46 protein-coding genes, 2 rRNA genes and 1 pseudogene (1 of these 49 running past the window's edge) are annotated in these 57,671 nt (G+C 40.5%); 21 read left to right on the forward strand and 28 right to left on the reverse strand.

The window, feature by feature from the left end; translation table 11 throughout:
• The 4 genes and pseudogenes from L2735_RS10705 to L2735_RS10720 all read left to right on the forward strand — a co-directional run.
• Positions 1 to 1,169: ribosomal RNA gene (locus L2735_RS10705) — 23S ribosomal RNA — on the forward strand; the annotation flags it as partial.
• 206 nt (positions 1,170 to 1,375) lie between these two features.
• Positions 1,376 to 1,491: ribosomal RNA gene (gene rrf / locus L2735_RS10710) — 5S ribosomal RNA — on the forward strand.
• Positions 1,492 to 1,895: 404 nt separating this feature from the next.
• A pseudogene (locus L2735_RS10715) lies at positions 1,896 to 2,912 on the forward strand (IS110 family RNA-guided transposase).
• Between the two features lie 714 nt (positions 2,913 to 3,626).
• On the forward strand, positions 3,627 to 6,128 hold the full coding sequence (locus tag L2735_RS10720; protein ID WP_248984700.1) for a bifunctional diguanylate cyclase/phosphodiesterase: 2,502 nt from the start codon (positions 3,627 to 3,629) through the stop codon (positions 6,126 to 6,128).
• A 29-nt stretch (positions 6,129 to 6,157) separates the two neighbouring features.
• On the opposite strand, the gene L2735_RS10725 is transcribed toward L2735_RS10720, so the two are convergent.
• Both L2735_RS10725 and L2735_RS10730 read right to left on the reverse strand, forming a co-directional pair.
• Positions 6,158 to 7,102: an alpha/beta fold hydrolase gene (locus L2735_RS10725; protein ID WP_248984701.1), complete on the reverse strand. Its 945-nt coding sequence runs from the start codon at positions 7,100 to 7,102 to the stop codon at positions 6,158 to 6,160.
• Between the two features lie 165 nt (positions 7,103 to 7,267).
• On the reverse strand, positions 7,268 to 9,097 hold the full coding sequence (locus L2735_RS10730; RefSeq protein ID WP_248984702.1) for a DUF885 domain-containing protein: 1,830 nt from the start codon (positions 9,095 to 9,097) through the stop codon (positions 7,268 to 7,270).
• 224 nt (positions 9,098 to 9,321) lie between these two features.
• On the opposite strand from L2735_RS10730, the gene add reads away from it, so the two are divergent.
• Positions 9,322 to 10,317 (forward strand): adenosine deaminase, encoded by a 996-nt coding sequence (add, locus tag L2735_RS10735; RefSeq protein ID WP_248984703.1) that lies wholly within the window; start codon positions 9,322 to 9,324, stop codon positions 10,315 to 10,317.
• A 98-nt stretch (positions 10,318 to 10,415) separates the two neighbouring features.
• Here add and hemN read toward each other — a convergent pair whose 3' ends face one another.
• The 5 genes from hemN to L2735_RS10760 form a co-directional block, all read right to left on the reverse strand.
• Positions 10,416 to 11,792, reverse strand: a complete 1,377-nt coding sequence (gene hemN, locus L2735_RS10740; protein ID WP_283104608.1) for an oxygen-independent coproporphyrinogen III oxidase — start codon at positions 11,790 to 11,792, stop codon at positions 10,416 to 10,418.
• 240 nt (positions 11,793 to 12,032) lie between these two features.
• Positions 12,033 to 12,494: a DUF2489 domain-containing protein gene (locus tag L2735_RS10745; RefSeq protein WP_248984705.1), complete on the reverse strand. Its 462-nt coding sequence runs from the start codon at positions 12,492 to 12,494 to the stop codon at positions 12,033 to 12,035.
• Positions 12,495 to 12,570: 76 nt separating this feature from the next.
• The gene (gene yihI / locus L2735_RS10750; protein WP_248984706.1) at positions 12,571 to 13,125 is read right to left on the reverse strand and encodes a Der GTPase-activating protein YihI; all 555 of its coding nucleotides are present in this window, start codon (positions 13,123 to 13,125) and stop codon (positions 12,571 to 12,573) included.
• Between the two features lie 56 nt (positions 13,126 to 13,181).
• Positions 13,182 to 13,844 (reverse strand): methyltransferase domain-containing protein, encoded by a 663-nt coding sequence (locus L2735_RS10755; protein WP_248984707.1) that lies wholly within the window; start codon positions 13,842 to 13,844, stop codon positions 13,182 to 13,184.
• 811 nt (positions 13,845 to 14,655) lie between these two features.
• Positions 14,656 to 15,276 carry a c-type cytochrome gene (locus L2735_RS10760; protein ID WP_248984708.1) on the reverse strand — a complete coding sequence of 207 codons (621 nt, stop codon included), beginning with the start codon at positions 15,274 to 15,276 and terminating at the stop codon, positions 14,656 to 14,658.
• Between the two features lie 167 nt (positions 15,277 to 15,443).
• Here L2735_RS10760 and yihA point away from each other — a divergent pair, with 167 nt between their 5' ends.
• Entirely contained in the window at positions 15,444 to 16,106 is a 663-nt protein-coding gene (gene yihA / locus L2735_RS10765; RefSeq protein ID WP_248984709.1) for a ribosome biogenesis GTP-binding protein YihA/YsxC, read from the forward strand.
• 652 nt (positions 16,107 to 16,758) lie between these two features.
• On the opposite strand, the gene polA is transcribed toward yihA, so the two are convergent.
• A complete protein-coding gene (gene polA, locus L2735_RS10770; RefSeq protein ID WP_248984710.1) occupies positions 16,759 to 19,521 on the reverse strand; it encodes a DNA polymerase I in 2,763 nt (920 codons plus the stop codon).
• A 385-nt stretch (positions 19,522 to 19,906) separates the two neighbouring features.
• Here polA and elbB point away from each other — a divergent pair, with 385 nt between their 5' ends.
• The gene (gene elbB, locus L2735_RS10775; RefSeq protein WP_248984711.1) at positions 19,907 to 20,563 is read left to right on the forward strand and encodes an isoprenoid biosynthesis glyoxalase ElbB; all 657 of its coding nucleotides are present in this window, start codon (positions 19,907 to 19,909) and stop codon (positions 20,561 to 20,563) included.
• Between the two features lie 70 nt (positions 20,564 to 20,633).
• Here elbB and glpG read toward each other — a convergent pair whose 3' ends face one another.
• The 5 genes from glpG to L2735_RS10800 all read right to left on the reverse strand — a co-directional run bounded on the left by glpG (position 20,634) and on the right by L2735_RS10800 (position 25,061).
• Positions 20,634 to 21,473: a rhomboid family intramembrane serine protease GlpG gene (glpG, locus tag L2735_RS10780; RefSeq protein ID WP_248984712.1), complete on the reverse strand. Its 840-nt coding sequence runs from the start codon at positions 21,471 to 21,473 to the stop codon at positions 20,634 to 20,636.
• Positions 21,470 to 21,778, reverse strand: a complete 309-nt coding sequence (glpE, locus tag L2735_RS10785; RefSeq protein WP_248984713.1) for a thiosulfate sulfurtransferase GlpE — start codon at positions 21,776 to 21,778, stop codon at positions 21,470 to 21,472. Before glpE ends, glpG begins: the two co-directional genes overlap by 4 nt.
• Before the next feature lie 120 nt (positions 21,779 to 21,898).
• A complete protein-coding gene (gene tdh / locus L2735_RS10790; RefSeq protein WP_248984714.1) occupies positions 21,899 to 22,924 on the reverse strand; it encodes an L-threonine 3-dehydrogenase in 1,026 nt (341 codons plus the stop codon).
• Between the two features lie 10 nt (positions 22,925 to 22,934).
• Complete coding sequence (locus L2735_RS10795; RefSeq protein ID WP_248984715.1) at positions 22,935 to 24,128, reverse strand: glycine C-acetyltransferase; 1,194 nt, start codon at positions 24,126 to 24,128, stop codon at positions 22,935 to 22,937.
• A gap of 276 nt (positions 24,129 to 24,404) precedes the next feature.
• Positions 24,405 to 25,061 (reverse strand): TetR/AcrR family transcriptional regulator, encoded by a 657-nt coding sequence (locus L2735_RS10800; protein WP_248984716.1) that lies wholly within the window; start codon positions 25,059 to 25,061, stop codon positions 24,405 to 24,407.
• 220 nt (positions 25,062 to 25,281) lie between these two features.
• Between L2735_RS10800 and waaA the strand changes: the two genes are divergently transcribed.
• Positions 25,282 to 26,565 (forward strand): lipid IV(A) 3-deoxy-D-manno-octulosonic acid transferase, encoded by a 1,284-nt coding sequence (gene waaA / locus L2735_RS10805; RefSeq protein WP_248984717.1) that lies wholly within the window; start codon positions 25,282 to 25,284, stop codon positions 26,563 to 26,565.
• A gap of 47 nt (positions 26,566 to 26,612) precedes the next feature.
• Here the strand turns inward: waaA and L2735_RS10810 are convergent, their stop codons facing one another.
• Positions 26,613 to 27,335, reverse strand: coding sequence for a 3-deoxy-D-manno-octulosonic acid kinase (locus tag L2735_RS10810; protein ID WP_248984718.1), 723 nt, complete (start codon positions 27,333 to 27,335; stop codon positions 26,613 to 26,615).
• A gap of 92 nt (positions 27,336 to 27,427) precedes the next feature.
• Between L2735_RS10810 and L2735_RS10815 the strand changes: the two genes are divergently transcribed.
• Positions 27,428 to 28,456 (forward strand): glycosyltransferase family 9 protein, encoded by a 1,029-nt coding sequence (locus L2735_RS10815; protein ID WP_248984719.1) that lies wholly within the window; start codon positions 27,428 to 27,430, stop codon positions 28,454 to 28,456.
• Between the two features lie 312 nt (positions 28,457 to 28,768).
• Complete coding sequence (locus L2735_RS10820; RefSeq protein WP_248984806.1) at positions 28,769 to 29,779, forward strand: CDP-glycerol glycerophosphotransferase family protein; 1,011 nt, start codon at positions 28,769 to 28,771, stop codon at positions 29,777 to 29,779.
• 79 nt (positions 29,780 to 29,858) lie between these two features.
• Here the strand turns inward: L2735_RS10820 and L2735_RS10825 are convergent, their stop codons facing one another.
• Positions 29,859 to 30,620, reverse strand: coding sequence for a glycosyltransferase family 2 protein (locus L2735_RS10825; RefSeq protein ID WP_248984720.1), 762 nt, complete (start codon positions 30,618 to 30,620; stop codon positions 29,859 to 29,861).
• Positions 30,621 to 31,290: 670 nt separating this feature from the next.
• Here L2735_RS10825 and L2735_RS10830 point away from each other — a divergent pair.
• Positions 31,291 to 32,040, forward strand: a complete 750-nt coding sequence (locus tag L2735_RS10830; RefSeq protein ID WP_248984721.1) for a glycosyltransferase family 25 protein — start codon at positions 31,291 to 31,293, stop codon at positions 32,038 to 32,040.
• A 60-nt stretch (positions 32,041 to 32,100) separates the two neighbouring features.
• Here L2735_RS10830 and L2735_RS10835 read toward each other — a convergent pair whose 3' ends face one another.
• The gene (locus tag L2735_RS10835) at positions 32,101 to 32,895 is read right to left on the reverse strand and encodes a glycosyltransferase family 2 protein (protein WP_248984722.1); all 795 of its coding nucleotides are present in this window, start codon (positions 32,893 to 32,895) and stop codon (positions 32,101 to 32,103) included.
• A 177-nt stretch (positions 32,896 to 33,072) separates the two neighbouring features.
• Here L2735_RS10835 and coaD point away from each other — a divergent pair, with 177 nt between their 5' ends.
• Positions 33,073 to 33,570, forward strand: a complete 498-nt coding sequence (coaD, locus tag L2735_RS10840; protein ID WP_248984723.1) for a pantetheine-phosphate adenylyltransferase — start codon at positions 33,073 to 33,075, stop codon at positions 33,568 to 33,570.
• Between the two features lie 71 nt (positions 33,571 to 33,641).
• Here coaD and mutM read toward each other — a convergent pair whose 3' ends face one another.
• The 8 genes from mutM to L2735_RS10880 form a co-directional block, all read right to left on the reverse strand.
• Positions 33,642 to 34,457, reverse strand: a complete 816-nt coding sequence (gene mutM, locus L2735_RS10845; RefSeq protein WP_248984724.1) for a bifunctional DNA-formamidopyrimidine glycosylase/DNA-(apurinic or apyrimidinic site) lyase — start codon at positions 34,455 to 34,457, stop codon at positions 33,642 to 33,644.
• A 39-nt stretch (positions 34,458 to 34,496) separates the two neighbouring features.
• The gene (locus L2735_RS10850; protein WP_248984725.1) at positions 34,497 to 34,952 is read right to left on the reverse strand and encodes a hypothetical protein; all 456 of its coding nucleotides are present in this window, start codon (positions 34,950 to 34,952) and stop codon (positions 34,497 to 34,499) included.
• A 459-nt stretch (positions 34,953 to 35,411) separates the two neighbouring features.
• Complete coding sequence (gene moaA, locus L2735_RS10855; RefSeq protein ID WP_248984726.1) at positions 35,412 to 36,398, reverse strand: GTP 3',8-cyclase MoaA; 987 nt, start codon at positions 36,396 to 36,398, stop codon at positions 35,412 to 35,414.
• 23 nt (positions 36,399 to 36,421) lie between these two features.
• On the reverse strand, positions 36,422 to 38,236 hold the full coding sequence (locus tag L2735_RS10860) for a bifunctional molybdopterin-guanine dinucleotide biosynthesis adaptor protein MobB/molybdopterin molybdotransferase MoeA (protein WP_248984727.1): 1,815 nt from the start codon (positions 38,234 to 38,236) through the stop codon (positions 36,422 to 36,424).
• A gap of 41 nt (positions 38,237 to 38,277) precedes the next feature.
• A complete protein-coding gene (mobA, locus tag L2735_RS10865; RefSeq protein ID WP_248984728.1) occupies positions 38,278 to 38,862 on the reverse strand; it encodes a molybdenum cofactor guanylyltransferase MobA in 585 nt (194 codons plus the stop codon).
• Positions 38,846 to 39,589, reverse strand: a complete 744-nt coding sequence (locus L2735_RS10870; RefSeq protein WP_248984729.1) for an ABC transporter ATP-binding protein — start codon at positions 39,587 to 39,589, stop codon at positions 38,846 to 38,848. Before L2735_RS10870 ends, mobA begins: the two co-directional genes overlap by 17 nt.
• A complete protein-coding gene (locus L2735_RS10875) occupies positions 39,589 to 40,296 on the reverse strand; it encodes an ABC transporter permease (RefSeq protein ID WP_248984730.1) in 708 nt (235 codons plus the stop codon). Before L2735_RS10875 ends, L2735_RS10870 begins: the two co-directional genes overlap by 1 nt.
• Positions 40,296 to 41,117 (reverse strand): ABC transporter substrate-binding protein, encoded by an 822-nt coding sequence (locus L2735_RS10880; protein WP_248984731.1) that lies wholly within the window; start codon positions 41,115 to 41,117, stop codon positions 40,296 to 40,298. Before L2735_RS10880 ends, L2735_RS10875 begins: the two co-directional genes overlap by 1 nt.
• A 301-nt stretch (positions 41,118 to 41,418) precedes the next feature.
• On the opposite strand from L2735_RS10880, the gene L2735_RS10885 reads away from it, so the two are divergent.
• Positions 41,419 to 42,801 (forward strand): sigma-54-dependent transcriptional regulator, encoded by a 1,383-nt coding sequence (locus L2735_RS10885; RefSeq protein ID WP_248984732.1) that lies wholly within the window; start codon positions 41,419 to 41,421, stop codon positions 42,799 to 42,801.
• Between the two features lie 3 nt (positions 42,802 to 42,804).
• Positions 42,805 to 44,934, forward strand: a complete 2,130-nt coding sequence (locus L2735_RS10890) for a sensor histidine kinase (protein WP_248984733.1) — start codon at positions 42,805 to 42,807, stop codon at positions 44,932 to 44,934.
• 651 nt (positions 44,935 to 45,585) lie between these two features.
• Here L2735_RS10890 and L2735_RS10895 read toward each other — a convergent pair.
• From L2735_RS10895 to L2735_RS10905, 3 genes are all read right to left on the reverse strand, one after another.
• Positions 45,586 to 46,041: a GNAT family N-acetyltransferase gene (locus L2735_RS10895; RefSeq protein WP_248984734.1), complete on the reverse strand. Its 456-nt coding sequence runs from the start codon at positions 46,039 to 46,041 to the stop codon at positions 45,586 to 45,588.
• 373 nt (positions 46,042 to 46,414) lie between these two features.
• Positions 46,415 to 47,104: a 7-cyano-7-deazaguanine/7-aminomethyl-7-deazaguanine transporter gene (locus L2735_RS10900; protein WP_248984735.1), complete on the reverse strand. Its 690-nt coding sequence runs from the start codon at positions 47,102 to 47,104 to the stop codon at positions 46,415 to 46,417.
• A 225-nt stretch (positions 47,105 to 47,329) separates the two neighbouring features.
• Complete coding sequence (locus tag L2735_RS10905; RefSeq protein WP_428848306.1) at positions 47,330 to 48,688, reverse strand: isochorismate synthase; 1,359 nt, start codon at positions 48,686 to 48,688, stop codon at positions 47,330 to 47,332.
• A gap of 336 nt (positions 48,689 to 49,024) precedes the next feature.
• Between L2735_RS10905 and L2735_RS10910 the strand changes: the two genes are divergently transcribed.
• The 3 genes from L2735_RS10910 to L2735_RS10920 all read left to right on the forward strand — a co-directional run bounded on the left by L2735_RS10910 (position 49,025) and on the right by L2735_RS10920 (position 51,398).
• Complete coding sequence (locus L2735_RS10910) at positions 49,025 to 50,203, forward strand: HD-GYP domain-containing protein (RefSeq protein ID WP_248984736.1); 1,179 nt, start codon at positions 49,025 to 49,027, stop codon at positions 50,201 to 50,203.
• Between the two features lie 163 nt (positions 50,204 to 50,366).
• Complete coding sequence (locus L2735_RS10915; protein ID WP_248984737.1) at positions 50,367 to 51,023, forward strand: paraquat-inducible protein A; 657 nt, start codon at positions 50,367 to 50,369, stop codon at positions 51,021 to 51,023.
• 177 nt (positions 51,024 to 51,200) lie between these two features.
• Complete coding sequence (locus L2735_RS10920) at positions 51,201 to 51,398, forward strand: hypothetical protein (RefSeq protein ID WP_248984738.1); 198 nt, start codon at positions 51,201 to 51,203, stop codon at positions 51,396 to 51,398.
• A gap of 94 nt (positions 51,399 to 51,492) precedes the next feature.
• On the opposite strand, the gene L2735_RS10925 is transcribed toward L2735_RS10920, so the two are convergent.
• Entirely contained in the window at positions 51,493 to 52,434 is a 942-nt protein-coding gene (locus L2735_RS10925; protein WP_248984739.1) for a YeiH family protein, read from the reverse strand.
• A 190-nt stretch (positions 52,435 to 52,624) separates the two neighbouring features.
• On the opposite strand from L2735_RS10925, the gene L2735_RS10930 reads away from it, so the two are divergent.
• The 4 genes from L2735_RS10930 to L2735_RS10945 all read left to right on the forward strand — a co-directional run.
• The gene (locus L2735_RS10930) at positions 52,625 to 54,079 is read left to right on the forward strand and encodes a sigma-54 interaction domain-containing protein (protein ID WP_248984740.1); all 1,455 of its coding nucleotides are present in this window, start codon (positions 52,625 to 52,627) and stop codon (positions 54,077 to 54,079) included.
• Between the two features lie 190 nt (positions 54,080 to 54,269).
• Complete coding sequence (gene ccoG / locus L2735_RS10935; protein WP_248984741.1) at positions 54,270 to 55,790, forward strand: cytochrome c oxidase accessory protein CcoG; 1,521 nt, start codon at positions 54,270 to 54,272, stop codon at positions 55,788 to 55,790.
• Between the two features lie 210 nt (positions 55,791 to 56,000).
• Positions 56,001 to 56,843, forward strand: coding sequence for a formate/nitrite transporter family protein (locus L2735_RS10940; protein ID WP_248984742.1), 843 nt, complete (start codon positions 56,001 to 56,003; stop codon positions 56,841 to 56,843).
• A 104-nt stretch (positions 56,844 to 56,947) separates the two neighbouring features.
• Positions 56,948 to 57,671: the start of a bifunctional protein-serine/threonine kinase/phosphatase gene (locus L2735_RS10945; RefSeq protein ID WP_248984743.1), read on the forward strand. It continues 998 nt past the right edge of the window; only the first 724 of its 1,722 coding nucleotides appear in the window; the start codon lies at positions 56,948 to 56,950; its stop codon lies beyond the right edge, outside the window.

Raw genomic sequence — 57,671 nt, forward strand, 5'->3', positions numbered from 1 at the left:
CTAAGCTGCTGGCAGTCGCAGATACCAGGTGGCTGCAACTGTTTATCAAAAACACAGTACTGTGCAAAATCGCAAGATGACGTATACGGTATGACGCCTGCCCGGTGCTTGAAGGTTAATTGATTGGGTTATCTTCGGAGAAGCTCATGATCGAAGCCCAAGTAAACGGCGGCCGTAACTATAACGGTCCTAAGGTAGCGAAATTCCTTGTCGGGTAAGTTCCGACCTGCACGAATGGCGTAATGATGGCCACGCTGTCTCCAGCCGAGACTCAGTGAAGTTGAAATTGCGGTGAAGATGCCGTATACCCGCGGCTAGACGGAAAGACCCCGTGAACCTTTACTATAGCTTGGCACTGAACATTGAACCTACATGTGTAGGATAGGTGGGAGACTTTGAAGCTTCGTCGCTAGATGGAGTGGAGTCAATCTTGAAATACCACCCTTGTAGTTTTGATGTTCTAACCGCGGCCCCTTATCGGGGTTCGGGACAGTGCCTGGTGGGTAGTTTGACTGGGGCGGTCTCCTCCCAAAGAGTAACGGAGGAGCACGAAGGTTGGCTAAGTACGGTCGGACATCGTACGGTTAGTGCAATGGCATAAGCCAGCTTAACTGCGAGACATACACGTCGAGCAGGTACGAAAGTAGGTCATAGTGATCCGGTGGTTCTGTATGGAAGGGCCATCGCTCAACGGATAAAAGGTACTCCGGGGATAACAGGCTGATACCGCCCAAGAGTTCATATCGACGGCGGTGTTTGGCACCTCGATGTCGGCTCATCACATCCTGGGGCTGAAGTCGGTCCCAAGGGTATGGCTGTTCGCCATTTAAAGTGGTACGCGAGCTGGGTTCAGAACGTCGTGAGACAGTTCGGTCCCTATCTGCCGTGGGCGTTGGATGATTGAAGGAAGCTGCTCCTAGTACGAGAGGACCGGAGTGGACGAACCGCTGGTGTTCGGGTTGTTATGCCAATAGCATTGCCCGGTAGCTACGTTCGGAATCGATAACCGCTGAAAGCATCTAAGCGGGAAGCGAGTCCTAAGATGAGTCATCCCTAGGAATTTAATTCCTCTAAAGAGCCGTTCGAGACTAGGACGTTGATAGGCAGGGTGTGTAAGCGTTGTGAGGCGTTGAGCTAACCTGTACTAATGACTCGTGAGGCTTAACCATACAACCCAAATGGGTTTTGATGGCAACATCAAGTGTGGTAACTAGATTTATTGCGTGACCTTAGTGAAGAATAAAGCGCTTAATAAAGTATGGTCATAAAATGCTCCTGCATTTATGACATCAAGTACATCCATGTACTCGAAAACTCAAAGAACAACAGCTTTCCGAATTTCGTTAATTGCGACAGCGATTAACAACCGAATTTGCTTGGTGACAATAGCATTGTGGTACCACCTGATCCCATCCCGAACTCAGTAGTGAAACGCAATAGCGCCGATGATAGTGTGGGGTCTCCCCATGTGAAAGTAGGTCATTGCCAAGCGCCTAATACGACGAACCCCGCTACGATGTAGCGGGGTTTTTCTTTGCCTGAAGAAAATAAGCAGCAGGTTAGACACATCAACAGCTGATAGTGTGGTCGATATGCCCATGTAAAAGTCAGTCATTATCAAGCGCCTAATTTCTCTTAATTGAGAGCAGATAGCCCGTCACTTATGTAACGGGCTTTTTTGTGCCTGAAATTTAGGGCCAAGTTAAGACATAAAGCTATATCAACATCTGATAGTGTAGTCGGTATGCCAATGTGAAAATAGGCTATTGTCAAAGCGCCCAATTTCTCTTTATAAGAGCGCAGAAAGCCCGTTGATAATGTAACGGGCTTAATTAGATGGTCCGCCTCACCCCTAAGCTAAACTTAAGGTTTGGCAATCAAAGAGGCGAACCATCATGTCTATTATTAAAGTCATTGGAATTGATTTAGGCAAATCTACTTTTCATCTTGTTGGGCATGACCACACCGGTCGTGAACAATTTCGTCAACACATGAGCCGTTCAAAGCTCATTCAATTTCTGTCACAAAAGCCCAAAACGACGATTGCCATGGAGTCATGTGGTGGTTCTCACTGGTTGGCAAGAAAATGCCAAAGCCTCGGTCATGAGGTTAAACTCATTCCTCCTCAATATGTTAAACCTTACGTTAAAACCAATAAAAATGATTATATTGATGCCGATGCGATAGCCGAAGCGTCGACGCACCCATCGATGCGCTTTGTTGGTGTGAAAACTGAAACCGCTCAGGTTATCTCAGTGATCCAACGCATTCGCTCTAGTTACGTAAAAGAGCGCACAGCGTGCATGTCCCGTATTGGCGCTATCTTGCTTGAGTTTGGCATGAGCTTTCCCAAAGGGCATAGTAAGATGAAAGCGTTGTTTCAGTGGCTTGCCGATAATAAAGAGCCTATTCCCAGTTTGCTAATGCAGGAGTTGATTGAGCATCACGAATACTATGGACAGCTTAATGAGCGTATTGCAGGACAAGATAGAAAGCTGAAACAGCTTGTCGAGCAGAGCGAAGACGCTCAATTGCTGAAACCTATTCCAGGTGTAGGAGATTTAACAGCGAGTCAGTGCTTAGCCGATATCTCAGATGCGGGTCACTTTAAAAATGGGCGGCAGTGAGCAGCGTGGGTAGGATTAGTCCCACATCAATACTCAACAGGTGGGAAAAGCACCTTATTGGGAATAAGTAAGCGGGGCAATAAAGCGCTGAGAACCTTGTTCATTCATGGGGCTCGGTCGATTTTATCAAGGCCAGAAGTTGCGGTGGGTGTATTTGGAGAATGGATACTTGAGCTAAGAGCGAGGAAGCCATTTAATTTCGCCGTTGTTGCTTTGGCGAATAAGCTAGTTCGAATAGCGTGGTCAGTGTTATCGACCAGACAAGCATTTGAAATAAGAGTTTAACCCGAGTTTGCAGATGATAAAGAAGATGGCAGAACGGTCAGACCACTAGATTGAAGACCTAACACAAAAAACAGCAACCCATTATGCTTTGGGCTTTTTGAGGACAATCTAGCGCGGAACTCATCGTGGAGCGGGTGGTAAAGCACCTAATGAAGACTCCGAATACATTAGCGCAAACCAACCTCGTTATCGAAAATATCATTTGCAATAACGAGGCGGACCATACATTTTGTGTCTGAATTTAGCGTTAAGTTTAGGACTATTAGCTGCTAACTCTATGTCCCATCACCTGTAATAGCAGTGTGTGATATGGCCATGCGTCCCTACTGGGATAATGACAAGCATCTAATTTTAGATAGCAAGCTGCTCACGTAAGGGGCTTTTTGGCATCTGGGATTTGAGAAGTAAATATGCGAACGGTTTTATTCGATAAATAAGCTTGTGGTCATCATGCCCATATAAGTGTGAGTCATTGCGGAAGTTGATGGGGGAACTCTTAAATAGTTTATGAACTAACTCTTTTTTGATTCAAGTTACTTTTACTTATAGGTTCAAAATTACAATTGAGATATGTGGAGTTTGTTTCTGAATACTCTTATTTATCAGACAAATGACCTATGTTTTACTATAAAAGCTATTTAAGGTTGTTGATTGTTGTGGTCTCTAGTATGTTACTCATGCGATACAATCTTATTAACAAATAATGGTGTTATTTTGCCAAAACGACCTTCTTTTTCACTATCTTTTTTAGTGCCATTTTTTTTATGCTCACTCTACTTACTATTAGTGAGTGGTGAGTTTTATTATGAAAAAGAGGAATTACGTTCGGAATTAGCTGAAAACGAATCTAAGCAAATCCAAAAAGACTTATTTAGAATGATTCATGTGGTTGAATCAGCGTTAGCAATTCAAGATATCACCAGAATCGAGCAAGAAGTTTCCCTTATTTCAACTGATAGCAATATGATGGTTTATGTCATATTGGATGCTTCCAGTAGGATCAAGTTCGCAAACCATGTCATTTGGCGTGAGAGTAACGCTAAGGATGTGATTGAAGGCTATTCTGATGAACGTCATCAAGAAGTGGTAGTGGCAGAACAAGCCTATTTCAATATTAACTATGATCGACTCTCTATTCAGGCTTACTACCCTGTAAATACTGCTGCTAAATATAGTTATTCCAGTGCAGTAGACGTGATTTACCTCGAATATGATATTTCATCTTTAATTGCAGATGCTTCTGATCAGCTCCAAAAAAGGTTTATTTATATTTGGGGGATTGGTGGTCTGTTGGTTATTTTCTTTTGCTATGCATTATATTGGTTGCTGATAAGGCCTATTAAGCAACTTACAGCTAGAGCTAATAATGTACTTCAGTCAAATCCCGATAAGACTAAAATTAATTGTTTAGTTGAAGAAGTTTATAACTTAGGTGACTCCCTATTAAAGGTTGAAAAGCGACTTATAGACAATAATCAAAAAGTCAGCAACTCTGAACAGCGTTGGCTATATTCCATCAGTGCAAATAACAATGGCATCTGGGATTGGAATACAGAAACCAACGAAGTATTCATGTCTGATAACTGGAAAGAAATTTTAGGTTTTAGACCAGAAGAGATAGAGAATTGTTATGACTCTTGGGAAACTCGCTTACACCCAGATGAGAAAAACACGATCCTAAGAACCATTGATGATTGTTTATCTGGCAAAACGGGTCACTATGAAAGTGTGCATCAGTTGCAAAATAAAGCTGGCGACTTTATTTGGGTGTTGGATAGAGGACAAGTAATTCAATGGGATGAGAGCGGTAAACCCATTAGGATGATAGGCTCTATTACTGATGTAACTTTAGAGCTTAAAAATCAGAAAATAACCGTGGAACGTCAAAGCCATGTGGGTGTTTCTGACATTGTTGATAGAGAAGCGTTAGCTAATGAGCTATTTGATTTACAGGCGTTTGCTCGTAAGTCCAATCAATATTGTACTATGTTGCTGATTAATTTGAGTAACATAAAATTGGTAAACGAAGCCGTTGGAGAGCAATTAGGTGATCGGCTGTTAATGCAGATATCTGCTAGATTAGCAGGTACTTTTTCAGGGAGCTGTTTACTGAGCCGTTTAGGTGATGATGAATTTGTTATTTCAGCCAAAAACTTAGGCAGCAGCCTAGAGCATGCAAACAAGCGAGCATTATCATTAGCAAGTGAAGTACGGCAAGTTATTGGTAGAAGTTTTACATTGTCAGGACAAAGTGTTTCAGTATTCACTAAAGTGGGCATGGTGGTATTCGACGGTAAAGAATCATTAGAACCAAGTCAGCTACTTTCTCGAGCTGATAAAGCCCTTGGTAAGGCAATAGAAAGCCAAACAAATACGTGTGTATTGCACAGCTTGCAGTTGGATGGAAGTCATCATGAGCCGCAAAAGCTGCAGCAAGAGTTAAAGAAAGCCATTAAGCTGAAACAAATGTCTTTGGTATATCAACCTGTGGTTGATATCGATGGTAATACTGAGAGCGTTGAAGTCTTGATGCGTTGGTATCATCCTGAATTTGGCTTTATTAGTCCTAAACAATTTATACCTGTCGCAGAACTTTCTAATTCTATTTTTGAACTAGAGCTCTGGATGCTTGATGAAGTGTGCTTATTCATCGAAAACTTACAAAAAACAGAGATCACATGCCCTTGTTTCTCTATTAATATATCTTCAAGACACTTCCATCAAGATATGTTTGTACAAGTGATCCAAGACAGAATTAAACAACATAAAATCAGTCCTGAACTGGTACAGTTAGAGTTATCTGAGGATATTTTCTCAATCAATGCAGCGGCGGCTAAAGATAAGATTCTATGTTTGCAACGTTCAGGTATCCGAATTGCTTTGGACGATTTTGGCTCTGGCTTATGTCCATTATACCGATTTCATGGAATCCACTTTTCTCAAGTGAAAATTGCGGCAAACTACATTAAAGATATTGCGATATCTGAAGAGTCTCGTAATATTTTCACTTCGTTAATACAATTGACGAATCAGCTGAAATATCCTGCAGTGGTAAAGCAGGTTGAAGATCGTCAGCAGCTAACTACGTTAACTCAATTAAAAAGTAATTTATTCCAAGGTTATGTGATTAGCCGACCTTTAACGCAGCAGGATATAAAGCACCTGTTAGAGTCAGAGTTGACTCTGAGCGTGGTGTGGAAGGTGCCTTTTAGTTAAAACTGAATGGTAACTTTATACTTCATTGCTTAATGTTGTTCTAGAAACGATATTAGCGTGCGCAAGGCTTGGTTACGGGCTTCATCTGCTTCAATAAACACTTCATGCTGACAGTTGTTAATTCTACGGATTTGACAATGGTCATTTTCAGCTCTATTTTGCGCAGCATTATCAACAATAGCATCATCTAAAGCCTGCAAAACCATGATGGGTTTGATACTTAAAGCTGCAGCTTTTATTGCTCTATCAGCAGCATCCATGGCTTCAACTAGCCAATGATTGGTTGGTGAACCGAGTTGAATATTTGGGTTCTGTTGAAATACATCTAATATTTGTTGGTATCTAGTTGGGCTATTTGTCAGATGATTCTTAGTAAATTCTACTGGCTCGTAATCAGTGCCACCTAATACATAGTTAGGTTGTTTATTCGGTTGCTTATCAGTATAAGTATCAAGTAGCGAGGCGAGAGAACGAATAAAGGCTTTTTTGAATGGCAGCTTTATCCCGTACATCGGCGCTGAGAATACCGCGGCATTAAAGGTGGCAGGAAATTGCTCCATGTAAAGCGTACCGATAGTTCCCCCCATTGAGTGTCCTACTAGATACAAATCCTTATGTGATTCAGGTTTAACAACTTTCTCTATGAAGTCGTTTAAGTCGTCAATGTAGGTTTGAAACTTATCAATATGTCCTTGATGAGGGTTGTCAGTAATTCTGGATGATAAGCCTTGGCCACGATGGTCAACAATATAGAGGCTATATCCATGCTGATACAGGTCAAACATCAATTCTTTATATTTAAGGTAACTTTCGACACGTCCGCTACTAATGACAATCGCTTTGGTATTGTCGGTGTGCTTGATGTAAGCATAGGCAAGTGAAACATTATCTTTTTCGAGTTTAGATTGAGTGACTGATTGCCAGAACTTTTGTTGTTCATCGTTGTTTAGTTGATCTTCTGACGAAAAAAGCACAATGCTCACCTTTAGTTAGTAATGGTTTATTTGAAATCATTTATTGAGAATGGAGCAGTGTAGCAAACTAATTTATCTAGTTTTAGATAAAGTACGAGATGGGGTTGATTGAGGAATGTTGACTGAAAATAGTTTCAGCCAACATTTTATTCCTGAAATTTACGATTAAGCTGCTTTTTGCTCTTTAATAAACTCATCAACTTTTTGTTCTAGAATTTCCATGGTCACTGAACCATTTTGCAGTAAAGCATCATGAAACAGTCTAATATCGAAATCTTCACCTAGTTCTGTTTCTGCTTTATCACGTAGTCGTTTGATGGTGAGTTCACCTATTTTGTATGACAGTGCTTGCCCTGGCCATGAAATATAACGATCGATTTCGGTGGTCACGTTATGCATCGATAACGCGGTATTACTTGCCATGAAGTCGATTGCTTTATCACGACTCCAACCTTTAGTGTGCATGCCTGTATCAACGACGAGTCTCGCTGCTCGCCACATTTCATAGGTCAAACGGCCAAAGTTGCTGTAAGGGTCTTGATAAAAGCCAGCTTCAAGCCCTAAATACTCTGAATATAAACCCCAGCCTTCGCCGAAAGCTGAGATATAGCTATAACGTCTAAAGTTAGGTAAGTCAGTTAGCTCTTTATTGAGTGATATTTGTAAATGATGACCAGGGACAGCCTCATGTAAAGTCAGTGCCTCCATTTCATAAAGTGGGCGCTTATCTAATGCGTAGGTGTTTACCCAATAATAACCCGCTTCATCATCACGGTTTGAGCCAGAATAACGACCGGTTGTGTATTTGGGCGCGATTTCAGCCGGAACCGGTTTAATCCCATAAGGCGTTCGCGGTAATGTTGCAAAATATTTGGGTAAAATAGCATCTGCTTTTTTAGCAATATAAGCCGCTTCTTTTAGCAGCTCTTCAGCTGTTTTAGGGTAAAACTGCGGATCGGTTCTTAGAAAATGTAGAAATTCAGCAAAAGAGCCGTCAAATTCAACATCTGCAATAACTTGCTCCATTTCGGCTCTAATTCTGGCAACTTCCTTTAATCCAAGTTGGTGAACCTCATCAGCCGTCATGTTTACAGTGGTGTAATACTCAACTCTGTTTTGATAGAAGGCTTCACCATTAGGCATATCTTTAGCAGCGATAGAAGTGCGCGCATTAGGGATATACTCTTGAGTCATAAAGTCATAGAACTGCTGATAAAGCGGTAATACTTTTTCAGTGACCACCTTTTTACCTTCAGTTGCTAATTGGTTTTTTTGTTGCTCTGAAAAATGGTCAGGAAAATCAGTGAAAGGTTTGTAATAGCCGCTGTCTTCTACTTCGACAATATAGGCACTAATACTGTCCTCAAAACCATCTAAAGTGATTTTAGCTGGAGTGATTCCATTAATAGAGCCCTGTTTTAGCCAAAACGTTTGCTGTGCAAAATAGGTGGGTAATGCATTTAACTTATCTAAGTAATGTTGATAGTCTTCAGCGGTGTTGAGTGGGGTATTGGCAATAGACGCGATGTAAGCATGAAAGCCGCTTTCTGCAGTAATGGGCAAATAATGATCTTTGTAGGTGTACATATCAACACTATTTTGTATTTGATATTGCAGAAGTTGGGCGTTGATTTTGTCGGTTTTAGATAGCTTACTTTTATCTAATTGCTTTAATGATGACAATAATGTTTTCTGGCGTAAGTTCTTTTCGGCTAAAGTTTCAGGCGATAAGTCTGCTAATAATGACGCTTTAGACTCATCACCGAGGGAATAAGCCATTTGAGGCGAATAATCTAAGTTGATTTGCCATGCGCTATCTATAATTGTTTTTAAATCCAGATCTTCAACTTCAGCTTTTTGTATTTCTTGTGGTTTGTTCGATTTCGTTGCCGTTTGTTTAGTATCACCGAGATAATATTGAGCTTTTGAGCCGGTTGTCATTTTACAGCCAGTCACAGCCAACATGATAATCGCTGGCAAGATGAGCTTACGCATGATGAATTCCTTTATCGACAGTAAATTACGAATTAATTATGAGTATCAAGATACCAATTCAGCCAGAATCACGCTAGTAGTATCAATCGAAATAGTTGTTACCGATTATGCTAATTAAGGCGATAAAAACGTCACCTTTTTGTTGATGCATGTTAAACTTCGACCTGCTAGATGTTCATTATATAAAAAACACATTTAGCTCAGAAAATTAATAGGGGTTAATAATGATCAATACATCCATTCCATTAGTTGATTTGCACCGTCATTTAGATGGCAATGTCAGAGTTAATACCATCTGGGAACTCGGACATCAGCATGGAATTAAGCTGCCAGCAGATACATTAGAGGCACTTGCACCTTTCGTGCAAATCCAGGGTAAAGAGAACAGCTTAGTCGCTTTTTTAAAAAAGCTTGATTGGATGGTCGCAGTTTTAGCCGATTTAGATGCTGTAAAACGTGTGGCATATGAGAATGTAGCAGATGCTGCAATTTCTGGACTCGATTACGCTGAGCTTCGTTTTAGCCCATATTACATGGCAATGAACCACAACTTACCGATTGAAGGTGTGGTTGAAGCTGTTATCGATGGTGTCAAAGCTGGCATGAAAGAGCATGCAGTGAAGATTAACCTTATTGGCATTATGTCTCGCTCATTTGGCCAAGAGAAGTGTCGATTAGAACTTGAAGGGCTACTTGCGCATCGCAATGATTTAGTCGGAATGGATTTAGCAGGTGATGAGTTAGGTTTCCCAGGTGACTTGTTTAATGACCATTTTAAGCGAGTACGGGATGCCGGGTTACAAATCACTGCTCATGCAGGTGAAGCTGCGGGCGCAGAAAGTATGTGGCAAGCCATTCAAGAACTAGGTGCGACACGTATTGGTCATGGTGTTAATGCTATTCACGACCCTAAAATGTTGGACTATTTGGTTAAGCATTCAATTGGTATTGAGTCTTGCCCTACAAGCAACTTACATACTTCAACGGTTGCTGATTATGCCTCGCATCCGTTTAATCAATTCCTCGATGCTGGCGTGTTAATTGGTTTAAACACTGATGATCCAGGTGTCAGTAATATTGATATTCAACATGAATATCGCATCGCAAAATCTGAACTTAAACTATCGGATGATCAAATTAGCCAAGTGCAGCGTAACGGTGTTGAAATGGCATTTTTATCAGATAGTGAGCGCAAAGCTTTATACGCTTCAAAGTTATAAATGACAGATTAAGTAATTTATAAGCATAAAAAAACCGCTGAATTTCAGCGGTTTTTTTGTTGAAACGAATCATTTATTTAATGATTCGTTTCAGGCAATTAAATCACACGAGAGAACTGTTGCTGACGCGCTTTTTGACGGTAATAAACATCAAAGCACATACAAATATTACGAATTAACAAACGGCCTGTTGGGCTAATTGTTAGTTTACGGTCAGTAATATCAACTAGTTTGTCATCAATGAATGTTTGAAGAAGTTTTAAATCTTCTGCAAAGTATTCTTCAAAGTTAATATCGAATTGTTGCTCAATCTTAGTGAGATCCAAATCAAAATGACAAATCATCTGCTTGATAACAACGCGACGGATTTCATCATCACGATTTAAGCTACAACCTTTCCATAAGGCATGACCTGTTTCATCAATTGACTCATAGTAAGGACGGATGTCTTTTTGGTTTTGTGCGTAGCAATCACCAATTTGGCTGATTGAAGATACGCCTAAACCAAGTAAGTCACACTCTTCTTGGGTCGTGTAACCTTGGAAATTACGATGTAGCTTACCTGCATTTTGTAACTTCGATAGCTCATCATCTGGCTTAGCAAAGTGATCCATACCAATGAATTGGTAACCTGCACCAGTAAGAGATTCAATGGTTTGATGCAGCATGTCTAATTTTTGCTGTGGTGAAGCCATATCTTCATCTTTAATTTTACGCTGAGCGGCAAAGCGCGATGGTAAATGAGCGTAGTTAAAGATTGATAAACGATCTGGAGATAGCTCAATAACGCGTTTAATGGTTTCTGCAAACGTTTCAGGTGTCTGATGTGGTAGTCCGTAGATTAAATCAGCATTAGTTGAAACAAAGCCCATTTCTTTTGCTTTCGCCATTAAGTCGAAAATGAACTGTTCGTCTTGTTCGCGGTTAACGGCAACTTGAACTTTTTTATTAAAGTCCTGAACCCCAATAGAAATACGGTTAAATCCGGCTTCTTTTAAGGTATCAAGCATGGTTAGTTCGATTTCACGAGGATCAACCTCAATCGAAAACTCACCTTCGTCAGCAAAATTAAAGTGATTTTTGATTAACTTAGATAAAGTTAAAATCTGCTCAGGGTTTAAGAAGGTTGGTGTACCGCCGCCCCAATGCATTTGTGTCACTGTGTAATTTTTGAATAACGGAGCACGTTTTACAATTTCGCTCGCAAGATATTCAATGTACTGATCTGCTTTATGTGCATGACGAGTAATGACTTTATTACAGCCACAGTAATAACAAAGCTTGGCACAGAAAGGAATGTGAATATATAAAGACAGTTTGTCACTTTTACTGGTTTCAATCGCAGAGAGTAGGTTTTGCTCAGTGAAACTATCGTCAAACTCTAGCGCCGTTGGGTACGACGTATAGCGTGGACCACTGTAGTTATATTTTTCGATCATTGACTGATCCCAACTTATTGGTGTGGGCTGCTTCAAGGCACGTTCTCCGAGTAAATTAGCAATAGACGAAGTATGCAGTCATCTTAGACAAAAAACCTTGAACTACGTTGTAAATTTTGAATTTGATGTTGCTAGAAAGGCGATATTTAGTCTGAAAGCTGTGAAGTTTTGTGAAATTGTGGGATGGCTCACAGCCTAAGATAAAAGCTTAAGGCAGTAAAGACCTTTATTAAGGTGTTAATAATAAAGGTCGTATCTAACGCAACTTGCTAAAATTTAATGAATGAAATGAAATTGCGTTATTTTTTGGGCGTCATCAATAAGGCCTTGTTCTAGCCTTGCTTCAGACTTCATGCGCGCTAAATCTAGCTTCATTCGCTGCTGTTTCTCAAGTGACTTTCGGGCTTCTTTTATCGGATGAGCCTTGATGCAATCATAATGCTCGAAGATATGTGGGAACTCAGCTGTCATTTGTTCAGACATGGAAAGGGCTTCAAATAGTTTTGCGATGCGCATGACACCTTCAGAGGGTTCACATCGCTCCTCTAGCATTGCTGCTGCAATGTATTTTATATCATCTAGAATCTGTTGCTTTTTGGCTTTTGCTTCATCTAAACGCTGCTGATTGGCTTCAATAGCTTCTTGTTGCTGTTTCTTGACCTTTAATAAAAGAAAACCTGCATAACAAGCTAAAAGCACAATAACGATAACGGCGAGGGCAATAACAAGGCTAGACACAAATTTTCCTTAATCGAGGTGTGAAAGTAATACATAGAAAAATGGCACGCCATCGGGCATGCCATTTATAAATGATTTAAGACTGGTAGTCTTTTAATACATCAGCGCCGGATTCAAAGCGTTCGTATAAATCATCATCAGAAGCTGGCTTCTTGCCGGTATTAACATTTTGTGCAGGAAGTTCTTCAGCATCAGAGATACCAAGTTTTTCCATCAATGCTTCCATTTTAGCCAGCTGACCGTTCAACCATTTTTGGTCATCAGCAGAAAGGTCTTTACCTTCTTCTAATAAGTCTAATAAATTATTGAATCTAGGATCATCTTCTAGTTTCAGTAATTTTTGCTCATCAGTGAGTTTAGGCTGCTTCACTTTAGCGACTGGTGCTGCAGTTTCTGCTGGTGTGATCATCAACGGCACTGGTTTTTTACTGCCATGACGAGGGTCATTACTTTTAGTCGTCTTAACATGCGGTGATTGCTGTTCAATCAAGGCTTCGTTGTGACGACTACCAGACTTAAGGCCATTATCTTTTTTTCTGCTGCCAGTGACTTTACGATCAGCCTTTTTGACTCTTGGTGCTTGTGTAGGGCCGTTTTCGCCGCCCTTGCGCGATTTTTTACTACGAGCCATCAGTGATCTCATGTGGTTGTAAAAAGTTGGCTAGATAGATATTCATCCACCTTGCACTAAATCAGGATGCGCTTTATATCAGACTTTGATGTTTTTTGCATCAATACGAGCTCTTTTGCTGCAAATAATAGCTTAAATTCGCTGTTTTGTGCTAAATACTCAAAAGTTTGTTGCTGGTAAAAGCTCACGTGGGTTGGGTTATTCTTAAAGTGCCATTTAGAAAAGTGAGTTAAGTCAGTGAGTAGTGACGTGCTAATAGCTAACCAGCCATCATCTTTTAATAAACTGGATATTAATGACCATTCTTTGAAGGGTTGCTGAAAATGCTCTAAAACACGATAGCAACAGATAAAGTCATATTGCTGATTAAACACTTGTTGATCTGTTTTGATAAAGGGGTCGTATTGATTGAGGCGATGTCCTGCTGATTCAATTTTTTCTAAGCTGGTTTGATCCAAAACTCTGCCAAAATTGAGACCGACTAATGGTCCATCTTGTTGAGAACTGATTTGACTCAGTAAAGGTTGGATAAATTGCACTAGCTGTTTTTGTTTGGATGCTTTATTCGCTCGGCCATATCGTTGTAGCTGTGCCGCTGGCATCATGTGTGATTGAGGGTTGGCGAATACCAGTTGGCATTGAGGGCAGCTATAAAAAGCTCTTTTCTTATCTTGGACAAAAAACTCAGCAGCATGACTGCACAACGGGCATTTAATCATTGAAGTTCGATATGATCCAAACAAAGATGAAGTTAATCAATCAATAACAGATTTTTTGAAAAGAAGAAATAAAAAAAGGTGGCAGTAAACTGCCACCTTACAAAATAGTGTTTAATACACCAAATTTTTATTCCAAGTATCCGTACTTGCTATGTGACTATCCCGGTCAATATCCATCTTATTTTTAGAGCTTTCCATGCATTTTTTATTGTTATCGGTCATCAATGACCATTTTTCTTAATCCTGTTGCCGTCCTGACCACAGCTTCCGTAGATGGTCTTCAATGACTCATCAATATCCTAGTTGTCTTCAATGACATTAGTAAACAATCCATGTTTTAAAGTACCTTCCAGTGATAACAAGCCTCCGCAAGTGCATCCTAAGCAATTAGCTTCCTATGCCGCTACTTTAATCCTTAAAGTAGTTTCCTTATGGGGTTTTATCTCTGTTGCGTAAGGGAGTGCTATATCAGCGTGTCGACCAATCGGTCTGTTCCTTACAAATTCTATATGACCTGGATTTCAAGCTGAAATCACGACTCTTATTATTATTAGCGAGTGGCCTTATTTATATTATTGTTATTTATTAATTTTATTCTTATATCTTAAATGTAAACGTATCCGAAATCTGTAAGATGGAATTAATATTTTTGTTCTCACAGCTGGGTTCATCTCGGTACGGGGCTATTTAACCCTAAATGCGTGATCTCTGTCAAGCATGAATATTGTAAAGTTTACGTAAACGTCAACTTTTGGTTGTAAAAAAGGGTGAATAATCACCCTTTTAGCTTCATTTAAATATGAAGAAAAAATTACTTAAGGCTTGAAATATATTGAGATAACGCTTCAATATCACTGTCAGATAACTTTTTAGATACATCTTGCATCATGCCATTTAAATCATTGTTACGCTTTGTATCACGGAACATATTGAGTTGGATTTTGATATATTCAGCATGTTGACCACCAATAGCAGGGAAGCCGGCAAGCTCGCCACCTTTGCCATCTGGTCCATGACATGCCATACAAGATGTAATACCACGAGCCATGTCACCACCTTTATAAAGGGCTTCACCTTCGGCAGGTACATTGGTAACATCTGCGACATTTAATGTTTGACTAGCATAATATGCAGAAACATCTTTAATATCTTGTTCTGATAAAGTCGCTGACATACCAATCATGGTAGGATCGCTACGACCTTCTTTGCCGCCGCTTTTAGCTGCCGCTTGGAAATCATGTAATTGTTTTTCTAGATAAGATGCGTGCTGTCCAGCCAGTTTTGGCCAAATAGGAGCAATGCTGTTACCGTCAACACCGTGACAGGCAGAACACATAACTGATTTAGTTTTACCCGCTTCCACATCACCTTCAGCGATTGCAGGCGTTGATATAGCGGCAAATACAGACAGCGCAAGAGCTAACTTTTTCATGGCGTTCCAACTTCTTATTTAATTTATTGTCCTGAGCTTACTAGGATGACCCGCAAGCGTGGTAAAATCTACAAACTGTGATCAGGCTAATATTTTACACGAAAATGTGGAAAAGTAAGCAAATCTTACATAATTAAGGTATTACCCCAAATTTATTGGAGCAAATCGTGTCAGAAACGCGTATAGATTTTCGAAAAACCAAGTTTTTAATTAGTGCGCCAGATATTGCACATCTTGATGAGTATTTACCTGGTGATTCCGGAGTAGAAATTGCGTTTGCTGGCCGCTCAAATGCTGGTAAGTCAAGCGCACTCAACGCTTTGACTGAACAAAAGGGCTTGGCAAGAACCAGTAAAACACCGGGGCGCACTCAGTTAATCAATGTGTTTGAATTAGATGAAAACCGTCGATTAGTGGATTTACCTGGCTATGGTTTTGCCAAAGTGCCATTAGCACTAAAAAACAAATGGCAGAAAGCCTTGGGTGAATATTTGCAAGAACGCGCTTGTTTAAGTGGTGTTGTGGTATTGATGGATATCCGTCATCCATTAAAAGATTTAGATATGCAAATGATCGAATGGGCTGTATTAAGTGAGATTCCAGTATTAGCCTTGCTGACTAAATCAGATAAGCTGGCACAAAATGTCAAAATGAAAACGGTTAATGCTGTACGTAAAGAGCTAGCTGAATTTGGCGACTGGGTTAAGGTTGAGCCATTTTCTTCAACGAAGGGAACTGGCAAACCAAAAGTATTGGGAATTCTGAATGAATGGTGTAACCCAAGCTGGTTAACTGAAGCGGAGCAAGAAGCCGAGAAAAATCCTGAATAAGACGATGATATAAAGACTATTTCAAATAGGCATTTATATTAAAGACGCTAAGTATTGAAAGCCGTTGAGTTTAAAGAATAAACTTAGCGGCTTTTTTATAAGTAATTTTTAATGCCGGAGGGTTATATAGCGCGAACCGCTGAATTTAAGCAAAAAAAAACCGACGACATATTGTCACCGGTTAAAAAATTAGCTCTTTTGGGGAGAAGCTAAATTCAACAAGACTCAAGTGCCATCTACTCATTCGACGACGCTCAATAAAACAATCATAATCGTTTTTTGAACAAATTTAAAGTATTTACTCTAAAATAAATTTTAGGCAAAAAAAAAGCTCCAACATATTAAGATGCTGGAGCGCCATAATTCGGCTTGTCACTATTTCTAGTGAAATAAAAAGGTCTGAAAGATGGAACATCTTAACCTCTGTACCCTACGCAGAGAATAATACGCCATTAGCCTTAAAATAAAAAACTGTTTTTTATAAAAATGAACAATAATGTGAAGTTTGCCACATTTGAAGCTGGTTTTTTCACCTTGTTGCTGTGTTTTAAGGCTAAAAACAACAATCCCGTAGTGGTAAAACTACGGGATTGTTTGTTAAGGGAGCTCAGGTTTTCTGACTGAGCTGATTTGGAGCTGGTTTAAATAGACGCTAATGGGCTTCATCCCAGTTGTTGCCAATACCAGCCTCTGCTAATAAGGTGACATCTAAATTTGCGGCTTGTGCCATAAGGTCACAGACTTTGGTTTTCAGCGCTTCAGCTTGGCTTTCATCGACCTCAAAGACTAATTCATCGTGAACTTGCATCATCATCGTAATTTCGCCATGGGTATCATGCTTAATCCATTGGTCAATACTGATCATTGCCTTCTTGATAATATCTGCAGCAGTGCCTTGCATCGGTGCATTAATCGCTGCGCGCTCAGCCGCTTGACGACGCATGGCGTTTCTATCTTTAATGTCAGGAAGATATAAGCGTCTGCCATAAAGTGTTTCTACATAACCAACTTCAGCAGCTAATGCTCGAGTGTCTTCCATGTATTTAAGAACGCCCGGATAACGAGCAAAATAAGTATCGATATAGGTTTGAGCTTCTTTACGTGGAATATCGAGTTGTTTAGCTAAGCCAAATGCTGACATACCGTAAATTAAGCCGAAGTTTACCGCTTTTGCACGGCGACGTTGTTCAGTGGTGACTTCTTCAAAATGAACCCCAAAGACTTCTGCTGCAGTTGCTTTATGAATATCTTTGTTCTCAGCAAAGGCGGTTAATAGCCCTTTATCCTGAGATAAGTGAGCCATTATGCGTAACTCGATTTGAGAGTAATCGGCTGCGAGCACTTTACGGCCTTCCGGTGCGATAAAGGCTTGTCTGATCCGGCGACCTTCTTCAGTGCGAATTGGAATATTCTGTAAGTTTGGCTCGCTTGATGATAATCGACCTGTCGCTGCATTAGCTTGATGGTAGCTTGTATGAACACGACCCGTTTCAGAGTTCACCATTAATGGGAGCTTGTCGGTATAGGTACTCTTAAGTTTAGATAGACTTCTGTGCTGCAAAATGAGTTTAGGTAATGGGTAATCTAAAGCTAACTCTATTAAGACATCTTCAGCTGTTGAAGGCGCACCTTTTGGCGTCTTTTTGATGACCGGGTAGCCGAGTTTGTCAAAAAATAGTGCTTGTAACTGCTTAGGAGAACTCAAATTGAACTTCTCTCCCGCGATTTCGTAGGCTTTGGTTTCAAGCTCATCAATATTTTGCGCTAATTCATCGCTTTGCTGGCTTAGTAACATGCTATCAATCAACACACCTTGACGTTCAATATCTGATAAAACTTGAATAAGTGGTAATTCAAGTTCATTGAATACGGATGCTAAAGAAGGTTCTTTTTCAACTCTTGGCCATAGGTGTTCATGTAAGCGTAGAGTGATATCAGCATCTTCTGCAGCATATGGGCTTGCTGTTGCTAAATCTATTTGGTTAAAGGTCAGTTGCTTTGCACCTTTACCGGCGATTTCTTCAAAACTGATATTTTTATGACCTAAATACTTAAGTGCTAAACCGTCCATATCATGACGTGAAGCGACTGAATTAAAGACATAAGATTCAAGCATGGTATCAAAGCGAACACCTTTAAGGGTTATTCCCGCATTGGCAAAGATGCTGATGTCATACTTAAGGTGTTGCCCGACTTTTTTAATGCTGTCACTTTCAAGAATAGGTCTTAATTGCTCTAGCGCGTATTCAACAGGTAATTGCTGTGGCGCATCAAGATAATCATGAGTTAATGGAAGGTAAGCAGCCTTACCTGCTTCAACTGCAAACGAAATACCAACAAGCTTAGCTTCCATATAGTTAAGGCTGGTAGTCTCTGTGTCTACGGCTATTAGCTCAGCTTTTGATAGTGTCGCAATCCACTTCGCTAAATCTGCTTCAGTCAGTATGGTTTCATACTCAGCTTCAATTGCTGGTGCTGGTGGCGTAACTTCTTCAGTATTTGAGTTTGCAGAGGCTGCTGAAAAATTGGACTTGTTATCTAATACTTCAGCTAACCAACGTTTAAACTCCATTTCACCAAACAGCTTTATAAGCTCATCGCGGTCTTGAGGTTTAATTTCTAACGGTGCCCAATCATCGTCCCACTCAACATCGGTTTTGATGGTGGCGAGATCGTAAGATAACTGCAGCATTTCTTTATTGTCTTCAATCTTCTTAGGCATGGTTTTTGAGCCGCGGAAGGTGACATCAAGTACGCTTTCTGGGTTAGCGATGAGTTTATCAACTCCGCCGACACCGGTAAGCATAGCTAAAGCAGTTTTTTCACCAACACCTGGCAAGCCAGGAATGTTATCGGCCTTATCACCCATCATCGCAAGTAGATCAATAATAAGCTCTGGACCCACACCAAATTTTTCAGTGACCTCATCAGGCCCCATTATAGTGTCGGTCATGGTATTAATTAGGGTGACATGTTCATCAACGAGCTGCGCCATATCTTTATCGCCAGTACTGATCAGTGTTGCACGACCTTCTTTGCTGGCTTTTAAAGCAATAGTGCCAATGACATCGTCAGCCTCGACGCCAGGAATGCAGATTAACGGCAAACCTAAAGCGTGAATGATGGCATGTAGTGGTGCAATTTGAGAGCGTAAGTCATCCGGCATCGGCGGACGCTGCGCTTTATATTCGCTGTACATATCATTACGAAATGTTTTGCCTTTAGCATCAAATACAACCGCAATATGGCTTGGGTTGTATCGACTCATTAGGCTACGAAGCATGTTGACTACACCGTATACAGCACCGGTTGCTTCGCCTTTTGAATTAGTCAAATGTGGTGGTGCATAAAATGCGCGATAAAGGTAAGAAGAACCATCCACAAGGACGAGTGGGTTATTGGGGATTGTTGGCATAGTCTGTTTTCATATTCAGTATTCTGAGATGGCCTTAGAATGCCACATACAAGGATTTTCGGCCACGGAAAATTACCCCTCAGCCTGTGGATAAGTCTGTGAGTGAATTAATATATCATCTAAGGGTGTTTTAATTACGACTGGGAATAAAACTCTTAAGTTTTTGAATTTATTTGTTTTATAATAATTTTGTGAGTTAAATAGTAGTTTTAAAAAATAATCCGATTATGTGGACTTTTTTAATATTCTTATTGATTTACTCGATTATTTGGTACAGTTTTTAAACCATGAAGTAAATTCGAGAAACTAAGTTAGCATGTTTTTTAATCAGATCAATAGATTTGTTTAAAAAAAGTTAAATTAATCTGTTTTTAAAGGAACTGAAATGAAAAATATTGCAGTACTACTCAGTGGATGTGGCGTTTATGATGGAGCAGAAATCCATGAATCGGTGTTAACACTGCTGGCACTATCAAAAGCTGGGGCAGATTATCAGTGTTTTGCGCCTGATATTGAACAAATGCATGTGGTGAACCATCTCAATGGTGAAGTAAGTGCTGAACAGACGCGTAATGTACTGCAAGAGTCAGCTCGTATTGCCCGTGGAGAGGTGCTTAATACAATTGAGCTAGACATCAGCCAGTTTGATGCCTTGATAGTACCTGGCGGTTTTGGTGCGGCTAAGAATTTATGTGATTTTGCAGTGGCTGGAAGTGGCAGCAAGCTGCACCCGGAAGTCGAACGCTTCATTCAAGAGTTTGTATTAGCCAAAAAGCCAATCGGTTTCATGTGTATTGCACCAGTAATGATGCCCGCTCTTTATCCAAACGGAATTAAAGGAACAATCGGTAACGATAGCGGCACTGCGCAAGCTTATACAGAAATGGGTGGCGAACATTGTGATGCGACCGTTGAAGATATTGTGGTCGATATAGACAATCTTGTGGTATCCACACCAGCTTATATGCTGGCGAATTCGATTGCTGAGGCAAATATAGGGATTGAAAAGCTGGTCAACCAAGTTTTAAAAATGATTCGCTAGCTTTTGCACTTTTATATCATGTAGTTTAAATCTGAATAAGGCTTTCTGATAGAAAGCCTTTTAAAATAAGCTAACTATTCTTCTGCTTACTATCAAATGCCCCTTGGGCTAACCCAACTAGCAATCCACCAATATGAGCCCCATTCGCTATAGGCATGCCAAGTAAATCAGTAAAACCGAGCACTAACCAAATGAGCATAAACGTCATGTAGCTATTTGGAATACCGATACCAGATTCTGGTGCCCGTTGACCCATTATCCAGGTGTAACCAACAACAGCGTATACCACACCAGATAAGCCGCCAAAGTTAGGGCCTGTCATCATGTATTGCACTAGGCTGGGTAAACTACCTGCCACAAGTAATAGAATAATTAGTGGGCGGGTGCCAAGTTTGGTTTCAATTTTGCCACCTAGATACCACCACCAAAGTAGGTTAAACAGGAGATGCATTGCAGAGAAATGCATTAAGCTTGGGGTGAATACTCGCCATATTTGGCTAAAGTCGCTGTTTGGTACAGCACCAAAAAATGATAATTGGCTAAAAACTTGATTAGCAAAACCAAGGTTCATTGCAGCAAAAACGGCGACACACACAAAAAAGGTTATTAAAGTGAGTGGTCCAGCTCCAGTAATGAACTGTTGAATAAGCCCTAAAGAAGAGGAACCGTAATCAAGCTTAGTTTGAGTGGAGCCATTATCCCACGAGGCTTCTAAATACTTTTTCTGATATGGATTTTGTTTGAACTGCTCGAACTCGTATTTAGCTTGTTCTGCTTTAGCTTCATCATTTACGACCAATGACACACCATGCTCTGTTACCACAGGAATACACTCAATATCTAACCCTTTAAGGTAATCGATAAATGCTTGTGCTGCGCGTGCATGGGGAAGTTGGCCGATTTCAATCATGAGTGTGCAGCGCTCCAAGCAGTAAAGCCACCATCAAGGCTATAAACGTCATCAAAACCTTGCTCAATCAAGTAACCTGCAGCGCCTTGGCTACTGATCCCGTGGTAACACACCACTACAAGTGGGTTATCCATGTCTGCTTCAGCCATCACGTGAGCAATATTTTCATTAGTGAGATGAATAGATCCTTCAATATGACCTGCTGCATAACTTGCGGCATCACGAATATCGACGATTTGAACATCATCAGAATCTGCTGTCATATGGATAAGTTCATTGATCGAAAGGTGTTTGAAAGTGCTCATGTGATACCGTTGTCGTTGAAGTGAGATAAGAGTGATTAACTGAAGTATCTAATAAGGGGCTGCATAGATACAACCCCTTTATTAATACGGTAATTGATTACGGTAATTTTAAAGTAGGGATTAATCCCAGTTTAAAATCACCTTGCCAGATTGACCTGAACGCATTGCGTCAAAGCCTTGTTGGAAATCATCCACCGAGAAATGGTGAGTGATAATCGGTGATAAATCTAGCCCAGACTGGATAAGACTGGCCATTTTGTACCAAGTTTCAAACATCTCGCGACCATAAATGCCTTTTAAGATAAGGCCTTTAAAGATCACTTTACTCCAATCAATAGCCATCTCGCCGCCAGGAATACCTAACATAGCAATCTTGCCACCATGGTTCATGGTATCTAGCATTGAGTGGAATGCTGAAGGTACGCCTGACATTTCTAAACCGACATCAAACCCTTCAGTCATGCCAAGCTCTTTCATGACATCTTTTAAATCTTCTTTAGCCACGTTTACAGCGCGGGTAGCGCCCATTTTACGTGCTAAATCGAGGCGGTATTCATTCACATCAGTAATGACCACGTGGCGTGCGCCAACATGTTTACAGACGGCAGCAGCCATGATGCCGATAGGGCCAGCACCAGTGATTAATACGTCTTCACCAACCACATCAAATGACAATGCGGTATGAACGGCATTACCAAATGGATCAAATACAGAAGCTAAGTCGTCTGAGATATCATCCGGGATTTTAAAGGCATTGAAAGCTGGAATAACTAAGTATTCAGCAAATGCGCCATCACGGTTAACACCAACACCAGAGGTATTTCGGCATAAGTGAGTGCGGCCGCCACGACAGTTTCGGCAGTGACCACAGGTAATGTGTCCTTCGCCTGAAACTCTGTCACCGACAGTAAAGCCACGAACCTCTTGGCCCATATCAACGACTTCACCGACATACTCGTGACCTACAACCATAGGTACAGGAATGGTGTTTTGTGACCATTCATCCCAGTTGTAAATATGAACATCAGTGCCACAAATAGCGGTTTTGCGAATTTTAATCAGTAGATCGTTGTGACCCATTTCTGGCTTAGGTGCATCAACCATCCAGATGCCTTCTTCAGGCTTTAACTTGCTTAATGCTTTCATTGTTAAGACCTTAAATTATGCCCATTTCTTTACCGATACGGGTAAAGGCTTCAATGGCTTTATCAATTTGTGGGCGAGTATGTGCAGCTGACATTTGGGTACGAATACGCGCTTGACCTTTAGGCACAACAGGGAAAGAGAAGCCAACAACATAGATGTTTTCAGCCAATAGACGGTTTGAAAAGTCACCTGCTAGTTTTGCATCACCAATCATCACTGGGATAATTGCATGATCAGCACCGGCTAACGTAAAGCCAGCTTTGGTCATTTCTTCACGGAAATAACGGCTGTTTTCCCATACCGCTTCACGTAATGCATGACCTGATTTAAGCATTTCAAGTACATGAATTGATGCACTAACGATTGAAGGTGCCAATGAATTTGAGAACAAGTAAGGACGAGAGCGCTGACGTAACCAGTCAATGACTTCTTTTTTACCAGAGGTAAACCCGCCTGATGCGCCGCCTAATGCTTTACCTAATGTACCGGTAATAATGTCTACACGATCCATGACTTGGCAAAATTCGTGAGTACCACGGCCGTTTTCACCCACAAAACCAACTGCGTGTGAGTCATCAACCATGACTAATGCGCCGTATTTATCAGCTAAATCACATACGCCTTGAAGGTTAGCAATAACACCGTCCATTGAGAACACACCGTCAGTGGCAATAAGAATGTCACGTGCGCCAGCTTCTTTTGCAGCTTTTAACTGAGTTTCAAGCTCGCTCATGTCGTTGTTGGCGTAACGGAAGCGCTTAGCTTTACATAAACGCACACCATCAATGATTGAAGCATGGTTTAGAGAGTCAGATACGATAGCATCTTCTGGGCCCAATAAGGTTTCAAAAAGACCTGCGTTGGCATCAAAACAAGAAGAATACAAAATGGTATCTTCCATGCCTAAAAATTCACTCAGGCTATTTTCTAATTGCTTATGAATATTTTGGGTGCCACAGATAAAACGAACAGAAGCCATACCAAAGCCGTGGCTGCTTAATCCATTTTTAGCTGCATTAATTAATTCGGGGTGATTTGCTAGACCTAAATAGTTGTTAGCACAGAAGTTAATCACTTCTTCGCTATTAACGTTAATTGCGGTCTGTTGGGCAGAAGTGATGACGCGTTCACTCTTGTATAAGCCTTCAGCTTTAACATCGACAAGTTGTTGATTTATGCGGTCGTAAAATGAGGTAGAGGCCACCTGATTTCTCCTAAATATAGTTTTAATATGGAAATCGCTTGGCGGCATTCTAACCTTAATTTTACTGGCTCTACAGTGTTTTTTTTAACCTGAATAGCGACATAAAAATGATTAGGGCTAGGTGTGTTTTCACATTAGATATACTAATCAATAACAAGCAAGAGCGAATTGCTGATTAATGAAAGGCTTACTATGTTAATAAAACAGTAAGCCGCCTTTTTATTGGTTTATTTTAGTCATAAAAAGGCGGTTTGTAAGTGTGGCGAGAGAACAAGTTTATGCCGCTGCATCACGCTCTTGAGAGGCAACATCAAGGTAATGTTGTTCGAGGCGAGTAAAAGTGGCTTCTGAACCTGGGGTGGAATAGGCTTTAAATATCATTAACACACGCAGTAAACCTTCATAAAGCGTGGCTTTAGTGATGGTTGAGGTGCTTGATTGGGTTAATTGGTAACTTATCCAAAAACTCACCATCATTTTAATGGTGTCAGCTAACGCGGTGACCTTGCAATCTTCAATTTCAAGGAACCCATCACTGATAAGCTTGCGAAGTACATGGCTTGAACGATTGAGCACCTGCTCTTGTGCCGTTAGGTAACGAGTTTTTAATGCTTCATCACGGCTGAGAATATCGGCAAGATTGGCATACATAAAGCGGAACTGCCAAAGGGTGTAAAACATAGCATCGAAATAGCCCATTAATAAATCAATATCAACACTCGTATCTTCGTATGGCTTAAAGCCTGATTCTAAGTGACTTTCATATAATGAGAAAATTGAATTGATAATATCTTCTTTATTACGGAAGTGATAATAAAGGTTGCCTGGACTGATATCGAGGTGGGCTGCAATATGATTGGTGGTGATATTACGTTCACCATGTTCATTAAAGAGTTCAAGACTGGCAAAAACAATTTTATCGCGGGTTTTCATATCGGTTCCAATTATCAATTGCTAATAAAAGAGTCTTGATGACTCAAAATCTGGTCAGTTCAGCCTGCAGGTAATCATTGCACGTGTTCATTCATATTTTACAAATAAGCAAAAGGTACCTTTGCTACATGATTATGTGGAATGATCACACATTTATGTGATTTGGGTTTATGTTAGCATTGTGTTTATCTGACAAGCAAAATTGATTAAGACTCTTTAAATGACTCGTGGCCTATATTCTTTATTACTTTATGTTCTTTCTCCTTTAGTGGTGATGTATTTTGCTTTTCGTAGCATTAAAAGCCCTGCATATCGCCTGCGTTGGGGAGAGCGATTTGGCTTAACGTCGTTATCGAGTTCTGATGTGTTAATCCATAGTGTGTCTATGGGAGAAACCTTAGCTGCTATCCCATTAATTAAGGCATTAATGGCGCAGCATCCCCAGATGAGATTCACCATCACGACCACTAGTCCAACTGGTTCTGATGAAGTTATTAAAGCATTTAAGTCTGAGCTCGGAAATCGAGTGCAGCATTGTTATCTTCCGCTGGATTTTAGTGTATGTGTGAAGCGTTTTTTGGCGCAAGTTCAGCCTAAACTGTGCATTATCATGGAAACTGAACTATGGCCGAATTTAATTCACTTCACTAAAAAGCAAAGCTGTCGATTGATATTGGCTAATGCGCGCCTATCAGAGAAGTCGGCTGAGAAATATTTAAAACAAATCAAAATCAGTCAACCTATGCTTGCATCAATAGATGCTATTGCGGTGCAAACACAGGCTGAAGCACTAAGGTTTGAATCTTTGGGTGTGACTCCTTCTGTGCTGAAAGTTTGCGGCAGTTTAAAGTTTGATTTAGACATTGATGAAAGCAAGCAACTTCAAGCGCAAGCCTTACGTCAACAGTGGGGGCGCGTTTCATCCCCAGTATGGGTTGCGGGAAGTGTTCACCCTGGTGAGTTTGAAATCATGCTTCAAGCGCATCAGCAGCTGTTAAAGCATTATCCTGATGCGTTGTTAATTATGGCGCCGAGACACCCAGAGCAATTTAATGTAGCGGCTTTAGCCACAACTCAGAAAGGCTTAACCTTGGCAAGACGCAGCATGAATGAAACGGTTAATTCAGATGTGAATGTCTTGCTGGGCGATACTATGGGTGAGTTGTTAATGCTGTATGGTACCGCCGATTTTGCGTTTATTGGCGGCACCTTGATAGAAAATGGCGGCCATAATCCACTTGAGCCAGCCGCAATGGGATTACCTGTTAGCGTTGGGCCAAACCATTGGAACTTTGCTGAAATCACTGCTTTATTGCAGCAAGCTGGTGGACTAAAGGTAGTTCAAGACAAAAATGCTTTAGTTGAACATTTATTGGACCTGTTTACCGATAAAGTAAAACACGACACTGCAGCTAACGCTTGTTTAGCGGTGGTTAGCCAGAACCGTGGAGCATTAGCTAAGCAACTTCAGGTTGTCGAACCCTACTTGCCGCTTAGCGAATAAATAAAACTTGATACAATTAATCACTTGTAGAGTTTAGAGTTGTAGAATTAAGAATTTTGGCTCATAAACTGGTTGTAGCCTGATAAAAGTTGCTGCCAGTTTTCTTGCTCAAATTGTAATGCAGGTAATTTGGTTTTCTCTTTATTAAACGAGCGCAATAATCGGCTTAAGTTGGCTTGTTGCCACGTTGAATTCGGCGCTTTAAGTTCACCCCTATCAAAATCAATCAGATAAAACTGCTGGTTAGCGAATAAGATATTCTTGGCATTCAAATCAGCATGGTAAACACCGCGAACATGGAATTGAGCAATGGTTTTACCCAGTTGCTGCCACTGCTCCTTTGTTAGCTGTGACTTTGTCAGCAACGCGACTAAATCATCCGCACCGTTAACCAATTCAATTAATAAGTCAGCACGGTACCAAATACCAAATCGCTCAATATTGGCGGCAATGGGTCTTGGTACTGGGAAGCCTTCTTGATGAAGGGTGTTTAAAATAACAAGTTCACCCATGGCGCGGGTGCGATTAAAACCTGTAAAGACATAAGCATCTTTACTGAACTTTTCCATTAAGCCACCACGCCAATAATGTCTTAATACCCATTGTTGGGTTTTGTACTCAACAAACCAGGTGGTATAGCGGCCTTTAGACTGACCAATAATGGCGTCACTAGTTTGCCAATACTCAGGAGTGAAGTTTGCAAGTGTAAGGCCTTTAGCGAGATCATCGCACCAAGCGATAATACCTTTTGGGGTTGATTTTATTTGCATAAGTGGATTACAAAGCTTTGATTTGTCGGTGGCTATATCGTTTATTCTACATTAAGATCGAACTCTTGTACTTACTCTGGTTAATTGCGCCCATGAAAGATGACTATGCATCAATGACATCCCTATGTTTACTTCGACTATCCGCTATTGGCGATGTTTGTCATGCCGTTGCAATGGTGCAAGCGATTCAAAAACAATATCCTCAATTAAAGATCACCTGGGTGATTGGTAAAGTCGAATATCAACTACTCAAGCACCTTCCTGGGGTTGAGTTTGTTATCTTTGATAAATCTCAGGGATGGCGAAGTTATTTGGTGCTTAAAAAAGCATTAGCTGGTCAACGTTTTGATGTGCTCTTACACATGCAAGTGGCGCTTAGAGCGACCATTGCATCGTTAATGATTTCTGCAAAAGTGCGTATTGGTTTTGATAAAGCCCGTGCTAAAGAAGGCCAGTGGTTAGTGACTAATGCTGCTGTTGAGCCACTTGCAACTCCTCACGTTTTAGAAGGCTTTATGGGGTTCGCAAAAGCCATAGGCGTTGAAGATCTTACACCTCGTTGGAATATTCCTGTCCCAGCTGCGGATACTCAGTTTGCTAATGACTTGATTGGCAAAGATGAACAAGTTGTCGTGATTTGTCCTGCAGCCAGTAAAGCTGAGCGCAATTGGTTACCAGAAAGATATGCTGCAGTTGCTGATTACGCAGTATCTCAAGGGTATCGAGTGTTGCTTTGTGGTGGGCCTAGTCAGCTTGAGGTCGATTTGGCAGCCAACATTATTAAACATAGTCACAACCATATCGATAATATGATCGGTAAAACTAGCTTAACGCAATTACTGGCATTACTGAAAAGAGCCAGTGTTGTAATTGCGCCAGATACTGGCCCTGCACACATGGCAGTGACTCAAGGGACGCCTGTTATTGGGTTATACGCTCATTCAAATCCAGGAAGAACGGGACCCTATACGTCGCTTGGTAATGTTGTCAGTGTTTATAATGAAGTGATACACGAGCAGAAAAGTGCACCAATAAAATGGGGGGATCGGGCTAAGGGTACTCATTTAATGGAAAGAATTCAGGTTGAAAGAGTGATTAAAAAATTTGATAAAATTACCTAACCACACTCTCAACTTTATTATTTACTAGAATTCGTTGAAGTACTATCTTTTGTGGTGATGTTTGCTGCAAAATATTTGTTGTTACAGCTTATGATAAGCTTAATCTTGTTATTGGAAGATAAGAAGCAGATCTTGATACCAACCTCTAATTAGGCGGTATAAATATCTATATCACTTCTGTTAATCACTATTGTTTAGATTGGCTCAGTGCATTATAGCCCTATTAAAATTAAAGGTTTATTTGGAGGCGTTTTCTTGGTTTTAAAGAATAAAAGATATCTATTATACATTGCGCAAAATTACTCTTATGCGATGTTAAGGCCACTACAAACCGCTATACTGAGGCGAGGTGATGAAGTATGTTGGTTTTTAGATGGAAGTGAAGTTGATCCGTCATTCTTAAAACCGACAGAGCAACGACTCTTATCAATTGATGATGTTCGCCGCTGGAAACCTGATGCAGTTATGGTGCCTGGTAATGTGGTACCTAGTTTTATTCCTGGTATTAAAGTCGGTATATTTCATGGTTTTAATGCTGGGAAAGTGAACCGTCGAGGTCGGGAAGATCATTTTGAAATTCGAAATTGTTTTGATCTTTATTGCTGCCAGGGTCCTGCTACGACTTTGCCTTTTATTAGATTAGCTGAAAAGTTTGGTACTTTTAAGGTCGCAGAAACGGGCTGGCCCACCTTAGACCCTTTGTACAAGAATGACCTTGAACAGCCTTACAATATTGAAGGTGATAATAGGCCTGTTGTGCTGTTCTGCTCGACCTTTTCTCGCAGTTTATCTTGTGCTTCTGTGGTTTTTGAGAAAGTTAAAGCGTTAGCTGAGCAAGGTGACTGGCGTTGGTTAGTACAATTTCATCCAAAAATGAAAAAAGAGATTGTTGATAAATACAAAGAACTAAATAGTTCAAACCTGACATTTGTTGAGACTGATAATGTGTTGCCATTGTTAAAAGCCGCAGATGTTATGCTTTGCGACACATCCTCAATACTGATTATGTTTTTATTACAAGGCAAACCGGTTGTAACTTTTAATAACAAGTCCCAGAGTTCGCATTTAGTAAATGTCACACAGTTAGAAGGTATCAGACCTGCTTTAGAGAGAGCGCTAACTCGTCCTCCAGAATTGATGAAAGATATCGAGCAATATTGTGAGTATATTCATCCGTTTCGAGATGGCTTATCGAGTGAACGAGTTTTAGATTCGGTAGAGGGGTTGATTGAATCAGGTACTAAAGACCTTAAACCCAAACCCGCGAATTTATTACGACATTTAAAAATGCGTAAAAGGCTAGGCTATTGGAGGTTCGGTTAGTGAATATTTTATAGCAAAACATTGGTTTATGTATAATGTAAAAAACTGTTGTCAATATTTGCATGCTACTATTTTACATTTACTTCTTATGCTGATTATTTTGATGTTGTTCATATAATTTCGCTTCTTTAGAAAAAGCATAGTAAGAACGTAATACTGCTAAAATAAACCCTCTAGTACCTGAAAAAAACTTACGTTGTAAAAAATAATCTTTGAAGAAAAATAAAGGAAAAACAAAGATTAGCTTAAGGAGTGAGTATTGTTTATTCTTAGAGAATTTTTCTTCAGCTTTGAGAGTTGAATATAGGTTACTTTTGTTAGTAATTGTAGAGATACTATCATAGCCATAGTGGTCAAATGATTCGTTAATGAATATCTCTTTACCTATGACATTAGCGCTTTCATGAACTAACTGTGAAGAGTCAAATGAAGCTTTAGACTTGCGATAAAAGCGATGATTATTTGCTTTTTTACTCAAGGTGGACAATCTTTTGTTGATAAAAATATCATTGCGCCACATCCGCACCGAGTCGACTTTATTTTCATTCATTATTTTCTCAAAAGCGCTAAGAAGGCTAGGATTGACAACTTCGTCACCGTCTAAGTTTAGTACCCATTCATTACTGCATAATGTCATAGCATACTGCTTTTGTTTTGCGTACCCTTGCCAGTCATGTTGAAATATTTTAGCACCAAATTTGGTAGCGATTTCTAAAGTTTTATCAGTGCTGCCAGAATCAACAATAATTATCTCATCAACACAAGCGACACTTTTCAAGGTCTTTGCTAAATGTAGTTGCTCATTTTTAGTAATAATAAATACACTGATTGGTAATTTCATCTTAGGCCATTGCTCTTGAGGGGGGGGTGTCTTGATCTTGAGATAGTAGACTCATTAATATACCAGAGTTTGTGATTATATGCATGAAAACTATCACTTATTGACTTAAATTATTGTTAAATATGAACAATTTAAATCGTGCTTGAGTGGTTTGTCGTGCGCATTTAAAAAGTAGAACAGTTGGCAATAAGTGTGTTTTGAAATAATCTTGCCTTATCCTTACCTAGTTATAAAATATTCATTTTTTATGGGGTTGCCAGTAATTCTTATTGCTTGCTATATGACTAATATTCGTAAAGATATTCCTGTTGCTACTTGCTGGATGGAGTGATAGTGATGTGAATGAATACGTACATCTAGCCTATAAACCATAATTGAAAGCTACTTTAACAAGAGTAAAACATGAATTCATTGGCCTTCACCAAAATAAAAGGTAAAATTGAAGGGGTAGAGAATTAAAGGTGCTGCTTTCCTAAATTTAGTGAATTATGTATCCAATGAAATTTAAACCTCACTATATGAAAAAATTGAAGATCATATCTAATAAGCCACCCAAAAGTTACAGCTACTTGTATGTAAACATGAAATTACAGTGTAAGGGTACTAACTTGGCAGATCCTTCTATCCTGTTAAATAAATTTGGTGTTACCAAACGAAATTAAGAAACCGTATGCGTTTTAAAGTGTTTGTAATAAATCTTGATAAAAGCACAGCAAGAATGGCTTTTATGCAACAACAACTGATTCAATTAAATATTGAGTTTGAACGTGTTCCTGCAGTTTATGGAAAAGAATTATCCGCAACAGAAATAAACCATGTCTTTGATAAAAAAACCAACTTAGAAAAATACGATAAAATACTCAATGTTGGCGAAATAGGTTGTTACTTAAGCCATGTGAATTGCTGGAAAAATATGGTCGATCAACAAATTGATTATGCTTTGATTTTAGAAGATGACTCGATATTGGATACAGGGTTAGCGGACTTAATTGATAGTGTTGGTGAGCTTGCCAAGCACTGGGATTATATAAAGCTTTGCCACGGCCGAAAGCAAAAGGACATAATTAACTCTATAGAGTTAAATGATCAATTTTCATTAGGCACTTGTTTGAAGCTTCCTTCTTCAACAAGGGGTCAGTTTGTGTCTTTATCTGGAGCTAAAAAGCTACTAGATACCTCTTTCCCAATAGCGAGACCGGTCGATATTGATATTCAATATTGGTTTGAAAAGAACTTAAGTTGTTTTGTTGTACGCCCATTTCCAGTTCTAGAAGCTGATTTTGAAAGTGAAATTTGTTATGTTGAAAACAGAAACTTTGCTAAGAAGCATCCTTTGAAACGCATTTGGCAAAAATTGGATTTTGAAATAAAAGTTAGACTTAATAGGTCTGAAATGGGTAAGCTCCCTCAGGTTTTATGACAATAATTTACTTTATAACGATGATTTACTTTTATAAAGTCAGTTGAACCTAATCGCTTATTAAAATTGTTCGATGCCATTTTTACAAGACCTAACCTTGTTTATTATGGCATCTTTATAAATTTTCTCATTGCTCATTTCCATAGCCCTTGATTGTTCTGGGTGAAAAATATGATAACAAACTGCCAAGTGCTTCAACTGCTTTTTCCATATTCCATTATTGATTAAACGAATACAGAACTCTTTGTCTTCAGCCCCCCACCCTACGAAATCACAATTAAATCCATTAACTTTTATTGCATCTTTTCGCCAAAAGCTGAAGTTACAACTTAATACGCTATCAGCATTAGTTTCTAGCTTGCTGAGGAAGCGGCTTAATATTGGTGACCGAATAGTATTTTTACGACCTCTTTCAGAAAATAATAGTGCTTGAGCAGTCGAGATAGCAATATTTGAGTCGATAATTTTTTGGCTAAAGCTTCGTGATAACCTTACTCTTTTACCAGCAATAACTTGATTTTTTTTTGCATTCTCAATGTGATCAAGGATAAAGTTCGGATGCATAATGATATCGCCATCAATACAAATGATGTATTCGGAAGACGAAGCTTTTATTGCATTGTTACGACTTTTGGAGGCCCGAAATCCTAAATCCTCCTGCCAGCAATGAATGAGTTTAAAAGGAACTTTTTGTTGATACAGTTTAATTAGTTGCCGAGTTTCTTCTGTAGAACCATCATCTGCGATAATGACCTCTTGAGGAAGGTGAGTTTGTAATAGGCAACTGTCTAAAACTTTTCTTAAAGCCTTAGGCCAATTGTAGGTTGTAATGATTAACGAGCTTGAAATAGGCATATAAATTTTTCGATTAATACAACTGAAAGTTCATAAATAATTATACTACTTTACACGCTATAACCGAATAGTATGACTTGATTGTTGAGAGTTCTAAAAGAAATATGCTCATACTTTGATGACTGTAAATGATACTGATAAACTATCAGTCCTATTGAGTTAATGAAGCTAAATATAATGCATAGACGCGCGATTTATCCTGGAACTTTTGATCCTGTCACCAATGGACATGCTGATTTAATTGAGCGAGCGGCAAAGCTATTTGGTCATGTGATTATTGGTATTGCTTCAAACCCTTCGAAAAAGCCACTTTTTACTCTCGAGGAGCGTGTTGCTCAAGTTAATTTAGTGACTGCTCATCTTGATAATGTCGAGGTGGTTGGGTTTACTGGATTATTAGTGGATTTTGCTAAAGAGCAAAACGCGAGTGTGCTTGTAAGAGGTTTACGTGCGGTATCTGATTTTGAATATGAATTTCAGTTAGCCAATATGAATCGCCGTTTGAACCCAGATTTAGAAAGTGTTTTTCTGACTCCAGCAGAAGAGAACTCGTTCATTTCTTCAACCTTAGTGAAAGAAGTTGCTTTGCATGGCGGCGATGTTAGTCAGTTTGTTCATGCTGATGTCACGTTATCACTTGAACAGAAAATAGCACTGATGAAGCAGAATAAATAACAAAAAGCCTCAACTAAAAGAGTTTAAGTTGGGGCTTTTTAATTTTGTCCAGAACAAGCTAAGTACTCACATTAGTTAGTCTGGCAAAGCCCACAAAATACTGTGGTGCGTTGACCCAGCTTAATTTCACTGAGTAAATTGCCACATGCTGTGCAGCTTTCCCCGCCTCTACCATATACGTGTAGCTTTTGCGCAAAATAACCCGGTTTACCTTCTGCGTTGGTGAAGTCTTTAAGTGTTGTACCACCTTGTTTAATCGCTTGGGCGAGGATTTGTTTCACTTCGGTGACCAATATAGTCAGCCTTTCAATGTCGATATTGCCTGCCGCCGCTTTAGGGTGAATACCAGCCGCAAATAATGCTTCATTAGCATAGATATTGCCTACTCCGACAACGATATGATTATCCATCAAGCACAGTTTGATGGCTTTTTTCTTATTGGCTAATGCTGTTTGTAACTGCTGTGGGTTAAAAGCATCACTTAAAGGCTCAGGTCCGAGTTTTACCAGCAACGGATGAGCTTCTTCAGGCAATTCATACCAAAGCCAAGCGCCAAACCTGCGAGGGTCGTTATACCTAAGTACCCGACCATTTTCTAATACCAGATCAATATGGTCATGTTTTTCGACTGGGGTATTGGCAGGCAATATTCTTAAGCTACCAGACATACCTAAATGCACAATGGTGATACCTACATCCGTATCGATGAGTAAATATTTAGCACGACGTCTGACTTGCTTAATCGTTTGGCCAATGATGTTTTTACAGATGTCAGGAACTGGCCAGCGTAGAGAGGCATTTCTAATGACGAGATCTCGAACAGTCTGATCCACAAGGTGTGGCGATATGCCTTGTTTGGTGACTTCAACTTCAGGTAATTCAGGCATAAGTATCCATGTCAGTGACGTTTAAATATTGGTATTAGATTATTTACTTGAGATAACGGGTATTAGATCACTTCGTAAACTTGGCGGAATTTGATACCAGTTCTCAGCTGCCGACTGCAATAAGCCTTGTTGTGGATAGTATTGCCAATGCTGCGCTTGCTGCTGGTGGTTAATTGCAATGCTCAATGAGAGTGGAGTGGGTAACTGTTCTAGCTCTTCCTCTGTCATATTAATGGCTGAAATCGCCAGTTCAGACCACGCTTTTGCTAAAGGCTGGCAGTTCAATACAGTTTCCTTACAACCCCATGTACTATCTGATTTATTAAGCCAAATACCACTAAATTGTAATTGGGTTAATTGGTTTTGCTCATCAAATAATGCATGGGCATCATCGGGCATTTTATTGGTTTTAGAGTCGATAAACGTCAGCACTGCGACCATAAAGACGCAAGCTATGATGAGAATGTTATTCCACTTCTTTCGAGATAAAGCCATAAGCTAAATGCGTTACAGATAGTAAGTTAGATTGATACTGATAGTGTATAGCAAAACCGTCCCGAGCAAAAAGTGAATAGTTTTAGCGTGTGGAAAACAGGTTTTAATGAGGAATTTTGGGCAATAAAAAGGTGATGCCGTGCTGGCATCACCCTTAGCTATAAGTTGTTGGCGTTATATACCCAAACAACTTGAAGATACGTGTTTCAGAGCTTCACCGTGTTTTCAATACTAGGCGCGTTAATGCGGTAATGTAGGTACCTTATAAATTAGCGCAACAACGTAGTGGGAACACGGTGAAACTCCCTGAGGGCAAGTTTTACACGCGTTTATGCTGCGTTATTGATTTTGAAAAGGGAATAACCATTACCCGCAATCAATGCCTTACCTAAACGCGTGTAAATTCTTGCTGAAATCGAGCATCTTCAGCTTGTTTGGGTATAAACGGATAACGAATCACTATCCACCGGTAGAATTCATGAAACGCAAAATTTGTACGTCATCATCAGTACCAAAGTAATGTTCTTTTGGCTTGTGCTGAATACCTTCTAATATGGCATCTTTTAGTTTGCCGATATCGCCAGGGAATTCACGTACAATTGACTTAAGATCGACAGAATTCTCGTTACCTAAACAAAGTAATAAACGTCCTTCAACAGTAACTCTCACCCGGTTACACTCGTGGCAGAAGTTATTACTGTGAGGTGAAATAAAGCCAATGTGAATATCACTGTCAGCCATCTTGTAATAACGCGCTGGGCCGCCAGTACGCTTGCTTGATGGCAACAAAGGGTAAGTCTCTGAGATTATGCCTTTGACTTCTTCACTTGAACAATGACGGCTACGTTTACGCTCATCCATTACCCCAAGTGGCATTTCTTCAATGAATGAAATGTCTAACCCTCTTTCACGACAGAAGTTAATCAAATCAATGACTTCATGATCATTTTTACCGCGTAAAATTACCGCGTTTATTTTGATATGTTTAAAACCGGCAGCTTTAGCTGCATCAATACCAGCAATGACTCGCTCGACTTTGCCGTTACGGGTCATTTCAGTAAATAGCTCGGGATTTAAGGTATCTAAACTGATGTTAAGACGTTTTAGACCGGCATCATGCATTGGCTGAGCAAGCTTACTTAAGCGTGAACCATTGGTCGTCATGGATAAGTCATCTAACCCTGGCAGCTTGCCCAGTAAATCAATTAACTTATCGCAGTCTGTTCTGACTAACGGCTCGCCACCGGTTAGACGGATTTTCTTCACGCCTAACTCGGTAAAAGCCTGTGCTATCCATGCAAGTTCTTCAAGGCTTAATACCTGTTCTCTTGGTAAAAAGCTTGGATCTTCACTCATGCAATATACACAGCGAAAATCACAACGGTCAGTGACCGATAAACGTAAGTATTCTACTTTTCGATTAAACTTGTCGACTATTAAACTCATGAATTAGCACATCTTTTGGTTAGTTATAACAGTTCAGCGAAAGGCTGAATGTAGACTTGTTGGCCCGGTATGACTGACTCGTCGGCTTCACCGATCACAATCAGACAATTTGCTTTGACCATTGAGTTCAACATCCCTGAACCTTGTGCCCCAGTAGAGGCCACATGTAAACGTCCATCATTGCTTAAATGATACTGACCACGGACAAACTCTGTTCGTCCTGTTCTGCTGCGCAAAATACTATCGGTAATTGCAGGTAAATACTGTGGCGTATAGTTGATTTCGCCAGCAAGTTTGCGAATAGCTGGTTGAACGAATTGTAAAAACGACACCATTACAGCAACAGGATTGCCAGGTAAACCGAAAAATAGGCTGTCATTCACTTTACCGAACGCCAGTGGTCGACCTGGACGCATGTTAATACGCCAGAAGTTAATTTCGCCAATTTTGGCTAATACCGTTTTAATGTAATCTGCATTACCCACTGAAACGCCACCTGAGCTGATAACAATGTCGGCATCAACACTGGCTTGTGATAACGCTGCTGTTAACGCATCTTCACTGTCTTCAATAATGCCTAAGTCAATCACCTTACAACCTAACTTCTGCGCCATTGATTTTATGGTGTAGCGATTAGAATCGTAAATACAGTTAGCTTTTAGTGGTTCACCAGGTTGACTGACTTCATCACCTGTTGAGAATACGGCAATGGTTGGTTGCTTAACCACATCAGCAGTTGGCAGGCCTAAAGAAGCTAATAAGCCCTGTTCAGCAGCATGTAAGCGATGACCTTTAGCTAATGCGAGAGCATCTTTGGCGATGTCTTCACCCGCTAAACGCACATGTTGACCTTCAATCACTTTACCTTGTAACTGAACTTGGCCATCTTGCTCGATGACCAACTCACGCGCTTCAACAGTATCCGCGCCTTGCGGCACTGTGGCACCGGTCATAATACGTACAGCTTCGCCTGCGGCTAACACGCTTGGATACTCGTGACCTGCTAAGACCTCACCCATCAGCTTAAGCGGGGCGACAGGATTTGCAGGACTATTGTCTTGGCTGTAAGCAAAGGCATAACCGTCCATGGCTGAGTTAGTTTGCTGCGGCACATTCACAGGCGAAATAGCATCAGATGCTAGAACGCGGTTAGCGGCCTCATCAATTGCCACTTGCTCACTGTCTGTTAACGGCTTAACCATCGCCATTAATTGCTCTAAACCTTGGGCGACAGATAAAAATTTCTGCTCGTCTGATACTGCAGTCGCTTGAGCTGGAATTGGCAACTCAATATCAGGGGCTTGCCAGTTTGTTTGGTACTCAATGACAAAATCAGCAATTTGGCCGACATTGTTTAAATCTAAACGGGCGAGATCTGCTGGTGTTTCAGTATCATCACAGCAAGCGATAGCCACAATATTGTCATCATGGGTATGAATGAGTGGTTTACCATGGGCGGCGCGGTGCAGCTCAATTTTAGGTAGTTCAAGCTTTTTAAAGCCTTCGACCAAAACGATATCCACTTTATCCGCTTCAATTTGTGCTAATAGGTGCGGTAATTGAGGATCACCTTCAACGGCATCTTCAGTCATTAGAGCCCAACGAACATGAGAGGCAACCAGCATTTGCTTAGCACCAGCTTTACGCATTTCGTAGCTGTCTTTGCCCGGAATATCGACATCGAAATTATGATGAGCATGTTTGATAACGGCTAAACGAACTCCGCGGCGATTAAGTTCTGGGATCAATTGTTTTAATAAGGTGGTTTTACCGGTGCCACTATAGGCACAGAATCCGAGTACTGGAATATTAAGCGGATTGGAAAACGGTATACTCATAAAGACCTCATTGTTGACTTATCATGGCGTGTTGCCACAAATTATTTGGCATTCTCGATGACAAGTTTTTGTTCAAGTGTATTTACATTCACAAATGCATTCGGTTGGTCTGCAAAGCTTGTGACCACATATTTGTGTTGTTCATACCAAAGGAAAATTTTTCGGTCGCCAGCATCAAGAAATGCCTGCATTGACGCTTTTAAATGTGGTTTAAGTAATAAAACCACTGGCTGGTGGTGCTCGCCATCGCTGGCAACCACGATATCGGCATCAGCTTCTTTGAGTGATGCATACATGCGCTCACACAAGTCTGTGGGTAGCATTGGGCTGTCACATGGCACTACTAACAGTAAGTCGGCCTGGGTTTGTCCCATTGCGGTGACCATCCCCGCCAAAGGTCCTAAATAACCAGACTCTAAGTCGCTGATCACCGGATAACCAAAAGCTGCATATTCTGCTTGGCTGCGGTTGGCGTTAATCATAATAGAATCAACTTGAGGCTTAACGCGATCGATAGTGTGAGCGATCATCGGTTTGCCGCTTAGCTCAACTAAGCCTTTGTCGATCCCGCCCATTCTTCTGGCCATACCGCCAGCTAAAATCACCGCATCAATTTGCACTGACATAGTGAAACTCCTGAGACTGCTCAAAGCGAGGTATATGGTTACTTTCAACAACTTTTTGCTCTGAAATATGCCAGTGTTTATGGCATAAAGCTGTTAACCCACAGGTTTGATGACTACTGATAAGCAGTCCAGTACCTTCTTGTTTTAAAATATTAATCATGGCTAAAACCAGTTTTTGTGATTGCTTATCCATGTTAGAAATTGGTTCATCAAGCATCAGCAACTTAGGCTGAGTAATCCAAGCTCTCGCAACGGCTAAACGTTGTCGCTCTCCGCCTGAAAGATCGGTTGCATCGCTTTTAAGCAATGAGCCTAATTGGGCCATTTCAATGGCTTGGGTAATTCTGTCTTGCTGCTCTTGGGCACTAAAACGTCCTTTGGGAAGGGCGTATCGCAAATTATATTCAACAGAGCCATCAAACAGGTAAGCATGTTGATGTAAATACACCGCTTTGCCAAGTAATGAATTGGTTTGCCACCATTTGGGGGCTGCAAACCCTGAAGCTATTACTGTACCTGAATTAGGTTTAATGATGCCGGCAATCAGCTTCATTAACGTTGATTTGCCTGAGCCATTATCGCCCTGCAGGTAAATGACATCGCCTTCGCAAAACGATAAATCGTTGAAGGTGAATAACTCGCGCTCTTTAAAGTTAATGCGCACATTTTTTGCCGTCAGTTTAGCGGTAAGTTTGGCCGTATGCTTAGCAGAGAGTTTAGTCGTCATTACTGACTCCTAGGCATGGCTTTACCACGCAAAGAACCGATAGCAAAGTTTATCACTATGGCCAAAATCAGTAGCACTAAACCTAATGCGATGGCTTGAGCAAAGTCGCCTTTACTGGTTTCAAGTGCAATAGCAGAGGGAATATTTCGGGTGTGATGCAATATGTTTCCGCCCACCATCATAGAACAACCCACTTCGGTAAGAATACGGCTAAATGCAGCGATGATAGCCAGTAAAAGTGGCACGCGTAATTCACGGCACACGGTCCAAATAGCACGTTGCCATGATGCACCTAATGTACGAGACGTTTCGTAAGCGCGTTTATCAATACTGCTAAAAGCGGCTTGTGATAGGGCGATTAATACCGGAGCACAAATCATCATTTGCCCTAAAATCATCCCTTCTTGAGTAAATAACCAGCGTAAGTCACCTAATGGCCCATTTCGAGTTAGTAGAAGGTATGCCAATAGGCCTATGACTACAGTAGGAATAGATTGTAATGTTTGGACTATGTTGGTGACAAACCAACGTCCAGGAAACTGATATGAGGCCAGTAAAAAACCCAGCATGATTGACGGTACTAATGTGATGATTAATGCCGCAAAAGAAACCGAAAAAGATACGCTTATGATAGACCATACGTCTGGGTCTAAAGAAAGCAGCAAGCTAAAAGCTTGCTGCATTAGGGCTAACCAGCCTTCATTCATTACTTATATGTTGCCTTAAACAATTGCTCTCCCTGAACTTTGAAATCATTAATCATCTGCTGAGCTTTAGGGCTAATAAACCAATCGCTCAATGCTTTCGCTCCTTGATGATTTAAATCAGGATATTTGTCTGCATTAATTAGCATGATTTGATAAGGGTTGGCTAATGCTGCGCCACCTTCAAAAGTAATTGCTAAGTCTAATTTAGATTTGTAAGCAACAAACGTACCACGATCAGTTAATGTGTATGCTTGTTTCTCATCAGTCATCAGGAGAGTCTTACCCATACCTTGACCAATTGAAGTATAGCCTGAAAAATCTGGTGTTACAGAAGCTTCTTTCCAAATTGCGAGCTCTTTCATGTTGGTGCCTGAATTGTCACCACGAGAGATGAAAGTACTCTTAGTTGAAGCCACTTTTTTGAAGGCTTCAACCACATCTTTACTGCCTGACATTTTTGCAGGATCGTTTTTAGGACCTAAAACAATAAAGTCATTTTCCATGATCCCACGAGGTGTTGTGCCATAGCCTTCATTGACAAATTCAGCTTCAGCAGCGGGTGCGTGAGTCATCACAACGTCCACATCTCCTTGACGTGCAAGCTTTAATGCCTTGCCAGTACCAGTTGCAATGACTTGCACCTTGTAACCAGACTCTGCTTCAAACGTTGGCAAAATAGCGCGCAATAGACCAGAGTTATCTGTACTCGTGGTCGTAGCTAACTTGATAACTTCAGTTGCTTCAACAGTGTCACTGACCATTGTGCTACCAAGTAATGCCATACCAATAAAAGCGGTCAAACCTGATTTAAAATTAAACATTCTGGCTCCTTGAAAATACTAAAACTGCAAAGGCACCAAGCCGTGCCAATTAATGTATTTTGAAAATGAGGGCAAAGGTTGCCCGTAACAATTTATTACAAGGCAATTATTATGCCACTACGAGTCTGAAAAGCTTGATCACGACAAAAATTGAAACTGTGATCTAAGTCTCGCACTAAGCTTATGGTTTACAGACAAATTGTCCCATAGGTCTAATTCTGTAGGGCAAACTGACCCACTGTCGGATTTTTAGTGGTACGATAATGTTAAATCTAGTCAAAATGTCCAAAGTAGAAGCCATATGAACAATAATGAACCAAATTCAAAGCCGTTACCTACAGCTGTTTCGGTATTGATTGTTGATGATGAACCAGGGATGCGTAGCTTTCTGAAAAAGGCATTATCAAAGAAGTTTGCATTAGTTGAAACGGCATCCACCATTGAAGAAGCTGAAAAGCTTCGTAGTCGAGGCCATTTTGACTTATTGATTGTCGATATTCGTTTACCAGATCGCTCTGGTATTGAATGGCATGAAGCATTAAATGAAAAAGAGCGCCGTTCTGATATCATTTTCATGACTGGCTATGCTGATATGGATGTTGCCATTAAGGCGCTGCGAGCCGGTGCATCTGATTTCATTATGAAGCCATTCCATTTAGAACAAATGATGACATCGGTGGATCGTTGTATTGAACGCCGCTTACTGAAGCGTGAAAACTTTATGCTCCGCCGCGAGCTATCGAGTGGTCATTCAACCACTATGATTGGTAACAGTGATGCAATGATAGAAGTAAAACAAGTCATTGAACGTGTTGCGCCAACAAATGCAGTGGTGTTAATTGAAGGTGAGTCAGGAACGGGTAAAGAACTCGTTGCGAGACAATTGCATCAATTAAGCGGCCGTACAGGACCATTTGTACCGGTTAACTGTGGCGCAATCGCCCCTGAGCTATTAGGCAGTGAATTGTTTGGTCACACAGCTGGCGCGTTTACTGGCGCAAAAGGTAATCGTGAAGGGTTATTTCACTTTGCCACAGGTGGCACCATCTTTTTGGATGAAATTGGCGAAATGCCAATGAAAATGCAAACAGCGTTATTGCGTGTGCTTGAGCAAAAAGCGATAAGACCCGTTGGTAGCGAAAAAGAAGTCGCTATTGATGTCAGGGTTGTCGCAGCAACTAACCGCACCCTGTCAGAGGAAGTGGCTGAAGGTAATTTCCGTAGTGACTTATACTATCGCTTAAATGTATTAAATATCTTGATCCCTCCATTACGCACTCGTCCAGAAGATGTGATTGAGCTGACGCATCATTTTACTTGGCAACTTGCCCGTGAATTAGGTGTCAAAGAAGTCGTGTGGAGTCATGAAGATTTACAAGTGCTGCAACAGCACGAGTGGCCAGGAAACATCCGTGAACTGCGTAACATGATTGAGCGATGTATTCTGCTTGGCAAGCCCCCTGCAGAATATTGGAAGAAAAATGAACAAGCAGAAGCAGTGACTCAAGCGGGTTACCCATTGACCTGGCCGTTAAAAGAAGTTGAAAAGCAGCATGTGATGAGTGTGGTTGATTCTCATAGTGGCAATAAATCTGCTGCAGCAAGAGATTTAGGTGTGTCTCGTAAAACACTGGATCGTAAATACAAAGAATGGTTTGAAGTTGAATCGGATAAGGAAGACTAAATAGTGTCTGTTTTTAGTCAGTTTTTTGGAGTCAGTTGGCAGCAAATGCAAGCCAAGGTGCGTTATCGCATTCTCATCTTAACTTTATTACCGATTTTACTGACGTTAATTAGTTTAGTGTTCATCACGATTTACTGGAATATCAGCTATACAGGCAAGCAGCTGTTCATGAAGGTTAAAGCTGATTTAACGGTGGCAACTAACACTTTAGAGCAAGTCCAAAAACAACAAGAAATTCAGCTTTATAATGTCAGTGAGTCTTGGGATTTTCAAAATTCATTCGCTGAGGTTGATAAAGGCAATCAAGCCGAATTAGTTAAGCTTAATCGCTATTTGATGCAGCAAAAAGATATTCTCCAGCTTGATGTTTTACGGCTAATTAGGCTTGAAGAAGCCAATGCTGATCCTGACTTACGTCAGATGTTACCTAGAGTTGAAAACCAAGCTTATTCTGGCTTAATGGTGTTATCAGCTAAACGGTTAGATCGATTAGATCCTAATTTGGCTGAACTTGCCAAAGTACCGTTATCTGCGACTATGCGGGCTCAAGAGCCTGAAAAACTGGCTGAAACTCGAGGAATGCTGAGCCGGACTTTATTACCGATACCCGATGAAACGGGTCAGGTAAGCTGGTATCTCGATGGGGCGACGTTATTTAATAGAGATACCGTTATTGTCGACCATATTCGTGACCTTGTTTACGATAAAGGCACGCTACCTGAGCGATCGATTGGTACCGTAACCATATTTTTAGATAATGCTCGCATTAGTACCAATGTGCCAATGGATATGTTCTCTCCTAATAAAGAGCTTCAATCAAGAGCATTAGGCACGCTAGTGTCAGAAGAAGTACGTCAAAAAGTCTTAGTGGAAGGCATTCCATGGGTTGATCGTGCTTTTGTGCTTAATGATTGGTTTATATCAGGCTACTCCCCACTTGAGGATATACGTGGAAACCGAATTGGGATGATCTACACCGGTTTTTCTGAAGCGCCATTCATTCATACTTATATTCTTAATATCATCGAGCTAGGCACGATATTAATGTTGGTGCTACTCGTGTCAGGCTTTTTAGTTTATCGAGGCGCAAATAGCCTACTAGAACCGATTGAACGCATTCATCATGTGGTGAAAGCAGTGCAGTCTGGTCGTGACTTACGTATTGGTGAGCTAGGTTTAGATAGAGACAACGAACTTTCAAATCTTGCTGAACAGTTTGATCATATGCTCGACTTATTACAGCGACGAAACTTACAAATTCAATCTGCAGCAGAGCAACTTGAGGTCAAAGTTGAAGAGCGAACCCGCAGCTTGCAAGATAAAACCGAAGAGTTACAACGTAACGTTGCTTTACTAAACGAAACTCGTCAGCAGCTGGTGACAAATGAAAAGCTGACCGCATTAGGTGAGCTAACTGCGGGTATTGCCCACGAGATAAACAATCCTACCGCAGTTATCTTGGGTAATATGGAGCTAATGAAATATGAGCTTGGCTCGAATGCTAAGGTGGTTGAGGAAGAGATTGAGTTAGTGATTCAACAAGTGGGTAGGATCAGCACAATTATCCGCAGTTTATTACAATATAGTCGCCCAGGTGAATTTAATGCACCTTTAGAAATGCACCTAGTGCAATCAATGATTGAAGAAGTATTAGTGTTGGTTCGTCATTCAATTGAAAAGCAAAAAGTAGAACTTATCCAGCAAATCAACACCACTGCAGAAGTTGAGGTTAATCGGCCGCAGGTGATTCAAGTATTGATTAACTTAGTTGTTAACGCCGCTCATGCTATCGAGAGTAAAGGTAAGATTTGGATTCGAGCTAATGATTGGGTAGAACATGGAAAAGTTGTCGGTGTAAAAGTTGAAGTGGAAGATGAAGGTGTGGGGATTGCACCAGAACGTCTAAGTCGAATCTTCGATCCGTTTTATACCACCCGAAAAGATGGCACAGGTTTAGGCTTATCACTTAGTTACGGCATCATTAAACGTATTGGTGGCACGATTGAGGTTAAGTCTACCCTTGGAAAAGGTACTGTATTTTCAATTGGTATTTATCATAAAGCCAAAGAGGAACACGCAGACAATCCTTATGATGGCTTACATTTTGGTGCGGTAGACGACACGATTGTTTAGCTAATGTTTACTGGTGATTATTTTTAGGCAAAAAAAAGCCGGGTGATGAACCCGGCCACAAAGAGTGTGTGAGCAATGTCGTGCTTGCAAACTCAGAGGGTTAATAGGAGATGAAGCTATTAATTAAACTGAGTCTTGGAACGCAAATAAATAGTAATCACTCTCATTATCGTTTGCAAACGTTAATTCAACAAAGTTAACAAGTTTACATTCTCTTTACACCGCTACTTAAACTCCAAGAGCTATCCTCTCCAAATAGTAATTAAAATAACCCTGAAAAACAACAGCTTATAGGTTTATTAAAACCAATGGTGGCTAAATTTAGATTTTATGATTGGCTGTGGAAGAACGAGTTTTTAAAAACGGTTAATCAATTTAAGTCGAGAAGGGATTGTTTTTTAATAAACTTTAGGCGAAAAAAAGCCAGGTGATGAGCCTGGCGTTTAAAGAGTGTATGAGCAATGATGTGCTAATTCTCAGTAGCGTTAATAGGAGATGAAGCTATTAATGAAACTGAGTTTTGGAACGCAGATAAATAGTAATCATTATCATTTGCGTTTGCAAGTTAATTGCTCAATTTTTTTAAACATTGTTATAAAAAATATAACAAATTAAAAATACTCTTGTTAACTTCTATTTAACTAATTACTTTTAAAGCACTTTCTGCAAGTGCAATTTGTTTTGAGCAATATTGCTATGACTCTCAACTTGAGTAATTTGATAGCGATTAGCCACTAACATGTTCAACATCGCTTTAAATTGGTTACGGGTTTTCACTTCAAGGCGAGCGAATCCTTGTGCGGCAGCCCATTTTTCTTGGTACTCCAGCATCGATTTCGCTAAGCCGATATTTCTAAAGTCTGCATTAACACCGCCTAACCAGCTGTAAAAGCATTGCTCGCCAGTTTGGTAACCTAATTTGAAACCCGCTAGCTCACCTTCAACGTAAGCCAGTAATATTAAACATGTCTTGTTATTTAATCTTTCTTCAAGTGATTCAATCGATTGAGCATGATCTAATTCACTGATTTGGGCAGTAAGGCTAGAGACTTTGTCAGCGAGTTCTGCAGTTAACTCAGTATGAGCTTCTATTTGGATATTTAACATTTGATCTTCCACAAGGCCGACTTATCAATCATTGTTGCTATGACACATTAATGAAGCGCAAAGCATTAATAAGTAATTCGGCAAAATACACCGCGACATTATAACTCATCGTACCAGTTCTGTGGTGGCCTCGAATAAAGAAATGCTGGATCGATCAAATTATCAGCAGTAGTTTTGAAGCTAGGCTTTAATTCAAATCTTACTGTGGTTCAGTACTACAACTGCGGTGGTTCTGTACGATAACGACTTTAGTTCGTTAACCACTGTGGTTTAGTGCGATAACTGGCGCGGTTAACAGGGGTAACTAATAGATCTAGTGATTTCACTGACAAATATTACAGTGAAATCCCTATGAGAGGTCTTGGTTAATTGCTTACATTGTTGCAGGCTTCTTGTCTTCATTTACTTCGGTGAGAGTGTCACCGTCGGTCGTAATTAGCTTTTCGCTAAGTACTTTAAGCAGTACTCCGTAAGCAGGTAAAAATAGACCTAAGCTGACGATTAGTTTGAAGGCGTAATCCACCATGGCAATTTCTGGCCAATGCTGCGCCATAAACGTATCTGTTGAGGCGTAGAAGGCAACACTGAAAAAGACGATAGTATCGACCAGATTACCAAACATAGTTGATGCCGCAGGGGCTATCCACCAAGCTTTGGCTTTGCGCATTCTAGCAAATACAGTGATATCCATTAGCTGGCCAACGAGATAAGCAACAAAGCTGGCAAAGGCGATACGAAATACAAATTGATTCCACTGTGCTAAAGATTCTGCACCTTGAAAAGCCCCTTGGTGGAATATAACACCCATCACATAGGAGATGACCAGTGCTGGTAGCATAGCTTTGAAGATGATACTGCGTGCCGCTTTTTGACCGAATATGCGTACAGTGAGATCGGTAGCTAAATACACAAATGGAAAGCTGAATGCACCCCAAGTGGTATGGTAACTAAATATCTGAAATGGAAGCTGCACCAAGTAGTTACTGGCGCAAATAATAATGATGTGAAAGCTGACCAAAAACATCAGCGCTCGGCGACATTGCGCCTGAGTGAGTTTTAACATGTTGTAGCCTTTTTATTGGGTTAGACGGGGTGAGGGAACCCGTATTTGAATATGGTTGGCAGTGTTATTGTTAGAGTGCATTAAAGATGTTTTGGATAAAATATATCGAAAACTAATCAGTATGCATTTGCCAAGGAGGACGCATTATAGTGAGCAAAAAATAAGATGCAACTCTGATATGGATAAACTAAGCGTTATTTACCATAGTCAAAATGATTTGAGTGTTTATAACTCGACTAAAATTGACAAAATTGTGGTGAGTTTATTTTCAAGTTCTTGCCACTCAGCAAGTGGATCAGAGCCTGCAACAATACCCGCTCCCGCAAAGAGGTTAATTCTACCTGGCTCAATCAAAGCGCTGCGAATTGCTACTGAAAACTCACTTTCATATTTATTGAGATAACCGCAAGCCCCAGCGTACCAACCACGGTTATAACCTTCACGCTGACGAATAAAGCTTAACGCAGACTCTTTAGGGAGCCCGCCTACAGCTGGAGTCGGATGCAAGCCTTGAAGTAATTGAAAGTCATTTACTCCAGCTTTTAACTCAGCACGAATTGAACGATGTAAATGCTGAATATGAGTCAACTTGAAAATTTTGGCTAACTCATCGGCACCAACATAGTTACTGAGCGGAGTGAGCACGTCGACAATTTGTTGTCTGACGAGCTGATTTTCATGGCTGTTTTTGGAGTCTTCCAGTAATTGATTCGCTAAAAAATCGTCTTCTTCTTGATTTAATCCACGCACTGTTGTGCCGGCTAATGCTTCAGTAAACAATTCTTTTTGTCTGCGTAAATATAAACGTTCCGGAGAGCAAGAAATAAAGGATCTATCTGGGCTAAATTGAAAACCGAACTGGAAACTATTAGGGTTTCGCCCTTGCCAACAAGCCAGCACCATCCAAGGGTCAACCACATCATTAATTTCTAACTGAGTTTGACGAGATAGCACCACTTTCGGGGTGGTTTGGTTAAACTTTGGCTGAGTGACCTGTTCAACCAGTTCTTTCCAGCGTTGATAATTGGGTAAATCACTACGACCCATTAGCGGCAATTTGTTAGGCGGCGATAGCGGTTTTGCAGGTTTTAATTGCTTAATCGCTTCAATGGCGGCTTCGCATTCTGCTTGTTGGTCAGTGTTTTCAAAATTTAGGTTAACCAACAATTTGACAATATTGCCATGACGACGAAGCTCAATACGTGGCAGTACAAATCGAGTGCGACCAAAGTCTGGCCAGCATTCTACTGTGCGGTCGAAGGCGACACCGCCATAATAGCGAATATCTTGATTACTACTTTTACCACGTTGAGATTGGTAAATTGATGATAGCAACTCATCATCAATTTCTTGTTCTTGCTTAAAGTCTTTACATGCGCCAATTGCAGCAACTTCTTCCTGTTTATCACGACCATGCCAATAAATCCGAGGATATTGCGTTTGCGCACCAAGCCAAGAAAGCAATGGAATTGACTTTGCTTCCACAGAGATCTGCACTATGTGTTCTTTGGCGTTAGCCAACTTCATAGTGTTTAGCTTGTCGATTAACTGGCTAAATTGCTCAGAAAAAATGTGGCTAGGCAACAAGGACTCCAATAACTGGTAACTCAGATAGATTAAATGAGGAAGATTTATATGGTTTATGTAAATTATGCCCTAAGTTAGTGATGGGTTCAAAAACTGTCAATCTTAAGCCGCTCATGCTGTGATCTTAATTGCTAATATAATCGTACGAATGATTATCAATCCCCTTGAATAGCTGAATTTGCGAGACGTTACATCTCGGTATAATTTCTTTGGAGTATTTAGTCGAGACGCGATAAAATACTCTGCTGAAATTTACATTTTAAAAATATTAAGTCAGAAGTATTAACACTTGATGCTAATGTTTAATAATAGTAATCGGAGAGTTACCCTTTAATGAGCCTAGTTCATGAATCAAAAGATGTCATTCGCATCCCTGTAAGCCGCTTAGGATTAGGTATGTTTGTGGTAGCAATTGATCGTAAAGAGAGCAAGGTGGCCATTAGTAATGCAGGGCAAATTAAACACCGAGACTCGATAACAAAATTAACTCAAGCTGGTATTAAATCCGTTTGGGTTGATATTGAACGCTCATCAGATAGCTGTGGTTTAAAGAAGAAAACTGCAGGCTCATTGGCTAGAAAACCTGTCGCCACACGCGAAACCAAGCAAGCTCAGGCTAAAAAAATTCTCAGCGAAGCTAAAAACTTAGTACGCAAAGTATTATCTGAAACCTATGAAGGAAAGGCAGTAGAAGTTGCCCCTTTTGAAGACATTGCCGACAAAATGATTGAGTCAGTAATGGATGATGCCGATGCGCTTAAATGTGTCTCAGCACTGCGAACTAAAGATGCTTATTTACTTGAGCACTCGGTTAATGTTGCGTTTTTGCTGGTGACATTTGGTAAGCATCTTGAGCTGGATAAAGGCTTACTAAAAGAAATGGCTGTCGGTGGTATTTTACATGATATTGGTAAAATCCAAGTCGATAACAAGATTTTACACAAGCCCGGCAAGCTCACTGATGAAGAGTTTGAAGAAATGAAAAAACATCAGGTATATGCTGTCGACATCATGAAAGAGACTGAAGGTTTATCGCAAGTCAGTAAAGATGTTTGCTTAATGCATCATGAAAAGCTTGATGGAAATGGCTACCCAAAAGGACTTAAGGGGGATGAAATCCCGCAACACGGCCGAATGAGTTGTATTGTTGATATCTTCGATGCCTTAACAGCAACTCGTTGCTACAAAGAGGCCATGAGCCCTGCCGCAGCATTCAAAATTTTAATGAAATTAACGCCATTTCACCTTGATCAAAGCTTAGTGTATGAGTTCATTCGTTGTGTAGGTATTTACCCTGTTGGATCACTGGTGCAGTTATCCGATGAAAGAGTGGGTATTGTATGGGAGTCAAAGGGACGCGATGCACTCAATCCGGTGGTTAAATGTTTTTATTCCTTAAAACATAGACGCTATACCGATGTCATTTTTGTGGATTTACGCAAGTCAGATTTGAATATTGAACGCGGTATATCCCCGCGTTCTTTAGAAGTTGACCCGAGCCCATTTTACTAATTCGCTGCTAAAACCACTTGAAAGATCATCAAGCCTTATTTTAGTCAATTTTAATTGCTGTGAAATCCTCATTTAGCCTTAACCAATTAAGTAACTTCATTCTTTTTACTCATTCTTGTTGTATATTCCCCTGACGTGGTTCGATTAATTTCGTGGAGACAAAATGAAATCCTTAGTTAGCATTAGTGTCATCATTCTTTGTTTAGCTTTACTTTTCCCTGGAGTGACACAGCCAATTTTGACCATACAAGGCAGTATCGAAAAAGCCGAATTGGTGGAGACTGGGGTTAATATGTTTACCGAAAGTTTATCGGAAAGCTCCCGTGGCAATGCACGCAGCATGATGGACATGGCGATAAGTATGTTTGGCTTCGATGCTATTGAAGGTGAAGTAGAGGTTTTTTATAAAACACGTAGCATTTTGGATACGGTAAATGAGTTATACCAGTCGAACAATGTGTTTGTGGCAGGATTAGTTGGTTTATTTAGTGTGGTATTTCCTGCGCTGAAGCTATTACTGATGCTCGTTATCTGCTTGCCTTGGTTTAGCCAGCAGAAACAGAGTGTCATTAAAGTTATCAGTGCGATTGGCAAGTGGTCTATGGCTGATGTTTTCGTTGTCGCGCTAATTATAGTGTATATGGCAGGTAATGCTTCAGCGGGCATGGGAGAGCTGTTGAAAACCACCGCGCAATTTGAAATTGGTTTTTATTTTTTCAGTGCATACTGTGTTTTTTCCATTGCTAGTCATTGGTTAGTCTCTCGTTGTTTTATTAAGCCTGCTCAAAGTTCTGCACCCAAGAGTGAGCCAAGCAATTAATATCAGTGACTAAAATCTTTAAAAATCAAACGTGATTGAAAGTGTAAATTGAAAGTGTAAATCTGCATAACTTAGATACAATCAGTATTGGCGGGATAAATAGACAATTTAGATAATTACCTAGAGTATTCTAAATTGAGGCAATGAGGGTTTTGATAATCCCATTGTTTAAAAATATTGTTTAAAAGCCAAGCCCAAATCAAACTATTTAAAGCTATTGCCATTATTAGCTTATGTATTATTGCCGTGGTTGCATCAGTGCAAACCACGGGTTTAGTGCGTGCGGTTATTGAACTAATCGCATTTGGTGGGCTAATTGCACTTGCGCTAGCTAAGCCATACATTCAGCCCCAAGATGCTCAAGATACTGAGTAAGTACTTCCGTTCCCAATTTTAAATCTAAACTCACACCATAAACCTCAAACCTGACAAACTAGATTCTCGTTTTATCCTTCATTGATGTAATCGGTTATTGACCCGTCCACAGTATATAAGCCAGTGATGAGCTACCTATCGCTAACCAAAGTAATACGCCCAGCAATAATGGTTTCGGCCCATTAGCACGCATTTTACTTACGGTAATGCCTGCACCGATTAAGAATAAACACACAATCAATAATTGTTTCGATACGCTAAATAATACCTCATAGACTGGCTGACCCTGAGGGACGAAGTAAGCCGTGAGAATTGCTAAGCAATAGAAACCAATAAAGTAGGGAATCGATATTTTTGATTTATCGCCGCCAAAGATAATTGCGCTGAGTAACGCAATAGGAATAATCCACAATGCGCGAGCTAATTTGATAGTGGTTGCCGTTTTTAAAGCTTCATCACCATAAGCTGACGCTGCGCCCACTACCGAAGAGGTATCGTGAATGGCAATGGCACTCCAAACTCCAAAATCATACTGACTTAAGGATAGAGCATGCCCAATGGTTGGGAATAAGAATAGCGCGGCAGAATTGAGTAAGAAAATACAGGCTAGTGATACTGCTATTTGATCGTTCTTAGCATTAATCGCTGGCGCGACAGCAGCGATAGCACTGCCGCCACAAATTGCAGTACCACAGCTAATCAAATGACCGGTTTTATCATTCAATTTCATTAACTTGGTTAATCCAAACCCTAAAACCAAGGTGAAGAATATCGAACCAACGATTAAGCCTAAGTTATTGCTACTGGCGGCTATTGCTTCAGGCAAGTTAATGCCAAAACCTAAACCGACTATTGAGTAAGCTAACAGTTTTTTAGTTATTTTATTTAAATCGATCGACGCTGGCACCATGCCTAAACTGGCAAGGGTAAAGCCCATAAGCAAGGCTATAGGGGAAGAAATGAAGGGAGCCAAACAGATCAAACCTACGGCAATAAATAGCCAAAGTTTGAATTGCGCTGAAAAACCAGTTGTCATGAACAATCACTCAAAATATTGATGAGTCATTGTAACAACTCAGATGGCATTGAACGATAACTGAAAATGAAAAAGCACCAGCTTAGGTGAGTTTTACGAACTTATATGAGTGAATCATCTAATTGAGTCGCGAAATATCGTGACTTGGCTATAATGATAGGATTATTAGCATTCATACGGATGGTTTTCGATGACATCTCCACAAGATTTTGCCACAAGCCACTTTCTGCCAGAAAACACGCTGTTACTTAATGCCATAACTGAGGGTGTTTATGGCTTTGATCTTGATGGTAATGCCGTGTTTATTAACCCAGCAGCAGAGCAAATGACAGGCTGGAAAAGTGCTGAGCTTATTGGCAATAATATTCATGATTGTCATCATCATAGTCATGCCGACGGTAGTCATTACCCTCAACATGATTGCCCTATATATCGGACATTACATGACGGTATTGCTCGCCAAGTTACTGAGGATGTATTTTGGCGTAAAGATGGCAGTTGTTTCCCTGTTTATTACAGCTCTACCCCTGTATACGATAACGGCGTGTTAATTGGTGTTATCGCGATATTTCGAGACGTCAGTATTCAAAAACATACCGAAGACTCATTACGAGAGGCGCTAGCGCAGGTGCAGGCATTATCTGAGCGACTTGCTTCCGAAAACCAGTATTTGCTCACTGAACTACAGGGTAAACAAGGTGCGATGGGCCTGTCTGGAAACAGTGAAGCCATTAATCATTTAACCCAGCAAATTAACTTAGTGGCCAATACCGATAGTACGGTGCTTATTTGTGGTGAAAACGGTACAGGTAAAGAGCTGGTGGCCAGAAGTTTACACCAATTAAGTCACCGCAAAGATCACCCTTTAGTCAGTGTTAACTGCGCAGCTTTTTCAGCATCTATATTAGAAAGTGAACTGTTTGGCCATGAAAAAGGGGCTTTTACCGGTGCTGTAAGTCGGCGCAAAGGTCGCTTTGAGTTGGCGCACAATGGCACTTTATTCCTAGATGAAATTGCTGAATTAAGTCTGGAGGCTCAGTCAAAATTATTGCGGGTTATTCAAGAGCAGTCTTTTGAACGAGTAGGGAGTAGTGAAACCATTAAGGTCAACATTCGACTCATTGCCGCGACTCACCATGACTTGCAAGCACGAGTGGAGCAAGGCTTGTTTAGAATGGATTTGTATTATCGCCTTAATGTGTTTCCTATTATTGTGCCGCCTCTGCGTCAGCGACGAGAAGATCTTCCTGCTTTAGTGAGTGATTTAGTGGCTTCTTTAAGTCAGAAGTTAGCTAAAAAAATCACTAAAGTGAGTGCACAAGGTTTAAAGAAACTTCAGCAATATACTTGGCCTGGTAATGTCCGTGAATTGCAAAACTTAATTGAGCGTGAGATTATCCTGACTCAAAATCAAACTTTGGACTTTGATAGTTTATCCCTAAGACACTCTCAAACTGGCTCTGAAAAATCAGATGCAGCCACTAAACCTTTATTAACTATGGCGCAAGCCGAAGCTGCGCATATCACCAACACACTTGAAGCGGTTCAATGGCGAATTTCGGGGCCAAACGGCGCTGCAGCTATGCTTGATATGCCGCCAAGTACCTTACGTTCGAGAATGAAAAAGTTATCCATTAGCCGATAGATGATTTTGTATATCTCAATGATAAGTTCGATTGGGTCACGATATATCGCCAATTAGTGATATATCGTGACTTATTAAGCGGTGAATATTATTTATAGCAACTAAAATCAATAACTTATGATTTTATTGTGATTGGCCTAGCTTTTGCTATTTAGCGTACAGCTAATAAGAGAAACCTAGGAACCACACAATGTCAGATCCAGCATCGTCAGAGTCAGTATCAAGTCGGTCACCCGCCTCTTCCGCCCAGCGTATTCCCATTGTTAATGTCAGCGCATCAGGAAAAATTCACGTTAGAGAGCAGAAAGGCGTATTTCAAAAAATCCGTCAGCATACTAATACTTTACTGATTGCGATATTTTTCCTGATCCCTTTCATCAATTTCAACGGGCGTCAGGCTACTTTGTTTGATGTGACCGAGCAGCAATTTTTCTTTTTCAATACCACCTTATGGCCACAAGACTTTACCGTGTTGGCTTGGGTCTTTATGGCTGCCGCATTCGCATTGTTTTTTGTCACGGTATATTTCGGCCGAATATGGTGTGGATTTTTGTGTCCACAAACTGCATGGACGGCGATGTTTATGTGGATTGAAGCGAAAGTTGAGGGTAATCATCATCACCGCACCGCATTAGATAAAGCGCCTTTATCTGTTAGTAAAGTCAGTAAAAGAGTATCAAAACATTCAGCTTGGGCAGTTATGGCATTAATCACGGGTTGCGGTTTTATGGCTTATTTTATGCCAGCTCGGTCGCTGTACATTGATATCTTTAGCTTTAGCAGCGGATTCTGGACTGGCGTTTGGGTGTGGTTTTTTGCCTTATGCACCTACCTAAATGCAGGCTGGATGCGTGAAATGATGTGTTTGCATTGTTGTCCGTATTCGCGTTTTCAGGCCGTCATGTTTGATTCCAACACCAAAACAGTGAGCTATGATGCCGCGCGCGGTGAAAACCGTGGACCGCGAAAGCGTAATAAGAGACAAGAAACACAAACCAGTGACAACAAGCCTGCAGGCTTAGGTGATTGCGTCGATTGCCATTTGTGTGTCGATGTATGCCCAACGGGCATAGATATTCGTAATGGTTTGCAGTATGAATGCATTAATTGCGGTGCTTGTGTGGATGCCTGTAATCAAACCATGGAGAAGTTTGGTTATTTACCAAACTTGATTAGTTTTACCAGTGAAAATGCGCTTGAAAAAAACCAAAAACCATCGATTTGGTCTACCAAAGCGATTGGCTACGCCAGTGCTTTAGCCATTATGCTGCTAATGATTGTGATGGACTTACAAAGCAAAACTGATATCGAGTTAAATGTCATTCGTGACAGACAAAGCCTTTACCGCATAGTAAGCAATGAACCTAATCAAGTCATTGAAAATACTTATTTATTAAAAATCCGTAATAAGACCCAACAAGCTAGCTTTTATAAAATCAGTGTTGGTGTAGATACGATGTCTACTTATGAGTTTGAAATACAAACTGATAAATTGGTGCTGATAAAAGCTGCTGAGCAGCTTGAATACCCTGTGACGGTAAGTAGCTCAGTTAAGCCTATAACTGTCGGTGGGTCATCAACCAAACAGGTGCCAACAACGTCATACGATGCTGTGACATTTATTGTGACGGAAGTGAACTCTGCAGGAGAAATTGCATCCAGCCAAACTCTCAATCAAGTGGCTCAAGAGTCACGCTTTTTTAGGCCGTAAACTGAGAAGCGTGATAAAAATTGTGGAATCAATGTGATATTACGCTCTGAGTTCCAACTTAGAGCGAGTTGAATAAATAATGAACTATTATAGTGCCTTAGGTAATAGTATTCTTATTTGGGTTTTTATTAAGTTACTGTTTATTATCATTTTTAAATAGTGGCATAGAAATGGCAAAACATGATTAGAATTAAATCTAGGAGTGTAACTATGTCATATATTGAGCCAAAAGAGTTTGCTGTAAAAATGGTTGATGCTGGAGAGCAGAAAATCTTCATGTCAACGAAGGATACGATTGTCCGTGCATTCATGGCGGGCGCCATATTAGGATTGGCGGCATTTTTTGCCATTACTGTAATCGTGAAAACCGGCAGCGTACTCACGGGATCTATTTTATTCCCAGTTGGTTTTATCATGCTGTACTTAATGAAGTTTGATCTACTCACCGGGGTGTTTACCCTGGTGCCCTTGGCTGTATTAGATAAACGTAATGGCTGTAGTGTGGATCAAATGCTCAGAAATTGGGGACTCGTGTTTGTAGGCAACTTTGCAGGAGCCTTAACGGTGGCTTTTTTCGCCTCTTTCATTTTGACCTATGGTTACAATACTGATGGCGGTGTTTTAGCTGCTAAGGTAAGTAGTATTGGTGAATCACGTACCTTAGGTTACCAAGAACATGGTTTTGCGGGCTGGATGACTATCTTCATTCGCGGCATGCTGTGTAACTGGATGGTGTCGATGGGCGTGGTAGGTGCAATGATCTCTACTTCTGCCAGTGGTAAAATGATGGCGATGTGGATGCCTGTGATGTTGTTCTTCTTTATGGGTTTTGAGCACTCAATTGTGAATATGTTCTTATTTCCATTCTCGATGATCATGGGTGGAGACTTTACCGTTATGGATTATCTTGTTTGGAATGAAATTCCAACAGCATTGGGTAATTTGGTCGGCGGCTTTGTGTTGGTAGGTTTACCGCTTTACCTGACTCACGTGAAAGAAAGCCCTGTGCGTAAGCGCGAAGAAGCTAAAGCTCGCAGTGAGAAGCTGGCTTAATGCTTGTTTAATTGCTTATTAGACGTGATCTTTACCGCCACACTATTGTGATAAAAGTTTTACAGTGAAAGTACTGTGATAGTCGTGGTGGTAGAGTCTTCTTGATGCAAAATTCACTCAAACTCACTATTGCCAAGCATAGCATTCGGGGGCTTAAGCCCACGAATCAAGATTGCTGTGGCAGTAAACAACCCAATAACGACTTGATTATTAGTAAAGGTGCGGTGGTTGCGATTGCTGATGGTATTAGCTCTAGTGATGTGAGTGGTATTGCCAGCGAAAGCGCGATTGCTAATTTTATTAATGATTATTACGCGACTTCAGAAGCCTGGTCCGTTAAAAAGTCTGCGCTGAAAGTGCTGCAAGCACTTAATCATTGGTTGTTTGCTCAAAGCCAGAATAGTCCCCACCGTCATGACTTAAATAAAGGTTACGTATGCACTTTCAGTGCCTTGGTGTTTAAGTCCAATACTGCGCATATTTTTCATAGTGGCGATTCACGCATCTATCAATTAAGTGGCAATACTTTAGAGCAACTGACAACAGATCACCGCCGTTATGTCGATGATAAAGTCAGTTACTTGAGCCAAGCGCTAGGCATTAGCCAGTTATTAAGCAGCGATTATCACCCTCAAGCTATCAAGGTTGGAGATATTTTTGTATTAAGTACAGATGGTGTACATGAATTTTTGTCAGCTAAAACAATGGCTCAGGCTATTAATCTTGCTTTAGAGGATAGCTCTGACTTGACTACAGTGGCGCAAGTGCTGGTGGATCAAGCGCTTGCTAAAGGGAGCGATGATAACCTGACGATTCAAATTGTTCGGG

It is taken from the genome of Shewanella olleyana (assembly GCF_023283825.1).
Taxonomy (GTDB): domain Bacteria; phylum Pseudomonadota; class Gammaproteobacteria; order Enterobacterales; family Shewanellaceae; genus Shewanella; species Shewanella olleyana.

Coding starts and splice junctions, on each gene's coding strand:
- L2735_RS10800 (WP_248984716.1), bottom strand. CDS start 25,061: ATGAAAACCCGCGATAAAATTGTTTTTGCCAGTCTTGAACTCTTTAAT.
- waaA (WP_248984717.1), top strand. CDS start 25,282: ATGACTCGTGGCCTATATTCTTTATTACTTTATGTTCTTTCTCCTTTA.
- add (WP_248984703.1), top strand. CDS start 9,322: ATGATCAATACATCCATTCCATTAGTTGATTTGCACCGTCATTTAGAT.
- L2735_RS10870 (WP_248984729.1), bottom strand. CDS start 39,589: ATGACGACTAAACTCTCTGCTAAGCATACGGCCAAACTTACCGCTAAA.
- L2735_RS10895 (WP_248984734.1), bottom strand. CDS start 46,041: ATGTTAAATATCCAAATAGAAGCTCATACTGAGTTAACTGCAGAACTC.
- polA (WP_248984710.1), bottom strand. CDS start 19,521: ATGCCAACAATCCCCAATAACCCACTCGTCCTTGTGGATGGTTCTTCT.
- L2735_RS10810 (WP_248984718.1), bottom strand. CDS start 27,335: ATGCAAATAAAATCAACCCCAAAAGGTATTATCGCTTGGTGCGATGAT.
- L2735_RS10915 (WP_248984737.1), top strand. CDS start 50,367: ATGAAATCCTTAGTTAGCATTAGTGTCATCATTCTTTGTTTAGCTTTA.
- yihI (WP_248984706.1), bottom strand. CDS start 13,125: ATGGCTCGTAGTAAAAAATCGCGCAAGGGCGGCGAAAACGGCCCTACA.
- moaA (WP_248984726.1), bottom strand. CDS start 36,398: ATGAGTTTAATAGTCGACAAGTTTAATCGAAAAGTAGAATACTTACGT.
- L2735_RS10875 (WP_248984730.1), bottom strand. CDS start 40,296: ATGAATGAAGGCTGGTTAGCCCTAATGCAGCAAGCTTTTAGCTTGCTG.
- L2735_RS10900 (WP_248984735.1), bottom strand. CDS start 47,104: ATGTTAAAACTCACTCAGGCGCAATGTCGCCGAGCGCTGATGTTTTTG.
- L2735_RS10730 (WP_248984702.1), bottom strand. CDS start 9,097: ATGCGTAAGCTCATCTTGCCAGCGATTATCATGTTGGCTGTGACTGGC.
- coaD (WP_248984723.1), top strand. CDS start 33,073: ATGCATAGACGCGCGATTTATCCTGGAACTTTTGATCCTGTCACCAAT.
- ccoG (WP_248984741.1), top strand. CDS start 54,270: ATGTCAGATCCAGCATCGTCAGAGTCAGTATCAAGTCGGTCACCCGCC.
- L2735_RS10925 (WP_248984739.1), bottom strand. CDS start 52,434: ATGACAACTGGTTTTTCAGCGCAATTCAAACTTTGGCTATTTATTGCC.
- L2735_RS10930 (WP_248984740.1), top strand. CDS start 52,625: ATGACATCTCCACAAGATTTTGCCACAAGCCACTTTCTGCCAGAAAAC.
- L2735_RS10910 (WP_248984736.1), top strand. CDS start 49,025: ATGAGCCTAGTTCATGAATCAAAAGATGTCATTCGCATCCCTGTAAGC.
- L2735_RS10850 (WP_248984725.1), bottom strand. CDS start 34,952: ATGGCTTTATCTCGAAAGAAGTGGAATAACATTCTCATCATAGCTTGC.
- glpG (WP_248984712.1), bottom strand. CDS start 21,473: ATGATTGAAATCGGCCAACTTCCCCATGCACGCGCAGCACAAGCATTT.
- L2735_RS10760 (WP_248984708.1), bottom strand. CDS start 15,276: ATGAAAAAGTTAGCTCTTGCGCTGTCTGTATTTGCCGCTATATCAACG.
- L2735_RS10860 (WP_248984727.1), bottom strand. CDS start 38,236: ATGAGTATACCGTTTTCCAATCCGCTTAATATTCCAGTACTCGGATTC.
- L2735_RS10815 (WP_248984719.1), top strand. CDS start 27,428: ATGAAAGATGACTATGCATCAATGACATCCCTATGTTTACTTCGACTA.
- L2735_RS10940 (WP_248984742.1), top strand. CDS start 56,001: ATGTCATATATTGAGCCAAAAGAGTTTGCTGTAAAAATGGTTGATGCT.
- glpE (WP_248984713.1), bottom strand. CDS start 21,778: ATGAGCACTTTCAAACACCTTTCGATCAATGAACTTATCCATATGACA.
- L2735_RS10885 (WP_248984732.1), top strand. CDS start 41,419: ATGAACAATAATGAACCAAATTCAAAGCCGTTACCTACAGCTGTTTCG.
- L2735_RS10880 (WP_248984731.1), bottom strand. CDS start 41,117: ATGTTTAATTTTAAATCAGGTTTGACCGCTTTTATTGGTATGGCATTA.
- mutM (WP_248984724.1), bottom strand. CDS start 34,457: ATGCCTGAATTACCTGAAGTTGAAGTCACCAAACAAGGCATATCGCCA.
- tdh (WP_248984714.1), bottom strand. CDS start 22,924: ATGAAAGCATTAAGCAAGTTAAAGCCTGAAGAAGGCATCTGGATGGTT.
- mobA (WP_248984728.1), bottom strand. CDS start 38,862: ATGTCAGTGCAAATTGATGCGGTGATTTTAGCTGGCGGTATGGCCAGA.
- L2735_RS10755 (WP_248984707.1), bottom strand. CDS start 13,844: ATGATTAAATGCCCGTTGTGCAGTCATGCTGCTGAGTTTTTTGTCCAA.
- L2735_RS10835 (WP_248984722.1), bottom strand. CDS start 32,895: ATGCCTATTTCAAGCTCGTTAATCATTACAACCTACAATTGGCCTAAG.
- L2735_RS10830 (WP_248984721.1), top strand. CDS start 31,291: ATGCGTTTTAAAGTGTTTGTAATAAATCTTGATAAAAGCACAGCAAGA.
- L2735_RS10825 (WP_248984720.1), bottom strand. CDS start 30,620: ATGAAATTACCAATCAGTGTATTTATTATTACTAAAAATGAGCAACTA.
- elbB (WP_248984711.1), top strand. CDS start 19,907: ATGAAAAATATTGCAGTACTACTCAGTGGATGTGGCGTTTATGATGGA.
- L2735_RS10820 (WP_248984806.1), top strand. CDS start 28,769: ATGTTAAGGCCACTACAAACCGCTATACTGAGGCGAGGTGATGAAGTA.